The organism is Sphingomonas sp., assembly GCF_025362505.1.
Lineage (GTDB): Bacteria > Pseudomonadota > Alphaproteobacteria > Sphingomonadales > Sphingomonadaceae > Sphingomicrobium.
The window spans coordinates 1-49,911 of record NZ_JANYGG010000026.1; the positions used below are offsets into that span (position 1 = coordinate 1).

At 65.4% G+C, this 49,911-nt stretch carries 56 protein-coding genes and 2 pseudogenes; 27 read left to right on the top strand and 31 right to left on the bottom strand.

Annotated elements, in window-relative coordinates:
* From Q0R27_RS01695 to Q0R27_RS01710, 4 genes are all read right to left on the bottom strand, one after another.
* On the bottom strand, nt 1-874 hold an 874-nt coding region (locus Q0R27_RS01695; protein ID WP_293940359.1), incomplete at its 3' end, for an acetyl-CoA C-acyltransferase.
* A 20-nt stretch (nt 875-894) separates the two neighbouring features.
* Nucleotides 895-1,350, bottom strand: coding sequence for a MaoC family dehydratase (locus Q0R27_RS01700; protein WP_293940360.1), 456 nt, complete (start codon nt 1,348-1,350; stop codon nt 895-897).
* A gap of 53 nt (nt 1,351-1,403) precedes the next feature.
* The gene (locus Q0R27_RS01705) at nt 1,404-2,495 is read right to left on the bottom strand and encodes a mechanosensitive ion channel family protein (RefSeq protein ID WP_293940361.1); all 1,092 of its coding nucleotides are present in this window, start codon (nt 2,493-2,495) and stop codon (nt 1,404-1,406) included.
* 48 nt (nt 2,496-2,543) lie between these two features.
* Nucleotides 2,544-3,557, bottom strand: a complete 1,014-nt coding sequence (locus Q0R27_RS01710; protein WP_293940362.1) for a DNA topoisomerase IB — start codon at nt 3,555-3,557, stop codon at nt 2,544-2,546.
* 83 nt (nt 3,558-3,640) lie between these two features.
* On the opposite strand from Q0R27_RS01710, the gene Q0R27_RS01715 reads away from it, so the two are divergent.
* Both Q0R27_RS01715 and Q0R27_RS01720 read left to right on the top strand, forming a co-directional pair.
* Nucleotides 3,641-4,192, top strand: coding sequence for a type 1 glutamine amidotransferase domain-containing protein (locus Q0R27_RS01715; protein WP_293940363.1), 552 nt, complete (start codon nt 3,641-3,643; stop codon nt 4,190-4,192).
* A gap of 81 nt (nt 4,193-4,273) precedes the next feature.
* Nucleotides 4,274-4,819, top strand: coding sequence for a hypothetical protein (locus Q0R27_RS01720; protein WP_293940364.1), 546 nt, complete (start codon nt 4,274-4,276; stop codon nt 4,817-4,819).
* On the opposite strand, the gene Q0R27_RS01725 is transcribed toward Q0R27_RS01720, so the two are convergent.
* Nucleotides 4,816-5,145 (bottom strand): hypothetical protein, encoded by a 330-nt coding sequence (locus tag Q0R27_RS01725; protein WP_293940365.1) that lies wholly within the window; start codon nt 5,143-5,145, stop codon nt 4,816-4,818. The two genes, Q0R27_RS01720 and Q0R27_RS01725, sit on opposite strands and share 4 nt — an antisense overlap.
* Nucleotides 5,142-5,369, bottom strand: a complete 228-nt coding sequence (locus Q0R27_RS01730) for a hypothetical protein (protein WP_293940366.1) — start codon at nt 5,367-5,369, stop codon at nt 5,142-5,144. The genes Q0R27_RS01725 and Q0R27_RS01730 overlap by 4 nt, the downstream gene beginning before the upstream one ends.
* A gap of 45 nt (nt 5,370-5,414) precedes the next feature.
* Here Q0R27_RS01730 and Q0R27_RS01735 point away from each other — a divergent pair, with 45 nt between their 5' ends.
* Entirely contained in the window at nt 5,415-6,059 is a 645-nt protein-coding gene (locus tag Q0R27_RS01735) for a S24 family peptidase (RefSeq protein ID WP_293940410.1), read from the top strand.
* Here Q0R27_RS01735 and Q0R27_RS01740 read toward each other — a convergent pair.
* Entirely contained in the window at nt 6,003-7,301 is a 1,299-nt protein-coding gene (locus Q0R27_RS01740) for a glycosyltransferase family 4 protein (protein WP_293940367.1), read from the bottom strand. The genes Q0R27_RS01735 and Q0R27_RS01740 overlap by 57 nt on opposite strands.
* Before the next feature lie 35 nt (nt 7,302-7,336).
* Here Q0R27_RS01740 and uvrC point away from each other — a divergent pair, with 35 nt between their 5' ends.
* From uvrC to apaG, 3 genes are read left to right on the top strand one after another with little or no spacing between them, the layout of a single operon-like run.
* Nucleotides 7,337-9,259: an excinuclease ABC subunit UvrC gene (gene uvrC / locus Q0R27_RS01745; protein ID WP_293940368.1), complete on the top strand. Its 1,923-nt coding sequence runs from the start codon at nt 7,337-7,339 to the stop codon at nt 9,257-9,259.
* A 9-nt stretch (nt 9,260-9,268) separates the two neighbouring features.
* A complete protein-coding gene (recO, locus tag Q0R27_RS01750; protein WP_293940369.1) occupies nt 9,269-10,003 on the top strand; it encodes a DNA repair protein RecO in 735 nt (244 codons plus the stop codon).
* A 39-nt stretch (nt 10,004-10,042) separates the two neighbouring features.
* A complete protein-coding gene (gene apaG, locus Q0R27_RS01755; protein ID WP_293940370.1) occupies nt 10,043-10,462 on the top strand; it encodes a Co2+/Mg2+ efflux protein ApaG in 420 nt (139 codons plus the stop codon).
* Here apaG and asnB read toward each other — a convergent pair.
* The 4 genes from asnB to Q0R27_RS01775 form a co-directional block, all read right to left on the bottom strand.
* Complete coding sequence (gene asnB, locus Q0R27_RS01760; RefSeq protein ID WP_293940371.1) at nt 10,443-12,362, bottom strand: asparagine synthase (glutamine-hydrolyzing); 1,920 nt, start codon at nt 12,360-12,362, stop codon at nt 10,443-10,445. The genes apaG and asnB overlap by 20 nt on opposite strands.
* Before the next feature lie 18 nt (nt 12,363-12,380).
* On the bottom strand, nt 12,381-13,922 hold the full coding sequence (locus Q0R27_RS01765; protein WP_293940372.1) for a polysaccharide biosynthesis tyrosine autokinase: 1,542 nt from the start codon (nt 13,920-13,922) through the stop codon (nt 12,381-12,383).
* A gap of 72 nt (nt 13,923-13,994) precedes the next feature.
* On the bottom strand, nt 13,995-14,567 hold the full coding sequence (locus Q0R27_RS01770; protein ID WP_293940373.1) for a Wzz/FepE/Etk N-terminal domain-containing protein: 573 nt from the start codon (nt 14,565-14,567) through the stop codon (nt 13,995-13,997).
* 54 nt (nt 14,568-14,621) lie between these two features.
* Nucleotides 14,622-15,005: an SLBB domain-containing protein gene (locus Q0R27_RS01775; protein WP_293940374.1), complete on the bottom strand. Its 384-nt coding sequence runs from the start codon at nt 15,003-15,005 to the stop codon at nt 14,622-14,624.
* 108 nt (nt 15,006-15,113) lie between these two features.
* Here Q0R27_RS01775 and Q0R27_RS01780 point away from each other — a divergent pair, with 108 nt between their 5' ends.
* Nucleotides 15,114-15,797, top strand: coding sequence for a metallophosphoesterase (locus tag Q0R27_RS01780; protein WP_293940411.1), 684 nt, complete (start codon nt 15,114-15,116; stop codon nt 15,795-15,797).
* Between the two features lie 3 nt (nt 15,798-15,800).
* On the opposite strand, the gene surE is transcribed toward Q0R27_RS01780, so the two are convergent.
* Nucleotides 15,801-16,568, bottom strand: coding sequence for a 5'/3'-nucleotidase SurE (gene surE, locus Q0R27_RS01785; RefSeq protein ID WP_293940375.1), 768 nt, complete (start codon nt 16,566-16,568; stop codon nt 15,801-15,803).
* A gap of 378 nt (nt 16,569-16,946) precedes the next feature.
* Between surE and dksA the strand changes: the two genes are divergently transcribed.
* A complete protein-coding gene (dksA, locus tag Q0R27_RS01790; protein WP_293940412.1) occupies nt 16,947-17,312 on the top strand; it encodes an RNA polymerase-binding protein DksA in 366 nt (121 codons plus the stop codon).
* Between the two features lie 42 nt (nt 17,313-17,354).
* On the opposite strand, the gene Q0R27_RS01795 is transcribed toward dksA, so the two are convergent.
* Entirely contained in the window at nt 17,355-17,510 is a 156-nt protein-coding gene (locus Q0R27_RS01795) for a YdcH family protein (RefSeq protein ID WP_293940376.1), read from the bottom strand.
* Between the two features lie 151 nt (nt 17,511-17,661).
* Here Q0R27_RS01795 and Q0R27_RS01800 point away from each other — a divergent pair, with 151 nt between their 5' ends.
* The 9 genes from Q0R27_RS01800 to Q0R27_RS01840 all read left to right on the top strand — a co-directional run bounded on the left by Q0R27_RS01800 (nt 17,662) and on the right by Q0R27_RS01840 (nt 24,855).
* A complete protein-coding gene (locus tag Q0R27_RS01800) occupies nt 17,662-17,859 on the top strand; it encodes a DUF465 domain-containing protein (protein WP_293940377.1) in 198 nt (65 codons plus the stop codon).
* A gap of 110 nt (nt 17,860-17,969) precedes the next feature.
* Nucleotides 17,970-18,449 (top strand): DUF1465 family protein, encoded by a 480-nt coding sequence (locus tag Q0R27_RS01805; protein ID WP_293940378.1) that lies wholly within the window; start codon nt 17,970-17,972, stop codon nt 18,447-18,449.
* Nucleotides 18,450-18,507: 58 nt separating this feature from the next.
* Nucleotides 18,508-19,251, top strand: a complete 744-nt coding sequence (locus Q0R27_RS01810) for a TlyA family RNA methyltransferase (protein ID WP_293940379.1) — start codon at nt 18,508-18,510, stop codon at nt 19,249-19,251.
* Nucleotides 19,244-19,777 (top strand): TspO/MBR family protein, encoded by a 534-nt coding sequence (locus Q0R27_RS01815; protein WP_293940380.1) that lies wholly within the window; start codon nt 19,244-19,246, stop codon nt 19,775-19,777. The genes Q0R27_RS01810 and Q0R27_RS01815 overlap by 8 nt, the downstream gene beginning before the upstream one ends.
* Before the next feature lie 2 nt (nt 19,778-19,779).
* Nucleotides 19,780-20,076 (top strand): accessory factor UbiK family protein, encoded by a 297-nt coding sequence (locus Q0R27_RS01820; protein ID WP_293940381.1) that lies wholly within the window; start codon nt 19,780-19,782, stop codon nt 20,074-20,076.
* The gene (locus Q0R27_RS01825) at nt 20,073-20,576 is read left to right on the top strand and encodes a YbjN domain-containing protein (protein WP_293940413.1); all 504 of its coding nucleotides are present in this window, start codon (nt 20,073-20,075) and stop codon (nt 20,574-20,576) included. Before Q0R27_RS01820 ends, Q0R27_RS01825 begins: the two co-directional genes overlap by 4 nt.
* Nucleotides 20,577-20,580: 4 nt before the next feature.
* Nucleotides 20,581-21,405 carry a pyrroline-5-carboxylate reductase dimerization domain-containing protein gene (locus tag Q0R27_RS01830; protein ID WP_293940382.1) on the top strand — a complete coding sequence of 275 codons (825 nt, stop codon included), beginning with the start codon at nt 20,581-20,583 and terminating at the stop codon, nt 21,403-21,405.
* A 65-nt stretch (nt 21,406-21,470) separates the two neighbouring features.
* Entirely contained in the window at nt 21,471-22,361 is an 891-nt protein-coding gene (locus tag Q0R27_RS01835) for a branched-chain amino acid aminotransferase (RefSeq protein ID WP_293940383.1), read from the top strand.
* A gap of 121 nt (nt 22,362-22,482) precedes the next feature.
* Complete coding sequence (locus Q0R27_RS01840; RefSeq protein WP_293940384.1) at nt 22,483-24,855, top strand: EAL domain-containing protein; 2,373 nt, start codon at nt 22,483-22,485, stop codon at nt 24,853-24,855.
* A 9-nt stretch (nt 24,856-24,864) separates the two neighbouring features.
* Here the strand turns inward: Q0R27_RS01840 and Q0R27_RS01845 are convergent, their stop codons facing one another.
* Nucleotides 24,865-25,263 carry a four-helix bundle copper-binding protein gene (locus Q0R27_RS01845; protein ID WP_293940385.1) on the bottom strand — a complete coding sequence of 133 codons (399 nt, stop codon included), beginning with the start codon at nt 25,261-25,263 and terminating at the stop codon, nt 24,865-24,867.
* 105 nt (nt 25,264-25,368) lie between these two features.
* On the opposite strand from Q0R27_RS01845, the gene Q0R27_RS01850 reads away from it, so the two are divergent.
* On the top strand, nt 25,369-26,748 hold the full coding sequence (locus tag Q0R27_RS01850; RefSeq protein ID WP_293940386.1) for a DNA recombination protein RmuC: 1,380 nt from the start codon (nt 25,369-25,371) through the stop codon (nt 26,746-26,748).
* Between the two features lie 119 nt (nt 26,749-26,867).
* Here the strand turns inward: Q0R27_RS01850 and Q0R27_RS01855 are convergent, their stop codons facing one another.
* Genes Q0R27_RS01855 through Q0R27_RS01890 form a run of 8 tightly spaced genes read right to left on the bottom strand, consistent with a single transcriptional unit; the run spans nt 26,868 to nt 32,807 of the window.
* Nucleotides 26,868-27,620, bottom strand: a complete 753-nt coding sequence (locus tag Q0R27_RS01855) for an META domain-containing protein (protein ID WP_293940387.1) — start codon at nt 27,618-27,620, stop codon at nt 26,868-26,870.
* A 37-nt stretch (nt 27,621-27,657) separates the two neighbouring features.
* Nucleotides 27,658-28,458: an RNA methyltransferase gene (locus Q0R27_RS01860; protein ID WP_293940388.1), complete on the bottom strand. Its 801-nt coding sequence runs from the start codon at nt 28,456-28,458 to the stop codon at nt 27,658-27,660.
* Nucleotides 28,458-28,724: an HPr family phosphocarrier protein gene (locus Q0R27_RS01865; RefSeq protein WP_293940389.1), complete on the bottom strand. Its 267-nt coding sequence runs from the start codon at nt 28,722-28,724 to the stop codon at nt 28,458-28,460. The genes Q0R27_RS01860 and Q0R27_RS01865 overlap by 1 nt, the downstream gene beginning before the upstream one ends.
* Nucleotides 28,724-29,131 carry a PTS sugar transporter subunit IIA gene (locus tag Q0R27_RS01870; protein WP_293940390.1) on the bottom strand — a complete coding sequence of 136 codons (408 nt, stop codon included), beginning with the start codon at nt 29,129-29,131 and terminating at the stop codon, nt 28,724-28,726. The genes Q0R27_RS01865 and Q0R27_RS01870 overlap by 1 nt, the downstream gene beginning before the upstream one ends.
* Nucleotides 29,132-29,182: 51 nt before the next feature.
* Complete coding sequence (rapZ, locus tag Q0R27_RS01875; RefSeq protein WP_293940391.1) at nt 29,183-30,109, bottom strand: RNase adapter RapZ; 927 nt, start codon at nt 30,107-30,109, stop codon at nt 29,183-29,185.
* A gap of 1 nt (nt 30,110) precedes the next feature.
* Nucleotides 30,111-30,548, bottom strand: coding sequence for an HPr kinase/phosphatase C-terminal domain-containing protein (locus Q0R27_RS01880; protein WP_293940392.1), 438 nt, complete (start codon nt 30,546-30,548; stop codon nt 30,111-30,113).
* Nucleotides 30,545-32,128 carry a stimulus-sensing domain-containing protein gene (locus Q0R27_RS01885; RefSeq protein ID WP_293940393.1) on the bottom strand — a complete coding sequence of 528 codons (1,584 nt, stop codon included), beginning with the start codon at nt 32,126-32,128 and terminating at the stop codon, nt 30,545-30,547. Before Q0R27_RS01885 ends, Q0R27_RS01880 begins: the two co-directional genes overlap by 4 nt.
* The gene (locus Q0R27_RS01890) at nt 32,097-32,807 is read right to left on the bottom strand and encodes a response regulator transcription factor (protein ID WP_293940394.1); all 711 of its coding nucleotides are present in this window, start codon (nt 32,805-32,807) and stop codon (nt 32,097-32,099) included. The genes Q0R27_RS01885 and Q0R27_RS01890 overlap by 32 nt, the downstream gene beginning before the upstream one ends.
* Nucleotides 32,808-32,966: 159 nt before the next feature.
* On the opposite strand from Q0R27_RS01890, the gene Q0R27_RS01895 reads away from it, so the two are divergent.
* A complete protein-coding gene (locus tag Q0R27_RS01895) occupies nt 32,967-34,568 on the top strand; it encodes a phosphoenolpyruvate carboxykinase (protein ID WP_293940395.1) in 1,602 nt (533 codons plus the stop codon).
* Nucleotides 34,569-34,580: 12 nt separating this feature from the next.
* On the opposite strand, the gene Q0R27_RS01900 is transcribed toward Q0R27_RS01895, so the two are convergent.
* From Q0R27_RS01900 to Q0R27_RS01910, 3 genes are read right to left on the bottom strand one after another with little or no spacing between them, the layout of a single operon-like run.
* Nucleotides 34,581-34,772, bottom strand: a complete 192-nt coding sequence (locus tag Q0R27_RS01900) for a hypothetical protein (protein WP_293940396.1) — start codon at nt 34,770-34,772, stop codon at nt 34,581-34,583.
* A 3-nt stretch (nt 34,773-34,775) separates the two neighbouring features.
* Nucleotides 34,776-35,231 carry an NfeD family protein gene (locus tag Q0R27_RS01905; protein WP_293940397.1) on the bottom strand — a complete coding sequence of 152 codons (456 nt, stop codon included), beginning with the start codon at nt 35,229-35,231 and terminating at the stop codon, nt 34,776-34,778.
* On the bottom strand, nt 35,228-36,229 hold the full coding sequence (locus Q0R27_RS01910) for an SPFH domain-containing protein (RefSeq protein WP_293940398.1): 1,002 nt from the start codon (nt 36,227-36,229) through the stop codon (nt 35,228-35,230). The genes Q0R27_RS01905 and Q0R27_RS01910 overlap by 4 nt, the downstream gene beginning before the upstream one ends.
* 63 nt (nt 36,230-36,292) lie before the next feature.
* Here Q0R27_RS01910 and Q0R27_RS01915 point away from each other — a divergent pair, with 63 nt between their 5' ends.
* Genes Q0R27_RS01915 through Q0R27_RS01930 form a run of 4 tightly spaced genes read left to right on the top strand, consistent with a single transcriptional unit; the run spans nt 36,293 to nt 40,367 of the window.
* A complete protein-coding gene (locus Q0R27_RS01915) occupies nt 36,293-37,096 on the top strand; it encodes a CoA ester lyase (RefSeq protein ID WP_293940399.1) in 804 nt (267 codons plus the stop codon).
* A 57-nt stretch (nt 37,097-37,153) separates the two neighbouring features.
* Nucleotides 37,154-38,620, top strand: a complete 1,467-nt coding sequence (gene guaB / locus Q0R27_RS01920; protein WP_293940414.1) for an IMP dehydrogenase — start codon at nt 37,154-37,156, stop codon at nt 38,618-38,620.
* A gap of 42 nt (nt 38,621-38,662) precedes the next feature.
* Nucleotides 38,663-39,856, top strand: a complete 1,194-nt coding sequence (locus tag Q0R27_RS01925) for an RsmB/NOP family class I SAM-dependent RNA methyltransferase (protein ID WP_293940400.1) — start codon at nt 38,663-38,665, stop codon at nt 39,854-39,856.
* A gap of 28 nt (nt 39,857-39,884) precedes the next feature.
* Nucleotides 39,885-40,367: a tetratricopeptide repeat protein gene (locus Q0R27_RS01930; protein ID WP_293940401.1), complete on the top strand. Its 483-nt coding sequence runs from the start codon at nt 39,885-39,887 to the stop codon at nt 40,365-40,367.
* 9 nt (nt 40,368-40,376) lie between these two features.
* Here the strand turns inward: Q0R27_RS01930 and rsmA are convergent, their stop codons facing one another.
* The 4 genes from rsmA to lptD all read right to left on the bottom strand — a co-directional run bounded on the left by rsmA (nt 40,377) and on the right by lptD (nt 45,813).
* Nucleotides 40,377-41,204, bottom strand: coding sequence for a 16S rRNA (adenine(1518)-N(6)/adenine(1519)-N(6))-dimethyltransferase RsmA (rsmA, locus tag Q0R27_RS01935; protein ID WP_293940402.1), 828 nt, complete (start codon nt 41,202-41,204; stop codon nt 40,377-40,379).
* Nucleotides 41,201-42,205 carry a 4-hydroxythreonine-4-phosphate dehydrogenase PdxA gene (pdxA, locus tag Q0R27_RS01940; protein ID WP_293940403.1) on the bottom strand — a complete coding sequence of 335 codons (1,005 nt, stop codon included), beginning with the start codon at nt 42,203-42,205 and terminating at the stop codon, nt 41,201-41,203. The genes rsmA and pdxA overlap by 4 nt, the downstream gene beginning before the upstream one ends.
* 4 nt (nt 42,206-42,209) lie before the next feature.
* Entirely contained in the window at nt 42,210-43,559 is a 1,350-nt protein-coding gene (locus Q0R27_RS01945; protein WP_293940404.1) for a peptidylprolyl isomerase, read from the bottom strand.
* 85 nt (nt 43,560-43,644) lie between these two features.
* The gene (gene lptD, locus Q0R27_RS01950) at nt 43,645-45,813 is read right to left on the bottom strand and encodes an LPS assembly protein LptD (RefSeq protein WP_293940405.1); all 2,169 of its coding nucleotides are present in this window, start codon (nt 45,811-45,813) and stop codon (nt 43,645-43,647) included.
* A 218-nt stretch (nt 45,814-46,031) separates the two neighbouring features.
* Here lptD and Q0R27_RS01955 point away from each other — a divergent pair, with 218 nt between their 5' ends.
* The 4 genes and pseudogenes from Q0R27_RS01955 to Q0R27_RS01970 form a co-directional block, all read left to right on the top strand.
* Nucleotides 46,032-47,492, top strand: a complete 1,461-nt coding sequence (locus Q0R27_RS01955) for a leucyl aminopeptidase (RefSeq protein WP_293940406.1) — start codon at nt 46,032-46,034, stop codon at nt 47,490-47,492.
* A gap of 85 nt (nt 47,493-47,577) precedes the next feature.
* Entirely contained in the window at nt 47,578-48,012 is a 435-nt protein-coding gene (locus tag Q0R27_RS01960) for a DNA polymerase III subunit chi (protein ID WP_293940407.1), read from the top strand.
* Between the two features lie 110 nt (nt 48,013-48,122).
* A complete protein-coding gene (gene ndk / locus Q0R27_RS01965; protein ID WP_293940408.1) occupies nt 48,123-48,545 on the top strand; it encodes a nucleoside-diphosphate kinase in 423 nt (140 codons plus the stop codon).
* Nucleotides 48,546-48,871: 326 nt separating this feature from the next.
* Nucleotides 48,872-49,141, top strand: a pseudogene (locus tag Q0R27_RS01970) (nucleoside-diphosphate kinase); the annotation flags it as partial.
* Here Q0R27_RS01970 and Q0R27_RS01975 read toward each other — a convergent pair.
* Complete coding sequence (locus Q0R27_RS01975; protein ID WP_293940409.1) at nt 49,116-49,739, bottom strand: hypothetical protein; 624 nt, start codon at nt 49,737-49,739, stop codon at nt 49,116-49,118. The pseudogene Q0R27_RS01970 and the gene Q0R27_RS01975 overlap by 26 nt on opposite strands.
* A 52-nt stretch (nt 49,740-49,791) precedes the next feature.
* Nucleotides 49,792-49,911 (bottom strand): annotated as a pseudogene (locus tag Q0R27_RS01980) (IS5/IS1182 family transposase); the annotation flags it as partial.

The window sequence follows — 49,911 nt, forward strand, 5'->3', positions numbered from 1 at the left end:
TGCCCATCTCGTCAGGCTCGGTGCCCGCCACTGCCATCCCGAGGTAGCGCCCGAGCGGGGTTAGCCCACGCTCCGCCGCCATCGCGCTGGTCATGATCACCGACGCCGACGCGCCGTCGCTGAGCTGGCTGGCGTTACCCGCAGTGATGATATTCTCCGGCGATCCGCGTACCGGCTGGAGCTTCTGGAGGTCGGCGAGCGTGGTCTGGGGGCGGTTGCCCTCGTCCTTGTCGATGGTGACTTCGTGCATCGAGATCGCCCCGGTCTCCTTGTCCTTAACGCCCATCGTGGCGGTCACGGGCACGATCTCGTCGGCGAAAATGCCGTTGGCCTGTGCGGCGGCGGTACGCTGCTGCGACTGGAGGGCATATTCATCGCACCGCTCGCGGCTGATGCCATAGCGGTTGCCGACGACCTCGGCGGTGTCGATCATCGGCATGTAGACGCCATTGTGCATCGCGAGCAGCTCGGGGTCGGGCCCGACGCGCATGTCGCCGGTCTGGACGAGGGAGATGCTCTCGACCCCGCCGGCGACGCACACGTCCATGCGGTCGACGATGACCTGTTTGGCGGCGGTCGCGATCGCCATCAGGCCCGAGGCGCACTGGCGGTCGATCGACAGGCCGGCGACCCCGACGCCGAGCCCGGCGCGGAGCGCGGCGGTGCGGCCGATGGTGGTCTGCACGCCTTGCTGCAGAGCGGCTCCCATGACGACGTCCTCGATTTCGGCTGGAGTCACGCCGGCGCGCTCGACCGCGGCGCGGATCGCGTGCGCGGCGAGGGTGGGGGAGGGGGTGGCGTTGAATGCCCCGCGATAGGCGCGGCCGATTGGGGTGCGGGCGGTGGAAACGATGACGGCGTCGCGAGCAGACATTTTTCTCTCCTGGCAGAAACTTAGACGAATATCATCCCGAGCCAGATCGCGGTCAACGCGGGCTTGATCTCGCCCTCTATCTCGACCGTGACGGTGTGGCGGGTGAGTAGCTGGTGGGGGGTCTTTTGCTCGATCGAGTCGAGGGTGAACTGGCCGCGCACGCGCTTGCCGCTGCGCACGGGGGTGATGAAGCGAACCCGGTCGAGCCCATAATTGACCGCCATTCTGAGCGTGTCGGGGACGAGCATGACGTCGGCGGCCATCCGGCTGAGCAGCGACAGCGACAGGAACCCATGCGCGATGGTCCCACCGAACGGCGTCTGCGCGGCCGCCGCAGGATCGACATGAATGAATTGATGATCGTCAGTCGAGTCGGCGAATGCCGTGATCCGGGTCTGATCGACCATGATCCACTGCGACGTCCCGATGTCGGTCCCGACCAAGGCGCGGATTTCGTCGAGGGAAGCGATCGGCATGGCCCCGTCCTAGGCGCGCATCGAGTGGCCCCGCAAGCCCATCCGATCGGACGTTACGGCAAGGCGGCGGCACCTTGGTAGGGCGGCACCAATGCTCCATCGGGCAACGCGCTGAAGGCCGTTTGGGTCGGCGTCGCCAGAAGCAGATTCGCGCCTTCCAACCCGGTCAGCAGCGCCGTCAGGATCGCCGACTTGCGCGACGCATTATGGTCATATTCGAGGCTGTCATCGTCATAGATCAGCTCGTGATCGAGACTGGACGCGCCCAGCCCGGTCAGCGAGCAGCGCACCAGCGTACAGCCCGGCGCCGCGCGCACTGCGGTTGCCGCGATCCCCCGGACTTCTTCCAGCCGACCCGCGGGCGTCCTGAGCCCTAGCCCAAACGCCACCACCACCCGCCGCCGGTGCGCCTCGGCGAGATTGTGGATCTCGCGCTCGAGCAGCTTGGTGTTGGCCATCACCACCTGCTCGCCGGTCACGGCGCGCAGCCGCGTCGTCTTCAGCCCGATACGCTCGACCGTCCCGGTGGTCGTGTCATAGCGGATCGTGTCGCCGCGCCGGAACGGCCGGTCGAGCAGAATCGACATCGCCGCGAACAGGTCGGAGAATATCCCTTGCGCGGCGAGCCCGATGGCGATTCCGCCAACTCCTAGCCCGGCGACGAGCGCAGTGACATTGACCCCGAGATTGTCGAGGATCACCACAACCGCGATGCCGAACAGCGCGACCGACACGATAACCCTGATCACGCCATAGGCATTGCCCAGCGCCGTGCCACCCGGCTCCTCGCCGATGTTGCGGTGAATAACGCCGAGCACCAGTTCGCGCGTCCACACCGCCGCCTGCAGCGCGGCGGCGACGGTGAACAGCACGAACAGCAGATGCTCGGAGCGCGGCGGCATGTCGGCATAGCGCGCGACGGTATCGGCGGCGGCGGCGATCATGAACCATAGAGAGGTCTTCGACAGAACGCGGCCGATCACGCCTTTCCACGACGCCCCGTGCGGGTCGCGCGCGACGATCCGGTGCCCGAGCCAGCGCAAGCCGAGCATGACCATCACCAGCACCGCCGCGACCAGCGTTCCCACCAGCAATGCGTCGCGGTTAGCCCCGAGCCAGTCGATCGTACCGTTCAGATATTTCATCGCACCCCGCATTTCCTGGCGAGGGCTTGGCGCGCCTCGCGCCGCCGATCAAGCCTTGGCGGTTTTGTCCGCCTTGCGCCGCCGCGGCTGCTTCTTGAGGAACGCCATCATGCTCACCTCGGCGCTCGACAGCCAGCGACGCGGCCGTGGCGTCTCAAAACCCGCCAGCGCATTGCGCGAACTGTCGCGCACCGCTTCGATCAGCCGCGGATGGACATAGGATTTGCGGCTCATCGCGACGGTATTGCCAAGCGCCTCGGCGACCGGCTCGACCATCGTCTTGACGCTCAGCCGCTGGCCTTCCTCGCTGCCCAGCATCTGCTCGAACGCGATCACGCTCGCCCCCCAGGTGCGAAAGCTCTTCGCCGTGAAATCGCCCCCCGACGCCTCGCGCAGATAGGTATTCACGTCCGCCGAGGTAATCGCATGCGGCTCGCCGTCGTCGCCAACATATTGAAACAAATTCTGCCCTGGCAGATCCTGGCAGCGTGCGACGATCCGCTTCAAATTCGCATCGGTGATCGCGACCTCGTGGACGATGCCATGCTTGCCGGAGAACTTCATCATCAGCTTGTTGCCGCGCTTTTTGAGATGGCGGTTGCGCAGCGTCGTCGCGCCGAAGCTCTTGTTCGACTTGGCATATTGTTCGTTGCCGATCCGGATATGCTGGGTATCGAGCAGCCGCACCACCGCCGCCAGCACCGTGTCGCGCGATAATTTGCGCTTTTTCAGGTCGGTTTCGACCCGCTTTCGGATCTTCGGCAGCGCCGCTCCGAAATCCAGCGTGTCGGCAAATTTCGATTTGTCGCGCCGGGCGCGGAATTTCTCGTGATAGCGATATTGTTTGCGCCCGCGCGCATCGCGCCCGGTCGCCTGCAGATGCCCGTCCGGGTCGGGGCAGAACCACGCATGGCCATAGGCCGGGGGCAGGGCGATGGCGTTCAACCGGTCGATCTCGTCGCGATCGGCGATCCGCTTGCCGTCGGGGGCGAAGTAGGCCCAGCCGAGCCCGTTCTTCTCGCGAGTGATGCCCGGCTTGCTGTCGGTCGAATGGCGCAACATCGGGTACTTTCTTGTAGCGGACAGTTTCGGGCTTAATGGCGGTCGCGACGGCAAGTTCCGTGGCGCACGATCAGGGGCGAAGAATGATCAGTATCGGCGAGGCGCATATCCTCATCATGGCGACCGACGGGTTCGAGGAAAGCGAGTTGTTCGGCCCGCGCGAAATCCTCCTCGCGAAGGGCGCGCGGGTGACCGTCGCATCCCCGACGCGCAACCCGATCCAGGCGACCGTGCTCGACGACCCCGGCAAGACCATCCGCCCCGACCTCGCCATCGCCGACGCCCGCGCCGACGATTATGACGCGCTGCTGCTCCCCGGCGGTGTGATCAACCCCGACGCGCTGCGCACCAACGCGGCGGCGATTGCGCTGATCAAGGCATTCGTCGCCGCCGCCAAGCCGGTCGCCGCGATTTGTCACGGCCCGTGGCTGCTGGTCGAAGCCGACGTCGTGCGCGGTCGCCGGGTCGCCTGCTGGCCGTCGATTGCCACCGACCTCCGCAACGCCGGCGCCGAGGTGATCGACGAGCCCGCGGTAATCGACGGCTGCTTCGTCACCAGCCGCAATCCCGACGACGTTCCCGCCTTCAGCGCGGCGCTGATCACGGCCATCGAACGAAAAAGCGCAGCCGCTTAACCGTCCGCCAAGCATTGCGCGCTATCTGTCGAAGCGATGAAGCCGAGCGCACATTTGACCTTGGGGGACCGGATCGCCGAATTGACCGGGGCCGCCGCCCTGGCCTGCGGTCTTGGCGGATCGGCGTGGCTGCTTGCGCCGGTGCTGGGATTTTCCTCAGCCGCGTCCGCGGCGGCGGCAGCGGCGATTGGTGCTTTCATCGGCGGGGGTGCGGTTCGCGCCGCGCCCGGCAACGGTGCGCGACAGGCGCTGCCGAGCTTCGACGTAACGCCGATCGAAACGCTTGAATGCGGACCCGACGAGGAGGGCGAACTGCTGCTCGAGGACAAAGTGGCGACTCCGCCGGGCGACACGCAGTTCGTTCGCCTCTTTGTCGTCGACAACAGTCCCACGGCCGGACAACTCCAGGCCCGCATCGACGCGCATCTGCGCGATCAGTCCAGCCGCGACCCCAAAGCCGCGCCGACGCCGTGGGATGGCTCCCCAGCCATCCCCCCAGCCATCCCCCCAGTCATCCCGGACGCCAGTGACGCGCTTCACGCCGCGCTCGCTGATATCCGCCGCTCGCTGCGTCGCACCTGTTCATTCGAGTCAGACCATGATAAAAGCCTGATTCACGGGCTCTAGGCGGCGATCGTCAGCGCTTCGATCCTGACGTCAACCGCCCCTGACCGATCGGGCACCCCGGCATGGCCGCCGATGTCGGCCACGACCTGGCCGTTGACGTCGAACTCATGCTCGTCCAGTCCATCGATGAGGCGACGGGCAACAACCTCGCCATCGGGCCCGGGTACGCGAAGCTCCAGCTCGTGGCGCTCTCCGTCGAAGGTTAGCGACTGCCAGTCTGTTGCCTTGTAACCGACCAGCCGGATGGTTTCGCGCGTTGCCCCGGCGCGGGTTAAGACTGCCCGGAGGAGCGCCGCGCCGGCTTGCGAAATAGGAAATTTCATCATTGCGCTGCTTCCTCTAGGAAGGCGCGGACGCGCTCGATGGTTGCAGTTCGTGGTTCACGCCCATTGCGCAGGTCGAACACGAAGCGCGGGTCACTTACCGCGTCGCGCCCGAACCGGGTAGGCTTGGTGGAATGATGGCGAAGGTGGCGTTCAATGTCCCTTAGGAGTTTCAAGTTACGATCCCCGATGATGCGCGACTCGGCTCCTATGGTATTCACACTCATTTCCTACTTGTCTATGGAGTTTCCTACGGATAAGTCATGCGCCTGATGCCTGAGGATCCCCGGAGCGCGCTTGAGCGACTGTGCGTGCTGCACGGCGAAGATTTTTCGTCGCTGTCGCGGCTGCTCGGCAAGAACAGCGCCTACATCCAGCAATACCTGCGCCGGGGCACGCCGAAGCGCCTCAAGGAAGAAGAGCGCCGCATCCTCGCCCGTTACTTCGGGGTGCCGGAAAGCCTGCTCGGCGCGCCCGAGGGACCGCCCCTCGGCGCCGAGATGATCGCGGTGATGCGCGTGCCCGTCAGCGCCTCGGCCGGAAGCGGATCGCTGCCCGGCGATGAGCGCTCGCGGCCCTATTTTGCGTTCGACGAACGCTGGCTGCAGCGCATGACCTCGGCCAATGCCGACGATCTGGTGATCATCCGCGTCGAGGGCGATTCGATGGCCCCGACGCTTGGTGACGGCGACGACATACTGATCGACCGCGGCGACGACGCGAAACGTCTGCGCGATGGGATCTACGTGCTGCGGATCGACGAGGCGCTGATCGTCAAGCGCGTCGCGCTCAACCCGGTAACGCGTCGGGTGACGCTCCAGTCGGACAATCCCGCCTATCCCGACTGGCCCGACCTCGAGCTAGACGCGGTCAATTGCATCGGCCGAGTTATCTGGGCCGCCCGCAAGGTCGCCTGACGGCGTAGTGCGCTTCGCGACCTCGCTGATGACGTCCAGCATCCGTGCGGCAAGGCAGCGCCGGTCATAGGCGGCGGCAAGTGCATTGCACCCGGCAATGAACGCAGGCTGCGCGGCGGGTGCGGTGATCTCATCGAGCGTGGCCAGGAAGCTCGCTCTGTCCTCGGGCTTGAACCACAGTCCCGCGCCAAATTGCTCGACGATCTCCTGCGCCTGCCCCTCGACCCCAAGCAGGATCGGACGCCGCATCGCCGCGGCTTCGAAGATTTTCGAAGGGATGACGGTCTTGAACGTGTCGCTCCGCTTGAGCGGGACGAGCATGACGTCGCAGCTGGCGATATAGGCGACAACTTCGGCCTTGGGCACCGGGTCGACGAACGAGCAATTGCCAAGCCCAAGCGCGGCGGCGCGGGCGACCACCCTGGCCTTTTCGGCGCCCGCCCCGACGAACATGAAGTGAAACCGCGGGTCGGCGTCGGAGGCGCTGTCGACGATGAAGTCGAGCGCATGCGCCGCGCCGTGGGTGCCGATGTAGGCGACGACGGTCTTGCCGGTCAGCCCAAGCCGCGCGAGAAGCGCCTCGTCCTTTGGCCGCGCCGAGAATTGCTCCATCGCCACCCCGTTGGTGACGACCTCGATCTTGTCGGCCGCTATGCCGCGCGCGACGAGGTTGCGTTTGAAGGCGTCAGTCACCGGGACCACGCGATCGGCGTCGCGGTACAGCCCAAGTTCGATCCGCTCGAGGAAGCGGAGCAGCCTGCCCGGCTTCATCGCGCCGACCGCGACGATCGATTCGGGCCACAGGTCGCGCAGTTCGAAGATCCACGGACGGCGCTTGACCTTCGACAGCGCGCAGCCGGCCCAGCTCGTGAAGAATTGCGGCGAGGTCGCGACGATGACGTCGGGCTTGACGCGCAACCCCGCGATGAAAGCCATTACGGCGAAGCTGACATAGTCTGCGATGCGCCTCGCGAAGCCCTCGTTGGCACTGATGAACGACCACACTCGCACCACTTCGATCCCGTCGATCGTCTCGTGCTGTGGGAGAAGGCGGTTGCGGTAGCCGGCCATCAGCTTCCCCTCGGGAAAGTTCGGATTGCCGGTGATGACGGTCACCCGCGCTCCGTTCCGCACCCACTCCCGGCAATGCTCGAACGTCCGCGACGCCGGCGCGTTGACTTCGGGCGGAAAATTGTCGGTCAGGAAGAGGATGTGCAAGGTGTCGAGCTCATGGGGCCACACTGGCGCGGGGGCTGCCTAGCGCCTAAATCCCCAGCGTGACCAGCCCCGGCGACCAGAACCGTTTCAACGAAGACAAGGCAAGCTACACCGTGCGCGGCTCGGAGGCGCCCGACCTCGAGGCCGGAGTCGCGGCGATCCGCAACGTCATGAAGACGCTCCCCGCGCGCCCCGGCGTCTATCGCATGCAGGACGCCCGCGGCGACGTGCTCTACGTCGGCAAGGCGCGCGGCCTCAAGCAGCGCGTCACCAACTATACCCAGGTTGCGCGCCTGTCGAAGCGCCTCCAGCGGATGGTCGCGCAGACCCGCTCGATGACCATCGTCACGACCCGCACAGAGGCCGAGGCGCTGCTGCTCGAGGCACAACTCATCAAGCGCTTCCGTCCGCCCTACAATGTCCTCCTGCGCGACGACAAAAGCTTCCCGTTCATCCTGCTTCGCGAGGATCACCCCTTCGCCCGGGTTCAGAAGCACCGCGGCGCGCGCCGCGCCAAGGGGCAATATTTCGGCCCTTTCGCGAGCGCCGGATCGGTCACCCGCACGCTCAATGCGCTACAGAAACTGTTCCTGCTGCGCAGCTGCTCGGACAGCTTCTTCGCCAACCGCTCGCGGCCCTGCCTGCTGTACCAGATCCGCCGCTGCTCGGCGCCGTGCGTCGGGCGGATCGAGCAGGCCGCCTATGCCGAACTGGTCGACGACGCGAAAAGCTTCCTCGCCGGCAAGTCGACCGGGGTGCAGGCGAAGCTCGGCAAGGCGATGGCCGACGCCGCCGAGGCGCAGGACTTTGAGCTCGCCGCGGTTTACCGTGACCGCCTGCGCGCGCTGACCTACATCCAGGGCAGCCAGACGGTCCACGCCGAGGGGCTCGGCGACGCCGACATTTTCGCGCTCGCCTGCAATGCCGGGCAGATGTGCATCCAGGCATTCTTCATCCGTGGTGGCCAGAACTGGGGCCACCGCGCTTTCTTCCCGGCGCATACCAACGACGTCCCCGAAGACGAAGTAATGACGAGTTTTCTCGTCCAGTTCTACGAGGATATGCCGCCACCCAAGCGCATCCTCGTCGACCGCGACCTTCTTGAGGTCGAGCTGCTCACCGAGGCGTTGTCCGAACGCGCCGAGCGCAAGGTCGCGATCGAGCGCCCCCAGCGCGGCGACCGCAAGAAGCTCGTCGACCAGGCCAGCCGCAACGCCGAGGAAGCGCTCGAACGCCGCCTCGCCGAGGGCACCACCCAGGGCAAGCTGCTGCGCGAACTCGCCGACACGTTCGAGCTCCTCGACCCGCCCAAGCGAATCGAAGTCTATGACAACAGCCACATCATGGGCACCAACGCGACCGGCGCGATGATCGTCGCCGGCCCCGAGGGTTTCCGCACCAACGCCTATCGCAAGTTCAACATCAAGTCGGACATTACCCCCGGCGACGATTTCGGGATGATGCGCGAGGTGCTCGAACGCCGCTTCGCCCGGCTCGAGAAGGACGATCCCGACCGCTCCTCGGGCGAGTGGCCCGACCTGCTGCTGATCGACGGCGGCAAGGGCCAGCTGTCGGTGGTGTGCGAGATCATGGAAAATGCCGGGGTCCACGACATTCCCGTCGTCGGCATCGCGAAGGGACCGCATCACGGTCGCGACGGACGTGAGGTGTTTCATCTTCCCAACGGGCGCGAGATCACGTTGCCGCCCAACGCGCCGCTTATGTTCTATCTCCAGAGGCTGCGCGACGAGGCGCACCGCTTTGCCATCGGAACGCACCGGGCGAAGCGTGCCAAGTCGCTGACTACCTCGACCCTCGACGAAGTCCCCGGCATCGGCCCCAACCGCAAGCGCGCGCTCCTGATGCACTTTGGCACCGCCCGTGCGGTGAAGGGCGCCGCCCTCGAAGACCTCGAACGCGCCCCCGGCATCTCCAAGGCGATGGCCCGCCAGCTTCACGACTATTTCCACCCGCGCGGTTAGGGGAGGGCCGTGCGCCTCGTAACCCCCGCGATCGTCCTCGCGCTGCGGAGCCACGGCGAGCATGGCGCGATTGTTCGCCTGCTGACCCCCGATCACGGCCTCCAGGCGGCCTATGTCCGCGGCGCGCGTGGCCGTCGGATGCGTCCCATCCTGATCGCCGGTAACCTGGTCGAGGTTCGCCTTTCGGCCCGGACCGACGCCCAGCTCGCCCACGCCGATGTCGAGCTGACCCATAGCCGCGCGCCGCTGCTCGCCGAACCGCTCCCCGCCGCGGCGATCGAGTGGGCCGCCGCGCTGACCGCCACCGTCCTGCCCGAAGGCCAGCCCTATCCGCGGCTCCACGCCGCGCTCGACGGGCTCCTCGCCGCGATCGAGGCGGCGCCCTCCGCCAGCGGCTGGGCGACCGCGCTGGTGCGCTACGAACTGCTCCTGCTCGCCGAGCTCGGCTTCGGCCTCGACCTCGACCAGTGCGCCGTCACCGGCACATCGGAAGCGCTCAACGCGGTCAGCCCGCGCTCGGGCCGCGCGGTCAGCGACGGTGCCGCCTTACGCTATGCCGGCAAGCTGTTCGCGCTCCCCACTTTCCTCCGCGCCGGCGGCCCCGCCAGCCTCCCCGACATTCTCGACGGCCTCACGCTGACCGGCCATTTCCTGATGCGCGACCTCGTCACCGACCGTGCCGCGCCGATCGCCGAAGCGCGCGCCCGGCTGGTCGAACGGCTGGAGCGCGCGGCGGGAAGCTAACCAGTTGTGGCGCGGGCAATGCTCGCCTAGCATCCGCCGATGTCCAGCAAGCCGACCGGCGCCACCCTCGCGATCCTGTTCCCTTACGCTGCGACCACCGGCGGAGTGACGGTGCGCGTAGCGGTGAGCTACCTCGCCGAACAGTCGGACCCGTCGGCCGGGCGCTGGTTCTGGTCCTATCACATCCGGATCGAGAATGGCGCGGACAAGGCAATCCAATTGCTCTCGCGCCGGTGGCACATCGTCGACGGGCGCGGGGCCGAGCATGAGGTGATCGGCGACGGCGTCGTCGGCGACATGCCGCTGATCGGGTCGGGGGCGAGCTTTGACTATGTCTCGGGGTGCCCGCTGACGACCCCGGTGGGCTCGATGGAAGGCAGCTTCCGCATGGTCGACGAGGACGGCAACACGTTCGACGCGACCATCCCCAAATTCGCGCTTATCGGCCCTGCTGCTTGAGCCGCGTCGTGTCCGCCACTGGCGCGTCGATAAACCTGCGCGCCCACAGCTCGATCGCCATCACCGCGAGCAGCGAATAGCTCCCGTCAATTCGTCCTGACAGTGTGTCATCGCGCAATTTGGCGACGGCATCGCGGTCGAACAGCCCGCGACCCTCGATAACCTGCGGCGTCGTCAATTCCTCGAGCATCGGCCTCATTCGTCCGCGCAGCCAGCCGCGCAAAGGCACGCCGAACCCGGCTTTCGGGCGCGTAAGGATTTCCGGCGGGAGATCGGGCGCAATCGCCTTGCGCAGCGCCCATTTGCTGGTGCGGCCGCGCAGCTTGCCGCGAGCGGGCAGGGTGGCCGCCCACGCGATCAGGTCCGGGTCGAGCAGGGGCACACGAATTTCGACCCCATGCGCCATCCCGGTCTTGTCGGTGTAATTGAGATTATGGTCGGCGAGGAAGAAGCGCTGGTCGAGCGCCAGCGTGCGTTCGACCGCGTCGTGCGTCTCGAGCGCGTCGAGCGCGGCCTGCATCGGGCCACGGATCAGCTCTGCCGCGACTGGTCTTGCCAGCAGCTGGGCGGCGGAGGGCGCGGATAACCATTCGAACCTGGCGATCGTCCGCGCGTCGCCGTCGCCGCCGATCGTGGAGAGCAGTTTGGCAATGCGCCGAGCCTGCGTCGATAAAGACCCGCCACGTCCGGCCGCAGCCCTCGCCAAAGGATCGCGTATCACCTGTGGGACGAGGCCAACGAGCGGATCTATACGGGCGGCCAGATGGCGCCGATACCCGGTAAAAATGTCGTCGCCGCCCGCACCGCTCAGCAGAACCTTGATCCCGACGCTGGCGGCCAGCGCCGAGATATGGCTCGACAGCAATGCTGCTGGGTCGGCCTGCGGCTCATCGAGGTCGGCGATGAGCTGGGGAAAATCGTCCACGATCCGGTCGTCGATCGACACCTCGTGGAGCGGAACTCCGAAATGCTTGGCGAGCATCCGGGCGAAGGGCAGGTCGGCTACGATCTCGTCATCGTGGCCAAGCCCTTCGTAGCGGGCTGTAAAGCAGGGCATCGGCCGGGGGCTGCGCTTTCGCGCAATCGCAACGATTCCGCCGGAATCAACGCCTCCGGAAAGGAATGCTCCGACTTCCACATCCGCCAGCATCTGGCGTTCGACCGCAGTCTCCAAGTGCCGCCGCGTGCCCGCAACGATGTCCGCATCGCAAAGCGGTCTGGGATCGGGCGACGGCAAGCGATAGAAGCTGCCGCGACTTTCCTTACCGCTACGGTCGATCGTCAGCCACGTGCCCGGCGCGAGCTTGCGCACGGCTGCAAACATCGTTCGTTCGCCGGGCGAATAAAGATAAGTCAGATAGGCGCCTGCTGCGGCTTGATCGATTGTTCGATCGAGGCCGGGAACGGGCAACAGCGCCTTGATCTCGCTTGCGAACGCCAGCCCGCCCGGCGTGCGCGAGATGTACAGCGGCTTGACCCCGACCCCATCGCGGACAAGCGTCAGGGTTTGGTCGCGGCGGTCCCACAGCGCGAATGCGAAGATGCCATTGAGGCGTTTCAGGGCATCCACGGTGTCGCGCGCCAGCAATTCGAGGAGTACTTCGGTGTCGCTGGTGCCGCGGAAGACTGCACCCCGTCTCGTCAGTTCGGACCGCAATACGGGAGCGTTATACAGTTCGCCATTATAGCAAATGATAAAGCGGCCGGTTGAGTCCGTCATGGGTTGATGGCCAGTCGATGACAGGTCGACGATCGCGAGGCGCCGGTGGACCAGCGCCAGCCTCCCGTCGGCATCTGTGAAGACACCGCTATCGTCGGGACCGCGATGGTCGATCGCTAACCCCATCGCGGCAGGCAACCCGGCGGGGAAGTCGCCGAGAAACCCGGCTATGCCGCACATCAGCCGGCTGCCGCCGGCCTATTTGCCATAGTTGTAATCATAGCCGTAGCCGTAGCCGTAACCCATGTTCTTCTCGTCGAACTTGGTCAGGATGGCGCCAATGAAGTGTCCGCGGACGGCGAGGATGCGTTCGATCGCGTGACGGGCCTGGGTCGCGCGGGTACGGTTTGATTCGACTACGAACACGACCCCTTCGGCAACCCGCGACAGCAACGGTGCGTCGGCCAGCCCGAGTATCGGCGGACCGTCGATCAGCACATGGTCATACTGTTCGCCCGCTTCGCGGATGATCCGTTCGACACTGTCCGACGATAGCAATTCGGCGGGGTTGGGCGGCACCTGCCCGGCGGTTAGGAAGCTCAGGTTGGCGGTCCCGCTCGGCTCGACAAATTGGTCAAGCTCGCCGTCGCCGGTCAGCAAATTGCTGAGACCGCCGCCGAGCGGCTTGCCAAGCACCCTATGAAGCCCCGGGTTGCGCATGTCGGCGTCGATCAGCAGCACCTTGGCGCCGACCGAAGCCAGTCCGAGCGCCAGTGCCAACGCGGTCGTCGACTTGCCTTCGCGCGGCTGGGTGCTGGTCAGCAGGATCGTCTTGGGCGTGCCGTGCGAGGTCGAGAACTGGATCGAGGTGAGGATCGAGAAATAGGCCTCCGAAAGCGGCGACTTGCTCTCGACCATCGCCCGATCCATTTCCGCGACCTCGAGCTTGGGCGTTGCGCCGAGCAATGGCACGCCAAGCTTGCGCTGGAAATCGGCCGGCAGGACCGCGGCTTCGGCCAGTTGCTCAAGGACCAGCGCGGCAACCGCGCCGAGGATCAGCCCGATGAGCAAGCCCATCATCACGTTCAGGCGCAGATTGGGCTTGGATGGCATGCCCGGGACCAGCGCGCGGTCGACGATCGAAACATTGTTCGTGCCCACCCCGCCGGCAACCCCGACTTCCTTGAACCGCTGGAGCAGCGAATCGTACAGCGCGCGGTTGGTGTCGACGTCGCGCTGGATGATGTTGTACTCGATGGTGCGCTGCTGCTGATCGAGCACCGCCGACTTGAGCGAGTTGACCCGGGCCTGCAGCCCGTTCTCTGCGGCCAACGCGGCGCGATATTTCCCTGAGATATTGCTGACGACGGACGAAGTGACCCGTCCCCGTTCGCGGCTAATCTGCCGGTCGAGTTCGCCGATCTGGGCTTTGAGCGCAATCACCGTCGGATAATCCGGGCCGAAGTCGCTTTGCAGCTTGCTTAGCTGGGCGGTCAATTCGGCGTGCTGCTGGCTGAGCGCGTTGAGCGCCGGGTTCATCGTCGCCGCTTGCGCCGCCTGGCCTCCGGCGGCCCCGCCGAGATCGGCTTGCGCCTGCACCCGCGCGGTCCGGGCGGAGGCAAGCTGTGACGAAAGCTGCGACAGGTCTTGAGACGCCAGCGTGTCTTCGCTCGCAATGCTGCCGTCCGAACGGCCGCCGGAACTGCCACCCGAACTCATGATCTTGATGAGGCCCTGAGCCTGCGCATAGTCAGCCGCCTTGCGCTCGGAATCTTCGAGCTTGGTGCGGACCGCGTTCAACCGGTTCTGGAGGAATTGCCGGGCGTAGGCGGTGGCCTCGAACCGCCGGTTGAGGTTCTCCTCGATGAATTTCTAAGCGATCGAATTGGTGACGGCCGCTGCCATCGACGGGTTCGGTGATACGAAGCGCACGTCGACAATGCTCGACATCCGGATCGGCGCGACCAAAGTATTGCCATTGACGATGCCGGTCGCGATCTGGAACCGCCTTGTCCGCGAGAGCGCCTTCAGGTCGGTCACGTCGTTCGGTCGGTAACCCGACAGGAATTCATAATTGTCGGCGAGGCGGAGATCGCGCACGACGGCTTCGGACAGCGAGCGGCTCTTGAGCAACGAATATTGGGTCTGATAAAATTCGTTGTTCCACGAATTGCTGCTGCCCTCGGCTTCGACTCCTCCGACACTGATGACCTTTGGCGCTTCGCGGTCGACCTGGATCGTGACAGTCGCGGTATATTCCCGCTGGGTCAGCATCGCCATCAGCAGCGCCAGCCCGACGCACGCCGCGGTGATCGCCATGATCGCGTAACGCCGCTTGTAGAAAATCCGCCAATAGTGGCGCAGCACCGACTCCTGCGTGTCGGCCTCGCTCATCGCGGCAGCGGTGTAGGCGATCGGCACGCCCGCATGGCCCAATGCAGGCAACGGATGGGATCCTGACGGGACGGGGGCGAACTGGTCGTTCAACGTAAATACTCGCTACAGGATCGGGATGAACGACCCGACCGTTGGGAAGCTGGTCGTGAAGTCCTTGAGCAGCCGCCGCGCGGCATTCTCGCCGACGACGATAATGTCGTTGCCATAGATCTGGGGGTCGGCGTAGCGGCCCGATCGAATGTCCTTCAGGCTGAACAGCGCCGCCAGCTTCTGGTTGTTGACGGTTCGGAACACGACCACCTTGTTGAGGTCGGCGATGTCAGCGGCGCCCTTGGCGGTGGCGATCGCCTGTTGCAGCGTCATCTTGCCGATGATCGGATAGACGCCTGGGTCGCGCACCGAACCGTCGACCGTGACCCTCTGCGCGCGGGCCTCCTTGACGTTGACCGACACCTGGGGGTTCTTGAGGTAGCGGCCGCGCAGCATCTCCGAGATGCGGGTGCCGAGCTCACCGGGCGTGCTGCCGCCGGCCGCCGCCGCATCGGCAAAAAAAAGTCACTTCACTGTGTTCCCGATGGCACACGTGTCTATGCGATCGGTGACATCCATGGTTGCCGCGACGAGCTCGAGCAACTGTTCGGCCTGATCGACTTGGACTCGCAATCCTTCGCTGGCCATACGCACCTGATTTTCCTCGGGGACCTGGTCGATCGCGGGCCCGACAGCGCCGGGGTGGTGGAAATCGTGCGCCGTTGCACCATTCCCGGTTCGCCCTGCCACGTCTTGATGGGCAATCACGAGGAAGCCATGCTCGCCGCCTTCGACGGCGAGCAGGATCCGCGCGGGTGGCTCAACTACGGCGGGTTCCAGACGCTCGAAAGCTATGGTGTCGCGCGCGCCGAACATTTTTCGCCCGGCTTCAACCTCGCCCAGCGAATGCGCGAGGCGATCCCGGCCGAACATATCGCCTTCCTCCGCTCGCGTCCCAGCCAGTTCGCATTCGGCGATTATTTGTTTGTCCACGCCGGCATTCGCCCCGGTGTCCCGCTCGAACGGCAAGACTCCGCCGATCTGCGCTGGATTCGCGCCGGGTTTCTCGACAGCGAGGTCGATCATGGCTTCACCGTGGTCCACGGTCACACCATCAGCGCTGAGCCTGAAAATTTTGCCAACCGCATCGGCATCGACACCGGCTGCTATGCCGGCGGCCACCTGACCGCGCTGGTGCTCGAAGGGTGCGAGCAGCGATTCCTGCAGGTGCCGGCGGGGTCGGCGTAGAATTCAGTCCGCGAAGCGTTCGCCCAGCGTAGCGAGCGACGGCCCGTGGGTCATGTCGAGATGCAACGGCGTGACGCTGACATAATTGTCCGCGATCGCCTCGAGATCGGTCGCGTGGCCCGGGGTTTCCTTCGCGGGGCCGAGCGCGAACCAGTAATAGCGAAAGCCGCGCGGGTCGCGTCGTTCGACCACTTCGGCCCGACCATAGTCGCGCATCCCCTGGCGGCACACGCGAATTCCGGCGACCTGGTCGGCGGGGCAGGCCGGGAAATTGACATTGACCAGCGTACCCGGCGCCATCGGGGCTTCGATAAGCGGCGCGAGCACCTGCGCGGCCCAGACGCGCGCCGCCTCGAATGGCACCGTTTCGCCCATCCCCTGGCGCGCATAGCACTGGCTCAGCGCGATCGACGGAACCCCAGCCAGCGCGCCCTCCATCGCCGCCGCTACCGTGCCCGAATAGGTCACGTCCTCGGCCAGGTTGGCGCCGCGATTGATACCCGACAGAATGAGGTCGGGCGGACTGTCCTTCATCAACTGGCCGAGTGCCATCATGACCGCATCGGTCGGCGTCCCGGTCACCGCGAACCGCCTGTCGCTTGCTCGGTGGATGCGCATCGGGCGGGTCAGCGTCAGCGAGTGACCAGCCCCCGACTGTTCGTCGGCCGGGGCTACCACCCATATTTCGTCGGACAGGGTCGCGGCGATTTCCTCGAGCAGGGCAAGCCCGGGGGCGGCGATTCCGTCGTCGTTGGTAAGGAGAATGCGCATCGCGGCGCTATGGCGGTGTCGATCCGCCCGGGCAACCGCCCGGCGTTGTCGAGCGCTACTGCTAATCTGCGTTATATCGGCAACATAGAAAAATTATCCACAGATGTTCGCGCGAACCCATACGGTCAGTCCTTGTTAAGCCTCGCGGGCTTAATTATAGGCCGCGTCGGGGCTTGCAGGCATTCTGGGACAAGTCCCGGAAATGCCTGTCAAATTACCTCCGGCTTGTCGGGCCGTCCGGCGTGTTCGGCGGTTGGCGTTTAGAGTGGGGAGGGATTTATGGCGACCGCACTGGTTGACCTCTACGGTTCAGAACCGGATCGTTTCGACACGCTCAACTTGCGGGACGGTTATCGCCCGTCCGACTCCGAAGACTTCATGAACCCCCGGCAAAAGGCCTATTTCCTGCGCAAATTGCGCGACTGGAAAGAGACGATCGTCGAGGAATCACGAGCCACCATGGTCCAGCTCCAGGTCGATTCGCTGCGCGAACCCGACCTTGCTGACCGCGCGTCAAGCGAGACCGACTGGTCGATCGAGCTGCGCACCCGCGACCGCCAGCGCAAGCTGATCGGCAAGATCGATAGCGCCGTTCGCCGGCTTTACGACGACGAATACGGCTATTGCGAAGTGACTGGTGAAGCGATCAGCCTCGCTCGGCTTGAAGCTCGGCCGATCGCTACGATGACCCTCGAATGCCAGGAAAAACACGAGCGGGTCGAGCGCGTCAGCCGCGACGACTGAATCGCGGCTGGTGCCATCGCTAACTGTTGGGACTTGTGGGCGTCAGTGGCCCAGCATCACGTCCTTGACCTTCAGCTTGGCTTTCTTGAGCTGGGCGAGGACGGTTTCGTCGGGGTGGGGGCGGTGCTCTTCATCGTCGATCCGCGCCTGGAGCGCGGCATGCTTGCTGCCGAGGGCTTCGACATGGGCTCTGTCCATTGGTGATGGTCCTTTCCGATGGTCGATGAGGCCTACCAGTAAATCACTTTTCGAAGGCCCTGTCTCGCATGATTCGACTCGGTCCGGCGCTGGCGCTGCCCGTTGCATCTCATCGTGACGCTGCGCCGATCAGGCTTTAAGGCGGTCGACCATGAACGATGATGATCCCGCCGAAGTCCTCGCCATGCTGAAGGCCGAACATCGCCGGCTCGACGCCGACATCGACGCGATGCGCGGCGCGGGAAATTGCGACCAGCTCGAACTGGCGCGGATGAAAAAACGCAAGCTGGGCTTGAAGGACGAAATCGCCCAGCTGCAGGACCAGATGACCCCCGACATTCTCGCCTGACCGGAACTTCTTGCCGGAACGTCCCGAAGCGGTACATTTTCACGTTCGCACACGACATTTGCCAAACGCGGGCGTTTTCCAATGACACAAGTCATGGCAGAGTGATCCAGATGGACGATCTCGACCACAACACCGGCGCGCGGATCGCCCCGCGGCTGATCGACTCGCTCTACACCGAGTCGATGCTGCTCGCGGACGAGGCGCGCGCCTATTTTGACGACGCCGGCCGCGACGACCGCCTGACCCTCGACCCGTTCGCGCGCGTCGGCTTCGCCTGCGAATCGCTCAAGGTGACGACGCGGATCATGCACATCGTCGCCTGGCTGCTGACCCAGCGCGCGGTCGAGAGCGGCGAAATCCCTCGCCGCGATGGTCGCCGACCCGAGCGTCGGCTCGGTCACGCCAACAATAGCGACGAGAGCATTGTCGCGCTGCTGCCCCGCTCGGCGCAGCGCCTCATTACCTCGAGCGCCGAGCTCTATGCGCGGGTCAAACGGCTCGACGAGAACCAGCTCGGCGACGAACCCGCCCCGAGTCCGGCGCGCGCGCTGATGGGTCGGCTCGAGCGCGACCTGTCCTGGGCCCGCTAACCAAATGATCAGGCTCTAACTGCCATTCGCGTCAAAGCCCGGCTATCACAGCGCGACGATGAAGATTCGCGCCGACCAGTTGCTCGTGGCCCAGGGGCTCGCCGAAAGTCGCACCCGCGCGCAGGCGCTGATCCTCGCCGGCAAGGTGTTCGCCGCCGAACGCCGCGTCGCCAAGGCCGGTGACCTCCTCGCCGACGACGCGCCGCTGACGGTCAAGGGCCGCGACCATCCGTGGGTATCGCGCGGCGGGATCAAGCTCGACCACGGCCTCACTCATTTCGGTTTTGACGTCAGCGGCGCGATCGCGCTCGACGTCGGTTCGTCGACCGGCGGCTTCACCGACGTCCTGCTGAACCGCGGCGCGGCGAAGGTTTACGCGGTCGACGTCGGCACCAACCAGCTCGCGTGGAAGCTCAGGCAGGACGACCGCGTCATCGTCCACGAACAGACCAATGCAAAGACGCTGACCCGCACCCTTATCCCCGGGCCAATCGACATCGTCGTGTGCGACGCAAGCTTCATCGGCCTCGCCAAGGTGCTCGGTCCAGCGCTCGGGCTCGCCCGGTCCGGTGCGCACCTTCTCGCACTCGTCAAGCCGCAGTTCGAGGCGGGACGCGGCGAGGTCGGCAAGGGCGGGGTGGTGCGCGACCCGCTCATCCACCAACGTGTATGCGACGAGGCGGCATCGTGGGTCGGATCGCAAGGCTGGGGCGTTGACGGCGTTATCCAAAGCCCGATCACCGGGCCGGAAGGCAATGTCGAATTCTTGCTCGGCGCAACCAAGGGGGACGACAATGGCTAATGACACCCGATCCGACCGCGGCATCTGGAAAAAGGCGCTGATCACCGTCCCCGCGATCGTAATCGTCGGCTTCCTCATGGGGATCGTCTCGAACAGCGGCTTCGCGAATGGCTGGTACGCCGACCTCGCCAAGCCAAGCTTCCAGCCACCCGGCTGGGCGTTCGGCGCCGTTTGGACCACGCTCTACACGATGATGGGCATCGCGCTTGCGGTCGTGCTTGACGCCCCGCCGTCTGCAGAGAGGTCGCGCGGCCTGTTCCTGTTCGGCGCGCAGCTGGTCCTCAACTTCGCCTGGTCGCCGATCTTCTTCGGCGCGCACCGCATCGATTTGGCGCTGGTAGTGATCCTCGTCACCAGCGCGCTGGTCACCGCCACGATCATCAGCTTCTGGCGCATCCGCCCACTGGCGGCGGCGCTCCTGCTTCCCTATCTGGCATGGCTATGCTTGGCGACCGTGCTCAACCACGAGACCGGCCGCCTCAACCCCGGCGCGGACTCCCATCCGCTCGGTCTCACGGGAGCCTGAAAATGCAGTCCGAAAACCGCCTGTTCGAAGATTTCGTCAAGATCATGAACGGCGCGGCGGGAACGCTCGCCGGGATGGGCCGCGAGGCCGAAGGCTCGATGCGCGAGAAGATGCGCGAGTTCATCGGCGGCGCCGACTTCGTTTCGCGCGACGAGTTCGAGGCAGTGAAAGCGATGGCCGCCGCCGCGCGCGATCATAATCAGGCGCTCGAGGCGAGGATCGTCGCGCTTGAGGCGGCGGCGAAGGCCAAGGCCGGACCGAAGAGCGCGCCCAAGGCGGCTCCGGGAGCTTCCATCTGACCGACGAACCCGATCACGAGGAGCGCGACGACGGCGCGCCGATTGAAGTGCTCGAGCAATATTTCGAGGCGCGTGGATGGGCCTGCGAGCGGACCGGGGAGGGCGAGATCGTCGCCTCGGCGAGCGGCAGCTGGGCGCAATACGAACTGCGCGGTGTCTGGCGCCAGGACGACCAGGTGCTCCAGTTCCTCGCCTTCCCCGACATCAAGGTCGGCCTCGAAAAGCGCGCCGCGATTTACGAATCGCTCGGGCTGATCAACGAGCAATTGTGGCTCGGCCATTTCGAAATGTGGTCGGGATCGGGGCTGATCGTGTTCCGCCACGCCGCGTTGGTCAGCGAGAGCGACGGGCTGACGTTCGAACAGGCCGAGGCCATCGCCGAGGCCGCGATGGAAGAGTGCGAACGCTTTTACCCGGTGTTCCAGTTCGTCCTGTGGGGCGGCAAGTCGCCGAGCGAGGCGATCGCCGCCGCGCTGATCGACACCGCCGGAGAGGCGTGACGCCATGACGTCATTCCCGGATTCCCAGTTTCCTGGCCCGACCTGGCTAGTCGGTTGCGGCAACATGGCCGGGGCGATGGTGACCGGCTGGCGCGCGGCCGGGATCGACCTTGTCGCCGTGACCGCGATCCGGCCGAGCGGAGCTGCGGTCGAGGGGGTCCGCACTGTCAGCGCACTCCCCGACGGCCCGCCACCGGCGCTCGTCATGCTCGGCTTCAAGCCGCAGAAACTCGACGAGGTCGCGCCTGGACTTGCCCCGCGTCTCGGCGCGGACACGATCGTCATCTCGCTGCTCGCCGGGGTCGAAGCGGCAACGTTGCGCCAGCGCTTCCCCACCGCCCGCGCCTGCGTCCGTGCCATGCCCAACCTGCCGGTCGCCCAGCGCAAGGGCGTCATCGCGCTTTACAGCGAAGACGATGACCCCGCCGCGCTGACACTCGTTCAAGCGCTGATGGCTGCCCTCGGCTTTGCCCCGATCGTCGATGACGAAGCCCATTTCTCCGCGATCGGCGCGGTCGCTGGCTCGGGCCCCGCATATGTCGCCCGCTTCGTCGACGCGCTTATCTCGGGAGGGGAGGGGCTCGGCCTCGCCCCCGATCTCGCCGCCCGCATCGCGCTCGACACGCTCACCGGCACCGCCGCGATGGCAGTGGCCACCAACCTGCCGATGGCTGAGCTCGCCCGCCACGTGGCCTCGCCCAAGGGCACCACCGAGGCCGGGCTCGCGGTGCTCGACGCATCCGACGGTATCAACCAGCTGATCGGGCGAATGCTCGCCGCGTCGATCGCGCGCGGCAAGGAACTGGCCGACGCTGCCCGCCAGGGTTGAATCGACCCCTGCGGTTGATCGTTTCCCCGGCCTCGCCTATTCGCAGCCGCAACAAAGGGGCTTGCATGGTTGACGGACCGAATTTTGACGATCGCGACGGATGGATCTGGTTTGATGGCAAACTCGTGCCGTGGCGCGAGGCGAACGTCCATGTCCTGACCCACGCGCTTCACTATGCCTCGTCGGTGTTCGAGGGCCAGCGTGCCTACAACGGCACCATCTTCAAGCTCGACGAGCATAGCCAGCGGCTGCGCAACAGCGCCGAGTTGCTCGGCTTCACCCTGCCGTGGAGCGTCGAACAGATCGGCGCCGCCTGCAACGAAGTGCTGGCCTCCAATGGCCTGACCGACGCCTACGTCCGCCCGGTCGCTTGGCGCGGGTCGGAGCAGATGGGCGTTTCCGCCCAGCGCACCAAGCCGCACCTCGCCATCGCTGCCTGGGAGTGGGGAAAATATTTCGATCCCAGCCTGGCCGCGCGCGGGATCAAGCTCGACATCGCCGAATGGCGCCGTCCCGCTCCCTACACCGCGCCGACCAGTGCAAAGGCCGCCGGCCTCTACATGATCTGCACCTTGTCGAAGCATCGCGCCGAAGATCGCGGCTTTCACGACGCGCTGATGTTCGATTGGCGCGGCCAGGTCGCCGAAGCCACTGGCGCCAACGCCTTCTTCATTCGCGATGGCGCCATTCATACCCCCACGCCTGACTGTTTTCTCGACGGCATTACCCGCCGCACCGTCATCGATCTCGCCCGCAATCGCGGCGTCGAGGTGATCGAGCGCGCCATCTGGCCGGAGGAACTGGAAAGCTTTGAACAGATGTTCCTCACCGGATCGGCCGCCGAAGTGACCTTCGTCGGGTCGGCCGGCCCGTGGAACTTCGAGGTCGGCGACCTCTCGCGCCAGCTCGCGCTCGATTACGAGGACCTCGTCAACGGACGGCAGCCGACCATTTGACCTGAACTTCGTCGTAGATGGTTCGAACTTTGTGCCTCCTTGCTTGTCGCAGGGACTTTTTTCACGCTTTGGCAAGACCTGATCACTAGGCCTTCGTGCTGGTGTAAAGGGCCGACAGCTGATGGAGCGGGGGACGATCGGGCAGGATGAACCGCTGTTTCCGGCGCGCCTCGTGGCGGATCGGTTCGGCAAGGTGCCGCTGCGCGACATTTGTCACTTCTCCGCACCCCAGGATGTCGCGACGAGCACGATCAGGCTGGCGCAATTCCATGCATTGATCCGGCTCGTCCCGGTGACCGTTACGGCCAACCTGTTCAACGCGGTGGTGGTCGTGGCCGCGCTAGCCGGGTCTGTCCGCGGATGGCAGCTCGCCACATGGTTCGGGATCATGACCAGCTTTTGCACTCATCGCCTGCTCCGTGCCTGGCGACTGGTGCACGACCCGCTGTACGCCCAGCGCAACCCGACCGGACTTCGCTCGATCACCACCGGGATTGGACTGTTGGCGCTGCTGTGGGCCGTGCCGATGCTGGCGTGGTTTCCGCACGCCAGCGAGAATCAGCGGTTGCTGATCGTGATCGTGATGATCGGAATGATGAGCGGCGCGAGCGTGACCATGGCGAGTGTCCCGCCTGCCGCCTTCGCCTATATCGCGATCCTCGCGGTCGCGTCGATCGGCGCGACGATCGAGCTTGGCGCACCGTTGATCGGTTTGCTGACGCTGGCTTTCGCCGGGACGCTTTGCTGGTCGTCGCTGGTGAGCGCGCGTCAGTTCGTCAGCCATCTCCGCGCCCGGCTCGAGCTAGAGGAGCAGGCGCAACTGGTCAGGCTCCTGCGCGAGTTCGAGGCAAGCGGCAGCGACTGGCTGTGGGAGCTCGATGCCGACCTTCGCCTGCGCTTCATGACCGCCGCAATGGCGCGCGAGATCGGCCGCCCGATCAGCGAATTGCTCGGCGTCAGCGTCTTCACCCTGCTCGACCCGACCCGCCAAATCTCCGAGGTCTCGTCGGGCATGCGCGCCGTCTTGGATCATTTTCGCGCCGGCGAGGACTTCCGCGACCGCGCGATCCTGACGAAGGGCGGGACGCGCTGGTGGGCATTGTCGGGCAAGCGGATGATCGACGAACATGGTACCGTCGTGGGCTGGCGCGGAGTTGGCTCCGACATCACCGACATCCGTCTCCACGGTGACGATTCCACGCGGAATGCCCGGCGCGATCCGCTGACCGGGCTCGCCAATCGCCTGCTCGTTCGCGAACAGATCGAGGAAGCGCTGCTGCGCCAGTGCCAGGGCGACAGCGACTGCGCCCTGCTGCTGGTCGACCTTGACCGCTTCAAGCTGGTCAACGACACGCTTGGCCACGCCATCGGCGACCAACTGTTGATCGAGGTCGCCCGGCGGCTCGAACGGATCGTCGGCACCGGCGGGACGGTTGGCCGTCTCGGCGGCGACGAGTTCGCGGTCATCTGGCGCGACTGCAGTCGCCGCGACGCCGTCGATGATCTCGCCGGCCAGATCATCGCCGACCTGTCGCGCAGCTTCACGATCGGCGTCGCCAACGTCCATATCGGCGCCTCGCTTGGCATCGCCATCGGCCCTGCCGACGGCGCGCGAGAGGAAGCGCTGATCCGTAGCGCCGACCTCGCGCTCTATCGCGCCAAGGCGGCCGGGCGCGGCAGCCACGCTTTCTTCGAACGCCATATGTTCGAGGACGCGGAGGACCATCGCCTGCTCGAGAACGACGTGCGCGAGGCGCTCAACGCCGGCGGCTTCACGCTCGCCTATCAACCGATCGTCGACGCCGACAGCGGCAATGTCGTCGGCCGCGAGGCGCTGCTCCGCTGGCGCCATCCGACGCGGGGCGACATCGCGCCCAACGTGTTCATCCCGATCATCGAGGATGCTGGCCTCATCCACCAGATCGGCGGCTGGGTGATCCGCGAGGCGTGCGCCGAGGCGGCGCGCTGGACCGAGCCGATGCGCGTCGCGGTCAACGTCTCGGCGGCGCAGCTCGGCGGGCCGGGTCTCGCTCAGGCGGTCGTCGGCGCGCTGGCGTCGAGCGGACTCCATCCCAACCTGCTCGAACTCGAAGTCACCGAAAGCATCTTTCTGGGGGACGACCCCGCCACCATGGGCTCGCTCGCCCGGATGCGCGCGCTCGGCGTCCGGCTGGTGCTCGACGATTTCGGCAAGGGCTATTCGTCGTTCGGCTATTTGAGCCGCGCCAAATTCGCCAAGATCAAGATCGACCAGCAGTTCGTCCGCGACGCCGCCGATGGCAACCAGGATTCGCGCGCCATCGTCGCCGCCATCCTCGCGCTCGCCCGCGGCCTCGGCGTCGAAACCACCGCCGAGGGCGTCGAGACCGAGCACCATGCGCAGGTCATGCGCGAGCTGGGCTGCACCCAGCTTCAGGGCTATTACTTCGGCCGCCCGGTCGCGTCGGCCAACATCGAACAAACCGCCCGGCGCATCGTCAGGAAACGCGCCTGACTCTGGCTCCTAGCCCAAACTCGCCGCAGCATTGCGGCAATCGGCGGCGCACTCGCGGCAAATCTGCGCGCACAGGCGGCAATGCTCATGCTCGTGACGCTCGCATTCAGCCGCGCACGCCTCGCACATCCGCGCGCACAGCTCGAGCAGCTCTCGCAGCATCGGCTGGTCGTTCCCGGTCTGGCGGATCGCAAGCCGCGACGTCGCCTCGCAAATGTCCGAACAATCGAGGCACAGCCGGATGCACTGGGTCATATCCATCGCCTCGGGACCGCGTGCCTCGGCCTGGCAGGCATCGGCACACGACAGCGACATCTTGGCGCAATACATCAAATGATGCGCCGCTTCGGCGAGCGCCGGGTTGGCCTTGGCGTTGGGGTGAAGGCCGATCATCTTGCGAATGGACATGCGCGCTCCTGTTTTGTCTTGAATGCGACATGGCACGCGAAGTTCCCCTTGAGCAAGCGCCACGCCAAAGCTAGGTTCGCGCTTCGTTCCGCCTAAGGGGTATTCATGGACGCCACAGTCGCGATCATCGTCATCGTTGCGCTGCTTGTTGGTGCGCTGGTTGGCTGGCTCGTCGGCTCGCGCGCGAGCGCGGCGGGGCAGGGGGTAGTCGATTCGCTGCGGCTCCAGCTCGACTCAGTGCGCGAGGAGCGCGACGGGCATGCGCGGAGTGTCGAAGCAGTCCGCGCCGAGCATAATGAGCTCGCCACGCGCCACGCCGCCGCCGCCGCGCAGCAGGACGAGCGCGAGCGCGGATTCGAGCAACGCCTCGCCGAGCTAACCGCCGCCAAGGAAGCGCTCGGCGCCCAATTTGCCGAGGTCGGCGGCAAATTGCTGGAGAGTGCGCAAAAGCAGTTTCTCGAACGCGCCGAGCAGCGCTTCAAGGAATCCGAGGCAACTTCCGGCAATAATCTGAAGGCTTTGCTTCAGCCTGTTCATGATCGGTTGCAACGTTACGAGCAGGTTGTCGGCAAAGTCGAGGAGGACCGGCGCAAGGATTTCGGGCTGCTAACCGGCCATATCGAAGCGATGAAGTCGGGCACCGAACGAGTCTCGGCCGAGGCCGCCAAGCTCGTCAACGCGCTTCGCAACGCCCCCAAGGCGCGCGGCCGCTGGGGCGAGCAGCAGCTGCGCAACGTGCTCGAAAATTGCGGCCTGTCTGAACATGCGGACTTTGCCACCGAGGTCAGCGTCACTGGCGACGAGGGCGTTCGCCTCCGCCCCGACGTCATCGTCCGCGTCCCCGGCGGCCAAAGCCTGGTGATCGACGCCAAAGTGTCGCTCAACGCCTATCAGGACGCGTTCGGTGCGGTCGACGAGGTCGAGCGCGCGGCGCATCTCGTCAGCCACGCCAACGCCATCAAGGCGCACGTCAACACCTTGGGCGCGAAGGCCTATTGGTCGCAATTCGCCGACGCCCCCGACTATGTCGTGATGTTCATCCCCGGCGAGCATTTCCTCTCGGCCGCGCTCGAGCAGGATTCGGAGCTGTGGGATTATGCCTTCGGCCGCCGCGTGCTGCTCGCCACTCCGACCAACCTCATCGCCATTGCCCGCACCGTCGCTGCGGTGTGGCGACAGGAGAAGCTCGCAACCGAAGCGAGGAGAATCGGCGAGTTGGGGAAAGAATTATATGATCGGCTGGTAATTGCTGCCGGACATTTGCGCGTTGTAGGCAGCGGGCTCGGGACAGCTGTGACGAACTACAACAAATTCGTGACTAGCTTCGAGGAGAGATTAGTTAAGACCGGTAAAAAGTTTGAGGACCTTAACCTCGAACCTAGTTCAAAAAAGCTAGAAGACCTTCCTGCCGTCGAAGCGCTTGCGCGCTATTCGGACGTGGCGCTCCCCAGCCCCATTGCCGACGAGGACGACGCCCTCGCGTAACGATTATGCTGGCATAATAGGATTTCGCCTGCAACTATCCCCAATCAATTGATTCGCTTGGGAAAAACGACAAAGCAGCCATTGCGCGGAGGGCTGACTTTAGACTGACCTTAGAAGCCTCAGCGCCGTTCCAGCTCGATGATCCCCGCATTGTTGGTCAGGGTCAGGTGTCCCGGCGAGAAACGCACCCGGGCGGGTTGGGTAACGACCGCGCTACCCTGCGATTCGAAGCTCGCAGCGGGGTCGCGGCAGGCCATCTTGGTCGACATCAGCGGTCCGGTGCTCATCATGTCGCGGTCGAGCGCGTAAGTCCCGCTGAAGCTGTTGCAGCCGAACCGCGCGCTGACCCGGTCAAAGGTGAAATCCATGCGATATTCGCCCTTGAGCGGGGTCGTGCGCCCATTGACCGACACTACCTGCCAGTGACTGTCGGCCAGGGGGCCGCTCATCACTGGCGGCGCCGCGGATGGAACATCGGTCGGTCCGCCGCAGCCTTCAAAGCTGCGGTTGTCGGCGCGGACCTGCACCTTGTCGGGGTAGGCCCGCCCGCTCATTCCGTCGCGGCACCGGCCGTGGACGACGTTCACGTTGAGCCGCGGCGTCTGGTAGATCTCGCCGGCAAAGCCGTTGATCGCGCGCGGCGTCGGCTGGCTGATCGGCCCTTGGCCGTAGGGGCCGGAGAAGCGCATCTGGCGCGGGTCTATATCGAGCGTCCAGCCGGGTTCCTGGCCGACCGCGTGAAAAAAGACCCCCGTCGGGCCGGGCATCGGCGGCCCCGGGTAGCCGCCACCGAACGGGTTCTCCATCGTGGTGCAGGCCGACAGCAGCGTGGCGCCGAGCGCCAGCGGGATGAGGCGGGATAAAAAGGTCATGACGCGATAACTACTTACGGGCCCGAACCGTTCCAGTTCAGCCTCGCCAGCTTGCTCGCACCTGAAAGGCCATCACCGCCGCCGCGACCGCCGCGTTGAGGCTGTCGGCGCGACCCATCATCGGCATCTTGACGAGGAGGTCGCACGCCGCCTCATACTGCGCCGGCAACCCTTGGCTTTCATTGCCGATCAGCAGGAAACACGGCGCCTCGAAGCGCGCCTCGAGATAGTCGGTCTCGGTCCGCAGGCTGGTACCTACCAACTGCCCCGGCCCGGCTCGGAGCCACGGCAGGAACTCCTCCCACCGCGCGGTGGCGATGGCCTGCGTGAATACCGCCCCCATCGACGCCCGCACTGCCTCGACCGAATAGGGATCGGCGCAATCGTCGATCAGGATCAGTCCGCCCGCGCCGGTGGCATCGCCGGTCCTCAGGATGGTTCCGATATTGCCCGGATCACGCAGCGCCTGGGCAACGATCCACAAGGGTGAAGTTTCGCGGACGATGCGGGCGAGGTCGGTCGGCGGCTGGCGATAGGCGCCGAGCACCAGCCCGGGATTGTCCTTGCCGCTCATCTTGGCGAGGATGTCGGGGGTGGTCTCGATCGCCTCGCCCCCCGCCGCCTCGGTCGCTTCGATCAGCTCGGCGGCCAGCGGATGAGCCCCTCCCGAAGGCCCATAAGCGATAAGTTCGGGAAGTTTGCCGCTATCGCGCGCCTCGGTCAGGATGCGCAGTCCCTCGGCGAGGAACAGCCCACTCTCCCGCCGCGCCTTCTTGTCGCGCAGCGATCGGATCAGCTTGACCGTGTCATTGCCGAACGACGTGACGACCCGCGGCATCAATCTTCGCCGAAGCGACCCTCGACCAGCGCCACCAGAGCCAAGAGCGCCTCGTCGGCGCCGTCGCCCTCGGTCGTGATCAATATCTCGTCGCCCATTGCCGCGCCGAGCATCATCAGGCCCATGATCGACGTACCGACGACCTTGTTGCCGTCCTTCTCAACCTCGACCGTCGCGGTGAGTTCGCTCGCCAGCGTGACGAACTTGGCGCTCGCCCGGGCGTGAAGACCCCGGCGATTGGCGAGGGCGACCGATCGGCTCGGCACTAGGCTGCGGCCTCGCCGAGGATTTCGCTCGCTACCGAAATATATTTACGCCCCGCCTCGCGCGCAGCAGCGACTGCCGCGCGGACCCCCATCGCCTTGCGCGCTCCCTCGAGCCGGATCAGCATCGGCAGGTTGACGCCGGCGATGACCTCGATCGAGTCGCTCTTCATCAGGCTGATCGCGAGGTTCGACGGGGTGCCGCCGAACAGGTCGGTGAGGATGATCACCCCCGTGCCTTGGTCGACGCGCGCGATCGCTGCGGCAATATCGCCGCGGCGCACTTCCATGTCGTCGTCGGCGTCGATGCAAATGCCCTCGATCGCTTCCTGCGGCCCGACGACATGCTCCATTGCCGTGATGAACTCGGCCGCCAGACGGCCGTGGGTCACCAAAACCAGTCCAATCATTCCCTCACCCGCTACATAGGCCTGGATGACCAGTACCTGGATGCCCGCCTATTACTTGTCCGGTTCGTCCGAAAGACGCGCCGGCTGTTCCTCGATCATGTCGCTCGGCGGCGTGGCGAGGTCACGGTGGCGGATCATCGGCGAAAAGCCTCGGCCCCGCAACCGTTCCGTCATTTCGACCGCCGCCGCTACCGACCGGTGCCGGCCGCCCGTGCACCCGAACGCCACCGTGAGATATGTTTTGCCCGCGGCCCAATAGCGGGGAATGAGGTCGGCGAGAAGGGCTTCGATGCGCTCCATCGTCGCTCCCCAGGCGGGATCGGCGGCGACATGGTCCCGGACCGGGAGGTCCATGCCGGTGAGCGGGCGAAGCTCCTCGATCCAGTGCGGATTGTCGATGAAGCGCATGTCGAACACCAGGTCGGCGGTGCGCGACACGCCGCGCGCGAAGCCGAACGAGGCGATCGTCAGTACCGGCTCGTCGCGGTCGCTGCCATAGCGCCGGCGAAGTTCCTCGCGCAGGTCGGCGGGCTTGAGGTCGGTGGTGTCGATCACCGCGTCGGCCGTCAGCCGCAGCGGCGCGGTCATTTCGCGTTCGCGCGCGATGCCATCCTCGGCCGGGCGGTCGGGGGCGAGCGGGTGACGGCGGCGGGTTTCGCCATAGCGGCGAATGAGCTCGGCCCCGGCGCAGTCGACGTAGAGGATTTCGGGCGAGACACCTTCGATTGCGCGGACCAGCTCGGGGAGGGTAGCGACGTCGAAGCCTCTGCTGCGGACGTCCATTCCCACCGCGATCGGCATCTTCCGGCGCACTTCCCTTTCGGCATGGACGAAGGCCTGGAGCAGCGTCGCGGGCAGGTTGTCGACACAGTCCCAGCCCATGTCCTCGAGTGCATCGAGTACGCTCGACTTGCCCGCGCCCGACATGCCGGTGACGAGGAGCAGACGCGCCAGCTGCGGAGGCTGGCGGCGGGCCACGCTAAACCTTGAGCCCGAGGCGATCGAGCGCGAGCGCCACTTTCGACGCCGCCGAGGCGGTCATCGCGTCGACGCTGACCAGCGGCAGGTTAACCCCGAGGATCGGGCGCTCGCGGCTATCGTCGGGGAGCCGCTGGATGTCGCTGGTCAGATCGACCAGCAATGCCACGGGAACGTCACCGACTGTGTCCATCGTGACAATTCCGACCCCGCGGATCTCCAGTTTCCCGGTGATCGTCGACGGTGCCGACGCGATCAGCTTGCCACCCTGCTTGCGGACGATCGTCTGGTCGTCGCTGACGAGGGTAAAGCCCCGGTCAAGCAACCTTAGCGACAGGTCGGACTTGCCCGATCCGGAGATGCCGGTGATCAGCACCGCCCGCCCGTCGAGCGCGACGCAGCTTGCGTGGAGCGTTTCGGAGGAGAGGCGAATGCTCATGCGAGGTCTGCCGCTGGCAGGCGGATAGTAAAGCGGGCACCCGAAGGTGCGTCATCGCGGTCGGCCACATCAATCTCCCCGTCATGGCCTTCGACGATCGCGCGGGCGATCGCAAGGCCGAGCCCCGAATGGCGGCCAAATTGCTCGACCTCAGGCCTTACTGAGTGAAACCGGTTAAAAATAGCTTCCCGTTGCGCGGGCGGCACGCCCGGACCCTCGTCGTCAATCCGGATGCGGACGCCGTCGCCCACCCGAGCCGCAACCACTTCCACGAGGCCGCCGGGGGGCGAGAAACTGATCGCATTGTCGACGATATTGTCGATTGCGCGGGCAAGACGGGCCGGGTCGCCAAGGACCATGGTGCTATCGCGGCGGGGCCGGGCGAAGGCGATGCGGACACTTCCGGTTGTCCGCCTCTGCTCCCACGATTCGGCCAGACTCTCGATCAACGCCCCGAGGTCAACCGGCTCGAAGCGGGCGCGGGCCAGTTCGGCATCGGTCCGCGCGGCTTCGGATATATCACCGATCAGCCGGTCGAGCCGCGCCACATCGTGCCGCACCACGTCGGTCAGCCGTGCTCGCAGCGTCGGATCGTCGACCTTCTCAAGGCTTTCGACCGCCGACCGCAGCGAGGCGAGCGGATTTTTGAGCTCATGAGTCACATCCGCCGCGAACGCTTCGATATTGTCGATTCGCGTGCGCAGCGATTGGCTCATGTCGCTGACCGCGCGAGCGAGCATGCCGATCTCGTCCTGGCGCGACGGGAGCCGCGGCACTCGTACCTCACGCGCCCGGCCGAGCCTCACGCGGTGCGCGGCGCGGGCTATCCGGCGGAGCGGCGTGACGATCGTTTGCGCCAGGAACAGCGACAGGGCAGCCGACAGCAATGCGGCGATCGTCAGCGCGACCCCGAGCGACGCCCGCTCCGCGCGGATCAGGCGCGTATAGTTGCGGTCATTGACCAGCATCAGCACCACCGACCTGTCGCTCAGCGGCGACGCCGCGGTGATGATCGGGGTGAGGTCGGGCGCCTCGCGGACGTTGCTCTGCCCCTTGCCCTTCGCCAGCGCGCGTTGCGCTTCCGGCCAGTTGCCGCGCCGGTCGATCGCCGGATCGACAAACGGTTCGAGGAAGCCGCCACTGCTGAGCGCATTGAACCCACGGTCGAGCAGTCGAGCGACATTCTTTGTCCACGGCTGGCTGCGCGGATCGCGCAGGAAGAAGGTCGGACCCGTCGATTTCCAGCTGTCGATCAGCAGTTTTCCGTCCGGATCATAGAGCCTTATGCGGCTGTTGGTCACGCGTCCGATCCGCGCGAGCGTTCGAACTTTCTCGGCGGCTGGCTGATCGGCCATAACGCTGGCGGCAAAATCGGACTCCGCCTGCAGACGCCCGACCCGCTCGCTGAGCAACTGGTCGCGAAACTGGTCGAGCGTGAACAGGGCCAGCCAGACCAGGCCAAGCGTCAGCAGATTGGTGGCGAGGAGCCGGTTAGCGAGTGTGTGCCGCCACCGGAAGCGAAGCCGCGATTCGCCCGGTTCTTCCGGCTCACTCTTCGCCGAAACGATATCCGACGCCATAAAGTGTCTCGATCATGTCGAATTGGGGATCGACGCCGCGAAACTTGCGACGGACGCGCTTAATGTGGCTGTCGATCGTGCGGTCGTCGACGAACACGTCGTCGCTATAGGCGATGTCGAGCAGCTGGTTACGGGATTTGACAACCCCTGGGCGCTGGGCGAGCGCTTCGAGGATCATGAATTCGGTGACGGTCAGTGTGACCGGCCTGCCGTCCCAAGTCACCCTGTGGCGGGCGGGGTCCATCGTCAGGCGCCCGCGCTCGATCAATGCCGGTTCGGGGTTCTCCTCGCTGATTACCGCCGTTCCGCGCGCGAACTCCTGCCGCCGGAGGATCGCCCGGATGCGGGCGATCAGCAGCCGCTGAGAGAAAGGCTTGGCGATATAATCATCGGCGCCCATCGCGAGGCCGAGCGCCTCGTCGAGCTCGTCATCCTTCGAGGTCAGAAAGATCACCGGCATGTTGCTGCTCTCACGCAGCCGGCGCAGCAATTCCATCCCGTCCATCGCCGGCATCTTGATGTCGAACACCCCGAGGTCAGGCTCCTTGTCGGCGAATGCTCTAAGCGCCGCCGCTCCGTCGGAGTAGACGCGCGTCACGAACCCCTCCGCCTGAAGCGCGATCGACACCGAGGTCAGGATGTTGCGGTCGTCATCGACGAGCGCGATCTCGGGGGTCATGGCCGCTCCGGTTGACGGGAGGGGCAAGGATACCGGGCCTCAGCAGATAGGACAAGCAGTGTCGCTTTGACCCCGATCGCCTCGCTGACTATAGGCTCCGCATACGTATGCGGCGGCTCAATTTTTGCACCGTCCAAGTACGTTCATGGAGGCTGATCGGTGAGTGAGCGCATTTCTTCGCATGGGTTGGACAGCCAGGGTTTCGTTTCCGGCGCGATGCTGCACTGGAACCTGACGACCGCGCCGCTGGTCGAGCTGGCGATCCGGCGCGGCGAGGGGCTGCTCGCAAAGGACGGCCCGCTGGTCGTCAAGACCGGCAGGCATACCGGGCGCAGCGCGCAGGACAAGTTCACCGTGCGCGACGCCGAGACCGAGAACACGGTGTGGTGGGGCAAGTCGAACAAGGCGATGACCCCCGACGCCTTCGCCAACCTCAAGGCCGACTTCCTCGTCCATCTTGGCACCAAGCAGGACCTGTTCATCCAGGACCTGTTCGGCGGATCGCAGCCCGAGCATCGCGTCAAGGTTCGCGTCATCAACGAATATAGCTGGCACAGCTTGTTCATCCGCACGATGCTGGTCCGTCCCGAGACCGACGAGCTCGCAAATTTCGTCCCCGAATACACGATCATCGACTTGCCGACCTTCCGCGCTGATCCCGCGCGTCACGGTTGCCTCGGCGAGACGGTGATCGCGGTCAACTTCACCGAGAAGCTGATCCTGATCGGCGGCACCGAATATGGCGGCGAGATGAAGAAGTCGGTGTTTAGCCTGCTCAACTACTTGCTCCCGCCGCAGGGCATCATGCCGATGCATTGCTCGGCCAATATCGGCCCTAACGGCGATACCGCGATCTTTTTTGGCCTCTCGGGTACCGGCAAGACGACCCTGTCGGCCGACAAGAGCCGCACGCTGATCGGCGACGACGAGCATGGCTGGTCGGACACCGCCGTGTTCAACTTCGAGGGTGGTTGTTACGCCAAGATGATCCGCCTCTCGGCCGAGAGCGAGCCCGAGATCTTCGCCACGACTACGCGCTTCGGCACCGTGCTCGAGAATGTCGTGATGGACGAGACCGACCGCACGCTCGATCTCGACGACGCAACCCTCGCCGAGAATAGCCGCGGCGTCTATCCGATCGACTTCATCCCCAATGCGTCGGAGCGCAACATGGGGCCGGTACCGAAAAACCTCATCATGCTGACCGCCGATGCGTTCGGTGTGCTGCCTCCGATCGCGAGGCTTACCCCGGACCAGGCGATGTACCATTTCCTGTCGGGCTACACCGCCAAGGTCGCCGGCACCGAGATCGGCGTGACCGAGCCCGAGGCGACCTTCTCGACCTGCTTCGGCGCGCCGTTCATGCCGCGCCACCCGTCGGTCTATGGCAACCTCCTGAAACAGCGCATCGCCGAGGGCAGGGTCGATTGCTGGCTGGTCAATACCGGCTGGACCGGGGGCAAGTATGGCGTTGGCCACCGCATGCCGATCAAGGCAACCCGCGCGCTGCTCAACGCGGCGATCGACGGCAGCCTCAAGGCCGGCCAGTTCCGCCGCGACCCGAACTTCGGCTTTGAAGTGCCAGTCTCGGTCGCGGGGGTCGATCCGGCGATTCTCGATCCGCGCCAGACCTGGACCGACAAGGACGAGTACGACCGCACCGCGGCGAAGCTAGTCCAGCTGTTTGTCGAGAATTTCGCCGAGTTCGAAAGCCATGTCGACGACGGGGTCCGCCAAGCTGCGCCTCGCGTCGCCGCCTGATCCGCCACAGCTTCAGGGGACCGACCGCCCATCGGCGGCGGTCTCGATGACATAGCCGGTGTTTAGGAACTTGGGCGTGTCGAGATTGGCCCCGGTGTTCTGGATCACAACATAGGGGGAGTTGCGATAGCCCCCGACCGCGACGTCGCCATAGGGCTGTACATACCCCTTGAGACCGGTGCGGTGGGCGCACTTGTCGGTCATGACTTACTCTGAGGACGCAATCTCGACGACTGGGTCGACGATCAGGCAATTGCCTTCGACGCGGCGTACGACGACCATGGCCCCGACCGCGGCAGGGCCGCCACGTGCGCTCCATTCGCCATCACCGAGCCGCACGCGCCCACCGTCGCCGTCGATCGCCTGGGTGACGGTGACCCGCCGCCCGACCAACTGCGCCGCGCGGTCGTTGAGCGGGGCCGAATCGGCATTGCGCGGCCGAGCGTAGAAGCGCCGGCCAGCCATCACCGCCAGCGCCGTGTAGAGGGCGAACAAGACGAGTTGCGCGGTCACACCAAGCCCAAACAACAAAGTAAAAACCCCCGTCGCCACCGCCGCCGCGCCAACGAAGATCAGGAAAAAGCCGGGAGCAATGACCTCGGCGATGAGCAACAGGATACCGCCAATTGCCCACCACCAGCCAGGATCGACCGGGAAACTCACGAGCGAGGAATCTGCACGGTTGGCACGCCGGGCTGGGCCGCCGGGGAAGGCGCTCTAGGCGAGACAGGCTTGGGAGCAGCGGGCGACGCCACCCCTGCCAACGCCTCGCGCGCCAGCTCGCCGATCCCGCCCAACGATCCGATCAACGCGCTCGCCTCGATCGGGAACAGGATTGTCTTGGCATTTGGGGAGGTTGCGAACAGGCTGATCGCCTCGACATATTTCTGTGCGACGAAATAGTTGATCGCCTGACTGCTGCCGCCGGCGATCGCGTCAGACACCATCTGGGTCGCGGTTGCCTCGGCCTGCGCCGACCGCTCGCGCGCCTCGGCGTCGCGAAAGGCGGCCTCCTTGCGCCCCTCGGCCTCGAGAATCTGGGACTGTTTCTGGCCCTCGGCGCGGTTGATATCGTTCTGGCGTGCACCTTCGGACTCAAGAATCGATGCTCGTTTTTCGCGCTCCGCCTTCATTTGCCGCGTCATCGCGTTGACGATGTCGGCCGGCGGACGAATGTCCTTGAGCTCGACGCGGGTGATCTTGATCCCCCACGCCTCGGTCGCATGATCGACCACCGACAGCAGCCGACCGTTTATCTCGTCGCGCTTCGACAGCAATTCGTCGAGGTCCATCGACCCCATCACGGTGCGCAAGTTGGTCGTCGCGAGGTTCAGGATCGCGAGCACCATGTCGCTCACTTCATAAGCCGCCTTGGCCGCGTCGAGCACCTGGAAGAACACGACGCCGTCAACCGCGACCATCGCATTGTCCTTGGTGATGACCTCCTGCCCCGGGATGTCGAGGACCTGCTCCATCACGTTGACCTTGCGCCCGACGCGATAGAAGAACGCGGGAAAGAAGTTGAACCCGGGCTGGGCGATCGTCACGAAGCGTCCGAAATGCTCGATCGTGTAATTATAGCCCTGGTGGACGACCTTGATGCTGCTCATGACGAACAGCACAACCAGTGCAACGACGAACAGCAGGAAAATGCTCAGCATGGAAACTCCCCTCGGTTGCCGCCATGATGCGACGGTGTGGCGCGCGGTGGAAGGAAAATCGACATGAAGGCGGACCTGTTCGACAGCCAGGCGCTGCTGTTCCTTCCGGCGTCGAATCCGCGCGCGATCGCGAAGGCAAGGGCGAGCCGAGCCGACCTCGTCATCCTCGACCTCGAGGACGCGGTCAGGGACGAAGACAAGGACGCGGCGCGGGCGGCGGCGGTGGAAGCGCTCGCCGATCCGTGGCCGATGCCGGTCGCGATTCGCGTCAATGCGCTGGGAACGCGGTGGTTCGCCAAGGACGTCGCTGCCGTCCTCGCCAGTCGCGCCGACTTCGTGGTCGCGCCGATGGTGTCGTTTCCCGCCGAGGTGAATGCGGTGCGCGAAAATTGCGGGAAACCAGTCCTCGCAATGATCGAGAGTGCCGCCGGGGTGATCGCCGCGCCGGCCATTGCGCGCGATGCGGCGGGGCTGATCGTCGGCACCAACGACCTCGCCGTCGACCTTCGCCTGCCCGCCGACGCTGGCCGCGACGAGCTCCGTTTCGCGCTCCAGTCGATTGTCCTCGCCGCCCGCGCCGCCGGAATTGCGGTATTCGACGGCGTGTTCAACCGTCTCGACGATCCGCAAGGGCTTGCTCGGGAATGCGCCGAAGCCCGCCGCCTCGGCTTCGACGGCAAGACGCTGATCCACCCCGATCAGATCATACCCTGTCTTGCAGCTTTCGCGCCTACGCCCGACGAGATCACCCGGGCCGAGCGCCTTGTCGCGGCGGCGAGCGGAGGCGCCGAACGATTCGAAGGTGCGATGGTCGAAGCGATGCACGTCGCGGCCGCCAGGCGCCTGCTCGAGAGGGCGCGACGCTAGCGAACCCCTTGGCGAATCACGTCGTCCCTGTCATGGGCCGATATGGCCGCTAACGACATGCCCTTCCCCGACATCCCGCTCGGGCTCACCTTCGACGATGTCCTGCTCCAGCCGCTCGCCTCGAGCGTGCTCCCGAGCCAGGCCGACACCCATACCTTCCTCACCCGCGAAATTCCGCTCGCGATCCCCTTGCTGTCGTCGGCGATGGACACGGTGACCGAAACCGACATGGCGATCGCGCTGGCCCAGCTTGGCGGGATCGGCGTGCTCCACCGCAACCTCGACGTCGACGCGCAGGCCGCCGCAGTTCGCGCGGTCAAGCGGTTCGAAAGCGGCATGGTCGTCAACCCGATCACGATGACCCCCGACCAGACGCTGGCCGACGCACTCGAGCTGATGAAGATGCACCGTATTTCAGGTATCCCGGTGGTCGAACGTTCGGGCAAGCTGGCCGGTATCCTGACCAACCGCGATGTCCGCTTCGCCGAGAACCCGCGCCAGCCTGTTTCGGAGCTGATGACACACGAGAATCTGGCGACGGTACCACTCGGCACGGGGCAGGAGGCAGCGCGGCGGATCCTGCATCAACGCCGAATCGAAAAGCTGCTCGTCGTCGACGAGGCCAATCACTGCGTCGGGCTGATCACCGTCAAGGACATCGAGAAATCGGTCGCCTCGCCCAACGCCACCAAGGATGCCGAGGGCCGCCTGCGAGTCGCCGCGGCGACGACGGTCGGCGATGCGGGCTTCGCGCGGTCCGAAGCCTTGATCGACGCGGGCTGCGACTGCATCGTCATCGACACCGCCCACGGCCATAACAGCGACGTCGCGCGCGCCGTCGAGCGGGTCAAGAAATTGTCCAACGCGACCCAGGTCATCGCCGGCAATGTCGCCACCGCCGACGCCGCGAAGGCGCTCGCCGATGCGGGCGCCGACGCGATCAAGGTCGGCATCGGTCCGGGCTCGATCTGCACCACGCGGATCGTCGCCGGGGTCGGCGTGCCGCAATTGAGCGCGATCATGGCCGCCGCCAGCGCCGCGGCGAAGATGGGCGTTCCGGTCATCGCCGACGGCGGCATCCGCACCTCTGGCGACGTCGCCAAGGCGCTCGCCGCCGGGGCCTCGACCGCGATGATCGGCTCGCTGTTCGCCGGCACCGAGGAAGCTCCGGGCGACACCTTCCTCTACCAGGGGCGGGCGTATAAATCATACCGCGGCATGGGCAGTGTCGGGGCGATGGCGCGCGGTTCGGCCGATCGCTATTTCCAGCAGGACATCAAGGACCAGTTGAAGTTGGTGCCCGAGGGCATCGAGGGCCAGGTGCCCTACAAGGGCCCGGTTCGCGACATCGTCCACCAGCTCGTCGGCGGGGTGAAGGCGGCGATGGGCTACACCGGCTCGGCGACGATCGCCGACCTCCAGCAACGCGCGCAATTCGTCCGCATCACCAACGCGGGCCTGAGCGAAAGCCACGTCCACGACGTCTCGATCACGAGGGAAGCTCCCAATTACCCAACGCGTTGAGCCTTCACTCCCTCCCGCTCCAGCGCGAGGGGAGGGGGGCAGATGACTCCCTCTGCACGCGTTCAGGCGGCGATCGAGATCCTCGACCAGGTGGTCGCCTCCGCGCGCGACGATGGGCCACCTGCCGACGCGATCGTCACCGCGTATTTCAAGACTCGTCGCTACGCCGGATCGAAGGACCGTCGCGCCGTGCGCGAACTCGTGTTCCGCGCGATCCGCCGCTCGGCCGAGATTGCCGACAGCGGCCGCTCGGCGATGCTTGGGCTTTCGGCGGACGATCGCGAAATCCTCGACAGCTTTACTGGCCCGCCGCACGGCCCCGGTCCCGTCGTCAAGGGCGAGAAGCGGACGCGCGCAAGCCTCATTCCGCAGTGGGTGGAGACCGAGCTGTCGCCGCTGGTCACGCCCGCTGAATGGGCCGCGCTGGTCCAGCGAGCCCCGCTCGACATCCGCGTCAACACCGCCCGCACGACCCGCGAGGCAATGCTCGAGGCATTCCCCGGCGCGACCCTCACGCCGCTCAGCCCGTGGGGGCTGCGCCTCCCCGCCGATACCCGCGTCGACCAGCATCCGGCGTTCGCCGAGGGCTTGGTCGAAGTGCAGGACGAGGGCAGCCAGCTGATCGCGCTCGCCTGCGGGGCGAAACCCGGGATGCGAATCGTCGACCTGTGCGCCGGCGCCGGCGGCAAGGCGCTCGCGCTCGCCGCCGCGTCCGCCAACGCCGCCGAGATCGTCGCCTGCGACACCAATCGCCAGCGCCTCTCGCGCCTCTCCCCGCGTGCTGACCGCGCCGGCGCGACCATCACCACCCGCCTGCTCGACGCCCCGCGCGAGGCCGAGGCGCTGGTCGCTCTGCAAGGCAGCGCCGACCTCGTCCTGGTCGATGCGCCCTGCTCGGGCAGCGGCACGTGGCGGCGCAGTCCAGAGGGCCGCTGGCGTCTCACGCCTGACCGCCTAGACCGCGTCATCGCGCTCCAGGCGCGGGTGCTCGATCTCGCCGCGCCGCTGGTCAAGTCGGGCGGCGCGCTGGTTTACGCGGCCTGCTCGCTGCTGTCGCGCGAGGGAGCAGATCAAGTCGGCGCTTTCTTAGGCCGCCATTCAGAATGGACCGTGCATGATCCGCTCGGTGATGTCGGGAATGGCCTGGGTCGGAGCGAAGGGGTCGGGCGGCTGCTTACTCCCGCGCATGACGAGACCGATGGATTTTTCGTCGCGCGCCTCATCCGCTCATGCTAATTGAGGTCACGACGTGGTGGAGACTGTAATGCTCAAGCGTTTGATCCTGTTGGGAATGACCCTCGGCACAGCGGCGGCGGTTCCGCTCAGCGCACAGAAGCCCGACAGCCAGATCGCGCCCTTGTCGGTGTCGCTGCAGAAAGAAGGCGAGGCGCTCCTCGCCGCCGGGAGCTACATCGCCGCGCAGGATGCGCTTGAAACCGCGCTTGCGGTCGACCCGCGCAACCGCGAGGCATTCATCGATCTTTCCCGAGTTGCGATTCGCCAGAAACTGTTCGGCAAGGCGATCCGCTTCTCCAACAAGGCGCTCGCGCTTGAGCCCAACGACCGCGACGCGCTTGCCGTTCAAGGGGTCGCGATGGTCGAAGCCGGCGCCTCGGCTCGCGCCCAGCAGAACCTCGCCAAGCTTCAGAACTTGTGCGTGAAGGGCTGTCCGCAATTATCGGAACTCGGTGCCGCGATCACGCGCGGACCAAGCCCGACCGCGCCGAAACCCGCTCCGAAGAAGTAAGCTTGGCCGCTAGCCAAGCCGCCGAGCGACCGCGACAAACTCATCGACGCTGATAACCTCGGCGCGCTGGGCGCTGTCGATACCGAGTTCGGCGAGCGCTTCGAGCGCTCCCGGGACCGACTTCAGGCTCTGGCGGAGCATCTTTCGCCGCTGACCAAAGGCGGCCGCCGTCACCCGTTCCAGCACCGCCAGTCCGACCCCTTCCGGCGCTTCCTTGGGGACCAGGTGGACCACCGCCGACGCGACCTTGGGCGCCGGAGTGAAGGCCGAGCGGTGAACCGCCAGCGCGATCCGCGCCTCGCACCGCCACTGCGCCGCGACCGACAGCCGGCCATAATGCTCGCTTCCCTCCGTCGCGACGATCCGCTCGGCGACCTCGCGCTGGAACATCAGCGTCAGGCTCGTCCACCACGGCGGCCACGGGCCGCCGAGCCACCGCAGCAGCAGCGCCGTGCCGACATTGTACGGCAGGTTGGCGACGATGTGCGCCGCACCAGGATTTTCGGCGCCGACCACGGAGCGCTCGTCGATCTCGAGCGCATCGCCCTCGATCACTCGCAGCCGATCGGGGAAGGCGGCCTCGAGCTCGGCCAGCGCCGGAAGGCACCGCCGGTCGCGCTCGACCGCGATCACTTTCGCGCCGGTCTCGAGCAATGCGTGCGTCAGTCCGCCCGGTCCCGGACCGACTTCATAGACATTCGCCCCGTCGAGCTCCCCCGGGATTGCCGCGATTCGCGCCAGCAACTGCCGGTCGAGGATGAAATTTTGCCCAAGCGCCTTGCTCGCCGACAGGCCGTGGCGGGCGATGACCGCGCGAAGCGGCTCGGCCTCGCTCACGCGCAGGAAGCGCGATACGCCGCCGCGCTCGCCGCGACTCGGATCGCGGCCGCCATTGCGCGCGGATCGGCGCGGTCCTGCCCGGCGATGTCGAACGCGGTGCCATGATCGGGTGCGGTGCGGACAATCGGCAGGCCGAGGGTGATGTTCACTCCCTCCTCGAAATGGAGCGTTTTCAGCGGGATCAGCGCCTGGTCGTGGTACATGCACAAGGCCGCATCATACTGAGCACGGGCGCTGGCATGGAACATCGCGTCGGCCGAATGCGGCCCTGTCACGTGCCATCCCTCGGCGCGCAGCGCGGCGATCGCCGGCTCGATAATATCGATCTCCTCGCGTCCCATCGCCCCGCCCTCTCCGGAATGCGGATTGAACGCCGCCACCGCGAGTCGCGGCTGGACGATCCCGAAATTACGTTGCAATCCACGCAGCGCCGCCCGCCCGCGCGCCTCGATCAATCCCTGCGTAAGCAATCCCTGCACTTGCCCGAGCGCGACATGCGTCGTCACCGGCACCGTCCTCAGGCTCGGCCCGGCGAGCATCATTGCGACATTGCTGGCCGACACGCCGCACCGTTCGGCGACGAATTCGGTTTGCCCCGAATGGGTGAAGCCGATGCTGTAAAGCTGCTCCTTGCTCACTGGCCCGGTGACCACCGCGCTCGCGGTTCCCGACCGGGCGAGGCCAACCGCCATTTCGAGCGCATCGAGTGCGGCATGAGCCCCCGCGACGGTCGGCTGACCAGGCACGTCCGCTCCCGTCGCCGGCACCACGATCAGCGGCAGTCCCACATCGAACGCGGCATCGGCGTCGCGCGGGTCGTCGACCGTCGCGATCGGCCCGTCCCACACCGCCGACAGCGCGCGCGGATCACCGATCACGACGAACGGCGGCAAGCTGAACGCGCCTCGATGATCCCAGCATTTGGCGACGATTTCCGGCCCGATTCCCGCCGGATCACCCAGCGAGATCGCGATCGGCGGCGTCGAATTGCTCGCCAATGGTCTAGCGGAAATCGATCACGGCGTCGCGCCGCAGGTCGCGCAGGTATCGCCGCGCTCGCAGATTCACTCGCGCCTCGTTGAGCTGCGAATAGACCTGGTCGAAGGTCGGCGCGGTCGGATCGACCTCGTCGCGACCGCAGATCACCAGCGTGCGAACGCCTTCGTCAATCGATCCGAACGGCCGCGTTGCCTGGCCGACCTGCATCGGCAGCATCATCTCCTGCAGCGCCGCCGGCAGGTCACGCAGCTTGACCCCGTCGGACTGAACCACTTCGCCCTTGAAGTCGGCGGCAAGCTTGTCGGCTCCGCCGCACCCGCCGATATTCGCCACCGCCGCGGCGAACTTCTGAACGGTCGGCTCGGCCTGCTCGCGGGTGATCCCCTTGGGAAAGGACATCGACACCTGCTTGAGGCTGAGCACCGCGTTGCGCGCATCGGCGGTGAGGATCTTGCGCGTGTCCTGGAGGGCAATGATCGACACACCACCGGGGACCGGGATCGGATCGGACACGCTGCCCGGCTTCAAAGTCCGAACCGCTGCCGCGATTGGCGCGGGAAGCTGCTCGGGCCGCACCCAGCCCAGGTCACCGCCGACCGCCGAGGTCGACGCTTCGCTGTACTGGCGGGCGTAGCCGACGAACGACCCGCCCTGCTTTAGCGCAGCGAGGATCTTGGCGGCGTTCTCGGCGACCTGCGCCTCGTTGCCCGGGGTCGCGGCAAGGTAGATCTCACCGACGCGATATTCCTCCGTGCCTTTCGACGCGTTCATCTTGTCGATCACCGCCTTGACCTCGTCGTCACCGACGCTGACGCCGTTTTCGACCTTGGCGCGCTGAAGACGCTGCCATGCGATCTCGCCCTCGATCTGGCGGCGGATCGAGCGAATCGACGAGCCGTTGCCCTTGAGATAGTCGGCCATCTGCTCGGGCGTCTGCTTTACGTTGCCGGCAACGCGCGCAACCGTCTTGTCGATGTCGGCTGCGGAGACCTTGATGTCCTCGCCCTTCGCCGCCTGGATCTGCAGCGTCTCGTCGATCAGGTTGCGCAGCACCTGCTGGCGCAGCGTCTGCATCTGGTCGGCGGGGATCTTGCCGCCGTTGGCGATCGCCAGCAGCGCGAGCCGCTGGTCGATGTCGGTCTGGGTGATCACCGTCCCATTGACGATCGCGGTCGCACGAACCTCGGTCGGCAGGGTCGTTCCGAACAGTTCGGGGTTCGACGGCAGGCGCAGCCCGGTCGTGCTGTTAAACGGAGTCGCCACCGGGGCGGTGTCGTCGGGAGCCTCCTGTGCCAGCGCGACGCTTGCCAGCGCGACCGCCGCGCTTGCCGCCAGTTTGACTGTCCAGCTCATCGTCTTGCCTGATTCCACGCTCGAAATATCCTTGTTGTGCAACCGTCTAGGGGAAGCCCTTTGCGCCACCCCGCTTAACCCAGCCTTAGCGGCCAAGGTTCTTGAGAGCGAAATGGAGTGCGAAAGTGCTGCCTTTGCGGAACGTACCGATGCGCTCATAGTCGCGTCGCCACTGGACGCCTAATGTCAGGCAATCATCCTCATAATCGATCCCCAGCCGGTGGCGGACCGGCTTGAAGCCGCTGGCCAGCGATAGCGGATCTTCGGTCTTGTTGGTGAGGTCGATCACGGTCGCTCCGAACAGCGACCAATAGCGGCGGAACTTTACCCGCCCGGCGAGCCTCAGCTCTTCCTTGTCGCGTAAATCCTCGATCGCCGGATCAATGTTGCGGTTGAGGCGGAGATAGCCGAGCTGCAGATAGGTCTGCTCGCTGCCGAACGTCAGGTCGACCTCGTTATGGCGGATCGCAAAATTGCCTTTGTCGATGCGAAAGCGATGCGAGATGTCGACCAGCCGGCCATAGCGGACACGGGTTCGCCCGACGATGTCGGAAAAGCGGTCGGTCAGCCCGGTGCCGATCGGAAAGATCGTCGGGCTTCGTCTCAGGCGATAACTTTGGCCGATGACGGTGTTGACCGAAAAGCGCGGCCTCTCGAGGGTGTATTCGGCGCCATAGGTCACCCGCGAGCCATCCTCCCACCGGTCGTAGCCTGAGAAGCGGTTGATCGCGAACAGGTTCGAATCCTCGAGGTCGATCGAACGGCTGTCCTCATTGGGTATCGCGATGTTCGGCGTTGGCGGGGTCAGCACGACCTGGAACCGGGGCACGAACATCTGCGTCCCCCCGAACGCCCGCCCGACCAGCGGCCAGCGCGCATCGGCGACGAGCGCGCCGATCGCGCGTGAATGCCATCCGTCTAGGCCGCGATATGAGACGACGCTGGTCGATGCCGAATCATCGGTGTGATAGACGTCGCCGCGAGCGAGGGCGGTAAAGGTCAGCTGCTGGCCCATCGCGGTCAGCTTTCGCATGTCCCACCGCGCCTGAACGAACGCGCGTTGCGTATCCTGACCGTCAGTGCGCGTGATCGCCAGGCTGTTCGCCTGCAATTCGATCCGCCCGCCGAAGATCGGGTTGGTTAGCCGCAGTCGCGCGTCGATCACCGGCAATGCAATCGGGATCGTCTTCTGCTTGTCGTCGACGCGCAGGCCCTGGAACACCCAGGCGGCAATCGAGACATAGCTGTTGCGGTCGATCCGCTCGAGGTCGAGGAAGCTGCGCAGCCGATCGTCGCGGGTCAGGTCGTAGCGCCGCGTCACGGTCTTGTCGGTCGCCGCGCGAAGCGATACTGTCAGGCTCCAATAGGGGTTGAACTGGGCGCGGCCATTGGCTTCAAAATAGCCACGGAAGGCATTGCGGCCGATCGGTTGAAGGGTCGTCGAGCTGTCGACCCGGCTGTAGGACGTGAATGCACCGACTTGGAACGCACCGATTTTGGTCAGCTGGCGATAGCGGCCTTCGATCGACGGCGTCGTACTCGAATAAAGATGCGGTGTAACGGTGAGGTCCCGGTTGGGCGCAAACTGCCAATGGTATGCCGCCGCGATTTCGAGGCCGTTCGAGTTCGAATAAGCGAGGTCGGGAATGAGCAAGCCGGTCTGACCCCCGCTCCCGGTTCTGATCGCGACGATGGACAGGAGCGGCAAAGAGACGCCCAGCACGTTCAACCGCCCGCCGCTGAACTTGATATGTTTGCCGTCAGCGGACCGTTCGACCCGAGCCGCGGTGATGGTCCAGCTCGGCCGCTTCTGCCGCCCGCATTCGGCAGTAATCGGGCAGCCCGTGTAAATCGCATTGTCGAGGACCGTCGCGCCATTAAGCCGCCTGCCTCGCTGCGCCGCCACCCGCCCGCCGGTGTCGAGCACCAGCAACAAATTATCGATCGTCCCGTCTTTGAGGCTGTCGGTCAGATCGACCTTGTCACCGATCAGCTTATTGCCCTGCGGGTCGAGCACGACGACGTTGCCGGACGCCTGCACCTGACCGGTCTTGCGGTCCCACACCACCCGATCGGCGGCGAGGTAATTGCCGTCACGGGCGAGCCTTACCGATCCGCTGGCACTGACCACTTCGCTACCATTGTCATAGGACAGGTTGTCGGCGGCGAAGTCGAGTGACCCGGTATTCTCCAGGATCAGCGGGCTTCCATCCGCTGCCGGCGCGACCGTCGCCGCGTCCTGCGCACGAGCCACGGCGGGAGCTGCGAGCAACAGCGGCAGCGCCGTCCAACAAAACTTCGATGCGCGCAACGCTGGCTCGTCCGGATGAGGGGTTCGTCTTCGCCTATTGCACCTCGAACCGAGGGCGGCAATCCGGAACGCACCGCGCCCGAGCGCGCTATCGCCTTTGCCTAAGCGTTCACCACGCCCTAAAGCGCGCCCAACTTTTATCCGTAGCCCAAGGACTCTCCATGCAGATCCGTTTCGCTTCCACCCGCCCCGCCGGCGATCATGCGCTCGTCATCGCTGTCGCTGGTCCCGACCGGGCAGCGCTCGGCGCATTCGGCGCCGGGCTTGACGCCGCGCTCCGCCGCCAGCGGTTCGAGGGCGAGGCGGGCGGCGCGGCCGAGCATTTCCTCGCCGACGATAATGGCCGTCGCCTGCTCGTCATCGGCCTCGGCGCAAACGCCAAGCCGGCCGACGCCGCCGAGAAACTGGGTGGCAAGATCGTCGAACGGCTGCTGATTTCGGGCGAGACCAATGCGGTGCTCGACCTCACCGGCCTTGGCTTCGACGCCGACAGTGCAGCCCGCGTCGCGCTCGCCGCCACGCTGCGCTCGTGGCGGCATGACCGCTACCGCACCAAGCTCAAGGAAAAGCAGAAGCCGACGCTCGGATCGCTGACTATCGTCGGTGCCCCGGCCGAGGCCGAAGCGCGCTGGACCGCCCGTTACGCTCCCCTCGCTGCGGGCGTTGAGCTGACCCGCGAACTCGTCGCCGAGCCCGCCAACATCATCTATCCCGAAAGCTTCGTCGCCCGCTGCCGCGCCTCGATGGAAGGGCTCGGGATCGAGTTCGAAGTGCTCGGTGAAAAGGAAATGGCCGATCTCGGCATGGGCGCGCTGCTCGGCGTGTCACAGGGCTCGGTGCGCGACGCCCAATTGCTCGTGATGCGCTGGAACGGCGGAGAGCCCGGCGCGACCCCGGTCTGCTTCATCGGCAAGGGCGTGACCTTCGATACCGGCGGCATCTCGATCAAGCCCGCCGCGGGCATGGAATCGATGAAGTGGGACATGGGCGGTGCCGGCGCGGTCGCGGGCGCGATGAAGGCGATCGCCGGGCGCAAGGCGAAAGCGAACGTCGTCGGCATCTGCGGCCTTGTCGAGAACATGCCCGACGGCAATGCCCAGCGCCCCGGCGACGTCGTAACGTCGATGAACGGCCAGACGATCGAGGTGATCAACACCGACGCCGAAGGCCGCCTCGTGCTGTGCGATGCGCTGACCTGGGCACAGGCCAATGTAAAGCCCGCCACGATCATCGACCTCGCCACGCTGACCGGGGCGATGATCGTTGCGCTCGGCCACGAGATGGGCGGCATGTTCGCCAACGACGACAATCTCGCGCAGCAGCTCGATGCCGCGGGCAAGGCCTCGGGCGACAAATTGTGGCGCATGCCGCTGGGCGAGGCCTACGACCGGCTGATCGATTCGCCGATCGCCGACATCAAGAACGTCGGCCCGCGCGAAGCCGGATCGATTACCGCCGCCCAGTTCCTCGCCCGCTTCATCGACGAGGGCGTGCGCTGGGCCCACCTCGACATCGCCGGGATGGCGTGGAGCGACAAGGCGAGCAGCACCTACGACAAGGGCGCGACCGGTTTCGGCGTGCGATTGCTTGACCAGTATGTTTCAGACGTGGTCGAGAAGTGAGTCGTCATTGCGAGGAGCGCGGCGACGAAGCAATCCAGCAGGGTAAAGCTGGGTTGCTTCGCTTCGCTCGCAATGACGGAATGTAATGCAAGTCGACTTCTATCAGATCGCCCACACCACCCCCGACGCGGTCCTGACCTCGATCGCGACCAGGCTTCTCGCGCAGAACCAGCGCCTCATCGCCATTTCCTCCGACGAAGCGCAGCTCGCCCGCCTCGACCGCCAGCTGTGGAGCGACGGCCCGAGCTTCATCCCCCATGGTGTCGCCGGCGGCCCCGACGATGCGCGCCAGCCGGTCCTCCTCTCGACCACCCCCGACGCTCCCAACCTCGCGCGCAACATCGCCATCGCCGATGGCGAGTGGCGCGAGGCCGCGCTGACCTTCGACCGCGCCTTCTTCCTGTTCGACGAAAGCCATCTCGAAGCGGCGCGGCTGGCGTGGAAGCTGCTTAGCGGCAGGGAAGGGGTCGAGCGCCGATACTGGGCGCAGGAAGACGGGCGCTGGACCCAAAAGGCCTAAGCGAAAGCCTGCTTTCGCGACTTCAAAAGCTTACCTGCCTTGCCCTTTCCCGCCCCTCCAGCTAGGGGCGCGGCCAACCCATCACCCCCAGCACAGGAGCCCGTCCGGCCATGACGACCGAGCGCACCTTTTCGATCATCAAACCCGATGCCACCCGCCGCAACCTGACCGGCGCGGTGACAAAATTGCTTGAGGAGGCCGGCCTGCGCGTCGTCGCCTCGAAGCGCATCCATTTGTCGCTGCGCCAGGCCGAGGAATTCTATGGCGTCCATCGCGAGCGCCCGTTCTTCAACGACCTGGTGTCCTTCATGATCTCCGGCCCGGTGGTCGTGCAGGTCCTCGAGGGCGACAATGCCGTCGCGAAGAACCGCGACGTGATGGGCGCGACCAACCCCGCCAACGCCGACGCCGGCACGATCCGCAAGGAATTGGCGGAGTCGATCGAGGCCAATTCGGTCCACGGCTCGGACAGCCTCGAAAATGCCGCGACCGAAATCGCCTTCTTCTTCAAGCCGGACGAAATCGTCGGCTAACCCACAGCCGCCGTTGCGAGAAGCGTAGCGACGAAGCAGTCCAGCGGCGCGAAAGCTGGATTGTTTCGCTGCGCTCGCAAGGGCGAACAAAAATGAGAGGCCGTCGGAGCGATGCGGCGTGGATGGCGGAAAGCCGACGTTTTCTGCTTTACTGACGGTCGACGTTTGGACAGTGTGGACGCACTGGCGATTTTTTCGCGGTGAGACCTTCGCTGTGACGTTCGTGGGTGTGTATCGTGCGTGGCGAGGCGGCTGCGGCGAGCGAGCGAATTCCATCGAGGGGGCAGCGGCGACCATCCGCCACCCCTGCCACAAACTAACCAAATAGGAAAGAAATTTGGTGGTTTAGGCACGACCGGACGTTCTTTGACGACCTCGTGTCCCTCATGATCTCCGGCGCGGTGGTCAATCAAGTGCTCGAAGGCGACAATGCCGTCGCGAAGAACCGCGAAGTCATGGGCGCAGCCAACGCCGCCACGATCCGAAAGGAACTTGCGGAATCGATCAAGGCCAATTCGGTCCACGGCTCGGACAGCCTCGAGAATGCCGCCACCGAGATCGCGTTCTTCTTCAAGCCGGACGAGAACGTCGGGTAGGGTCGTGCGCTTGATGAATTAGTTCAATGACTGATGCGGATTTTAATTCCGACAAGAATCCGTCCCAGCCAAGAAGATATTCTGCACCTTGGGCGTGCGAACGCCATGCCTTCAGTCTTGTTGAAGGAAGTTCGTCAACTGAAATTGCGGCGCCCTTCCCCGTTACAAAAATTAAATCTTTGTACGATGACCAAAGCGGTACGTAGTCGCCGTGATATTCATAAAAGGATCGAAAAAATTTAAATACGGATAGGCCCATCTCAAGTCTGGGAATGGGTCGAATGCCATATCCCATTTTTTTGCGTCTCTCTTTAAGGCGACCAATTGGCGCGTATTCATAAAGGGGTCGCTGAGTGTTGATTTCGGTCACTGCTAGCAGCCCGACCTCGGTACGCACGATAAGACTAGGGATTTTGTGGATTATAAAAACTGATCCGGGGCCACGCAGTTGTTCTGCTTCCTCCTTCGCACTTTGCAACGTAGTGTGCATGCAGCCAGCGAAATAATGAGTGACCCAAGTCGAGTACCACGCATTTCTACAGCGAGAAAGGAAAAAGAGCTTTCCTGCTTGGAAGTCATTGATGAGCGACTGAGCCATCTTCGAGCGACGTTTTGTGCCCTCAAATGACACTAGGGTCAGGACTCGTTGATCAGAGCCAGAAGATGACGGTGGCGGCGAGGGCGATGGCGGAGAGGAAGACGGTCGGGCATCGATCGTAGCGAGTGGCGACGCGGCGCCAGTCCTTGAGGCGGCCGAACATGATCTCGAT

What these genes read in the sequence shown, in the direction of transcription:
- Q0R27_RS01700 (WP_293940360.1), bottom strand. Translation starts at nt 1,350, where the DNA reads ATGCCGATCGCTTCCCTCGACGAAATCCGCGCCTTGGTCGGGACCGAC.
- Q0R27_RS01705 (WP_293940361.1), bottom strand. Translation starts at nt 2,495, where the DNA reads ATGAAATATCTGAACGGTACGATCGACTGGCTCGGGGCTAACCGCGAC.
- Q0R27_RS01710 (WP_293940362.1), bottom strand. Translation starts at nt 3,557, where the DNA reads ATGTTGCGCCATTCGACCGACAGCAAGCCGGGCATCACTCGCGAGAAG.
- Q0R27_RS01715 (WP_293940363.1), top strand. Translation starts at nt 3,641, where the DNA reads ATGATCAGTATCGGCGAGGCGCATATCCTCATCATGGCGACCGACGGG.
- Q0R27_RS01725 (WP_293940365.1), bottom strand. Translation starts at nt 5,145, where the DNA reads ATGATGAAATTTCCTATTTCGCAAGCCGGCGCGGCGCTCCTCCGGGCA.
- Q0R27_RS01730 (WP_293940366.1), bottom strand. Translation starts at nt 5,369, where the DNA reads ATGAGTGTGAATACCATAGGAGCCGAGTCGCGCATCATCGGGGATCGT.
- Q0R27_RS01735 (WP_293940410.1), top strand. Translation starts at nt 5,415, where the DNA reads ATGCCTGAGGATCCCCGGAGCGCGCTTGAGCGACTGTGCGTGCTGCAC.
- apaG (WP_293940370.1), top strand. Translation starts at nt 10,043, where the DNA reads ATGTCCAGCAAGCCGACCGGCGCCACCCTCGCGATCCTGTTCCCTTAC.
- asnB (WP_293940371.1), bottom strand. Translation starts at nt 12,362, where the DNA reads ATGTGCGGCATAGCCGGGTTTCTCGGCGACTTCCCCGCCGGGTTGCCT.
- Q0R27_RS01775 (WP_293940374.1), bottom strand. Translation starts at nt 15,005, where the DNA reads ATGCTGCGCGGCCGCTACCTCAAGAACCCCCAGGTGTCGGTCAACGTC.
- surE (WP_293940375.1), bottom strand. Translation starts at nt 16,568, where the DNA reads ATGCGCATTCTCCTTACCAACGACGACGGAATCGCCGCCCCCGGGCTT.
- dksA (WP_293940412.1), top strand. Translation starts at nt 16,947, where the DNA reads ATGAACCCCCGGCAAAAGGCCTATTTCCTGCGCAAATTGCGCGACTGG.
- Q0R27_RS01795 (WP_293940376.1), bottom strand. Translation starts at nt 17,510, where the DNA reads ATGGACAGAGCCCATGTCGAAGCCCTCGGCAGCAAGCATGCCGCGCTC.
- Q0R27_RS01800 (WP_293940377.1), top strand. Translation starts at nt 17,662, where the DNA reads ATGAACGATGATGATCCCGCCGAAGTCCTCGCCATGCTGAAGGCCGAA.
- Q0R27_RS01805 (WP_293940378.1), top strand. Translation starts at nt 17,970, where the DNA reads ATGGACGATCTCGACCACAACACCGGCGCGCGGATCGCCCCGCGGCTG.
- Q0R27_RS01810 (WP_293940379.1), top strand. Translation starts at nt 18,508, where the DNA reads ATGAAGATTCGCGCCGACCAGTTGCTCGTGGCCCAGGGGCTCGCCGAA.
- Q0R27_RS01815 (WP_293940380.1), top strand. Translation starts at nt 19,244, where the DNA reads ATGGCTAATGACACCCGATCCGACCGCGGCATCTGGAAAAAGGCGCTG.
- Q0R27_RS01820 (WP_293940381.1), top strand. Translation starts at nt 19,780, where the DNA reads ATGCAGTCCGAAAACCGCCTGTTCGAAGATTTCGTCAAGATCATGAAC.
- Q0R27_RS01830 (WP_293940382.1), top strand. Translation starts at nt 20,581, where the DNA reads ATGACGTCATTCCCGGATTCCCAGTTTCCTGGCCCGACCTGGCTAGTC.
- Q0R27_RS01835 (WP_293940383.1), top strand. Translation starts at nt 21,471, where the DNA reads ATGGTTGACGGACCGAATTTTGACGATCGCGACGGATGGATCTGGTTT.
- Q0R27_RS01840 (WP_293940384.1), top strand. Translation starts at nt 22,483, where the DNA reads ATGGAGCGGGGGACGATCGGGCAGGATGAACCGCTGTTTCCGGCGCGC.
- Q0R27_RS01845 (WP_293940385.1), bottom strand. Translation starts at nt 25,263, where the DNA reads ATGTCCATTCGCAAGATGATCGGCCTTCACCCCAACGCCAAGGCCAAC.
- Q0R27_RS01850 (WP_293940386.1), top strand. Translation starts at nt 25,369, where the DNA reads ATGGACGCCACAGTCGCGATCATCGTCATCGTTGCGCTGCTTGTTGGT.
- Q0R27_RS01855 (WP_293940387.1), bottom strand. Translation starts at nt 27,620, where the DNA reads ATGACCTTTTTATCCCGCCTCATCCCGCTGGCGCTCGGCGCCACGCTG.
- Q0R27_RS01860 (WP_293940388.1), bottom strand. Translation starts at nt 28,458, where the DNA reads ATGCCGCGGGTCGTCACGTCGTTCGGCAATGACACGGTCAAGCTGATC.
- Q0R27_RS01870 (WP_293940390.1), bottom strand. Translation starts at nt 29,131, where the DNA reads ATGATTGGACTGGTTTTGGTGACCCACGGCCGTCTGGCGGCCGAGTTC.
- Q0R27_RS01880 (WP_293940392.1), bottom strand. Translation starts at nt 30,548, where the DNA reads ATGAGCATTCGCCTCTCCTCCGAAACGCTCCACGCAAGCTGCGTCGCG.
- Q0R27_RS01885 (WP_293940393.1), bottom strand. Translation starts at nt 32,128, where the DNA reads ATGGCGTCGGATATCGTTTCGGCGAAGAGTGAGCCGGAAGAACCGGGC.
- Q0R27_RS01890 (WP_293940394.1), bottom strand. Translation starts at nt 32,807, where the DNA reads ATGACCCCCGAGATCGCGCTCGTCGATGACGACCGCAACATCCTGACC.
- Q0R27_RS01900 (WP_293940396.1), bottom strand. Translation starts at nt 34,772, where the DNA reads ATGACCGACAAGTGCGCCCACCGCACCGGTCTCAAGGGGTATGTACAG.
- Q0R27_RS01910 (WP_293940398.1), bottom strand. Translation starts at nt 36,229, where the DNA reads ATGCTGAGCATTTTCCTGCTGTTCGTCGTTGCACTGGTTGTGCTGTTC.
- Q0R27_RS01915 (WP_293940399.1), top strand. Translation starts at nt 36,293, where the DNA reads ATGAAGGCGGACCTGTTCGACAGCCAGGCGCTGCTGTTCCTTCCGGCG.
- guaB (WP_293940414.1), top strand. Translation starts at nt 37,154, where the DNA reads ATGCCCTTCCCCGACATCCCGCTCGGGCTCACCTTCGACGATGTCCTG.
- Q0R27_RS01925 (WP_293940400.1), top strand. Translation starts at nt 38,663, where the DNA reads ATGACTCCCTCTGCACGCGTTCAGGCGGCGATCGAGATCCTCGACCAG.
- Q0R27_RS01930 (WP_293940401.1), top strand. Translation starts at nt 39,885, where the DNA reads ATGCTCAAGCGTTTGATCCTGTTGGGAATGACCCTCGGCACAGCGGCG.
- Q0R27_RS01945 (WP_293940404.1), bottom strand. Translation starts at nt 43,559, where the DNA reads ATGAGCTGGACAGTCAAACTGGCGGCAAGCGCGGCGGTCGCGCTGGCA.
- Q0R27_RS01955 (WP_293940406.1), top strand. Translation starts at nt 46,032, where the DNA reads ATGCAGATCCGTTTCGCTTCCACCCGCCCCGCCGGCGATCATGCGCTC.
- Q0R27_RS01960 (WP_293940407.1), top strand. Translation starts at nt 47,578, where the DNA reads ATGCAAGTCGACTTCTATCAGATCGCCCACACCACCCCCGACGCGGTC.
- ndk (WP_293940408.1), top strand. Translation starts at nt 48,123, where the DNA reads ATGACGACCGAGCGCACCTTTTCGATCATCAAACCCGATGCCACCCGC.
- Q0R27_RS01975 (WP_293940409.1), bottom strand. Translation starts at nt 49,739, where the DNA reads ATGGCTCAGTCGCTCATCAATGACTTCCAAGCAGGAAAGCTCTTTTTC.